This window comes from Vibrio profundi, from assembly GCF_005281835.1.
Classification (GTDB): domain Bacteria; phylum Pseudomonadota; class Gammaproteobacteria; order Enterobacterales; family Vibrionaceae; genus Vibrio; species Vibrio profundi.
The window spans coordinates 1-57,671 of sequence record NZ_RZIS01000013.1 but is presented as its reverse complement, the minus strand read 5'-3'; the positions used below and the strand labels follow the sequence as shown (position 1 = coordinate 57,671).

45 protein-coding genes and 1 riboswitch (1 of these 46 running past the window's edge) are annotated in these 57,671 nt (G+C 42.4%); of the genes, 26 read left to right on the top strand and 19 right to left on the bottom strand.

Features of this window, described 5'->3' with window-relative positions; all coding sequences use genetic code 11:
* The 5 genes from ELZ11_RS21880 to ELZ11_RS21860 form a co-directional block, all read left to right on the top strand.
* A protein-coding gene (locus ELZ11_RS21880) for a methyl-accepting chemotaxis protein (protein ID WP_137359510.1) crosses the window boundary here: on the top strand, window positions 1-1,379 show its 3' portion. Its footprint begins 490 nt before the window's first position; 1,379 of the gene's 1,869 nt are visible here — the last part of the coding sequence; the start codon falls outside the window, past its left edge; it ends in the stop codon at window positions 1,377-1,379.
* Window positions 1,380-1,530: 151 nt separating this feature from the next.
* The gene (locus ELZ11_RS21875; protein ID WP_137359509.1) at window positions 1,531-2,010 is read left to right on the top strand and encodes an NUDIX domain-containing protein; all 480 of its coding nucleotides are present in this window, start codon (window positions 1,531-1,533) and stop codon (window positions 2,008-2,010) included.
* Between the two features lie 194 nt (window positions 2,011-2,204).
* Window positions 2,205-3,452: a TadE/TadG family type IV pilus assembly protein gene (locus ELZ11_RS21870; protein WP_137359508.1), complete on the top strand. Its 1,248-nt coding sequence runs from the start codon at window positions 2,205-2,207 to the stop codon at window positions 3,450-3,452.
* Window positions 3,449-3,880 carry a TadE/TadG family type IV pilus assembly protein gene (locus ELZ11_RS21865; protein WP_137359507.1) on the top strand — a complete coding sequence of 144 codons (432 nt, stop codon included), beginning with the start codon at window positions 3,449-3,451 and terminating at the stop codon, window positions 3,878-3,880. Before ELZ11_RS21870 ends, ELZ11_RS21865 begins: the two co-directional genes overlap by 4 nt.
* On the top strand, window positions 3,877-4,329 hold the full coding sequence (locus ELZ11_RS21860; protein ID WP_137359506.1) for a TadE/TadG family type IV pilus assembly protein: 453 nt from the start codon (window positions 3,877-3,879) through the stop codon (window positions 4,327-4,329). The genes ELZ11_RS21865 and ELZ11_RS21860 overlap by 4 nt, the downstream gene beginning before the upstream one ends.
* A gap of 55 nt (window positions 4,330-4,384) precedes the next feature.
* Here ELZ11_RS21860 and ELZ11_RS21855 read toward each other — a convergent pair whose 3' ends face one another.
* Window positions 4,385-4,990: a porin family protein gene (locus ELZ11_RS21855; protein ID WP_137359505.1), complete on the bottom strand. Its 606-nt coding sequence runs from the start codon at window positions 4,988-4,990 to the stop codon at window positions 4,385-4,387.
* 238 nt (window positions 4,991-5,228) lie between these two features.
* On the opposite strand from ELZ11_RS21855, the gene ELZ11_RS21850 reads away from it, so the two are divergent.
* From ELZ11_RS21850 to ELZ11_RS21840, 3 genes are all read left to right on the top strand, one after another.
* Window positions 5,229-6,023, top strand: coding sequence for an EAL domain-containing protein (locus ELZ11_RS21850; protein ID WP_137359504.1), 795 nt, complete (start codon window positions 5,229-5,231; stop codon window positions 6,021-6,023).
* Between the two features lie 7 nt (window positions 6,024-6,030).
* A complete protein-coding gene (locus ELZ11_RS21845) occupies window positions 6,031-6,507 on the top strand; it encodes a chemotaxis protein CheW (RefSeq protein WP_137359503.1) in 477 nt (158 codons plus the stop codon).
* A gap of 126 nt (window positions 6,508-6,633) precedes the next feature.
* Complete coding sequence (locus ELZ11_RS21840) at window positions 6,634-8,268, top strand: methyl-accepting chemotaxis protein (RefSeq protein ID WP_137359502.1); 1,635 nt, start codon at window positions 6,634-6,636, stop codon at window positions 8,266-8,268.
* A 116-nt stretch (window positions 8,269-8,384) separates the two neighbouring features.
* Here the strand turns inward: ELZ11_RS21840 and ELZ11_RS21835 are convergent, their stop codons facing one another.
* Window positions 8,385-10,127, bottom strand: a complete 1,743-nt coding sequence (locus ELZ11_RS21835) for a sensor domain-containing diguanylate cyclase (protein ID WP_137359501.1) — start codon at window positions 10,125-10,127, stop codon at window positions 8,385-8,387.
* A 466-nt stretch (window positions 10,128-10,593) separates the two neighbouring features.
* On the opposite strand from ELZ11_RS21835, the gene ELZ11_RS21830 reads away from it, so the two are divergent.
* The 3 genes from ELZ11_RS21830 to ELZ11_RS21820 all read left to right on the top strand — a co-directional run bounded on the left by ELZ11_RS21830 (window position 10,594) and on the right by ELZ11_RS21820 (window position 15,040).
* Window positions 10,594-11,526 (top strand): AraC family transcriptional regulator, encoded by a 933-nt coding sequence (locus ELZ11_RS21830; RefSeq protein WP_137359500.1) that lies wholly within the window; start codon window positions 10,594-10,596, stop codon window positions 11,524-11,526.
* 163 nt (window positions 11,527-11,689) lie between these two features.
* Window positions 11,690-13,870 carry a TonB-dependent siderophore receptor gene (locus tag ELZ11_RS21825; RefSeq protein ID WP_137359499.1) on the top strand — a complete coding sequence of 727 codons (2,181 nt, stop codon included), beginning with the start codon at window positions 11,690-11,692 and terminating at the stop codon, window positions 13,868-13,870.
* Between the two features lie 216 nt (window positions 13,871-14,086).
* The gene (locus ELZ11_RS21820) at window positions 14,087-15,040 is read left to right on the top strand and encodes a DUF2860 family protein (protein ID WP_137359498.1); all 954 of its coding nucleotides are present in this window, start codon (window positions 14,087-14,089) and stop codon (window positions 15,038-15,040) included.
* A 185-nt stretch (window positions 15,041-15,225) separates the two neighbouring features.
* On the opposite strand, the gene ELZ11_RS21815 is transcribed toward ELZ11_RS21820, so the two are convergent.
* Window positions 15,226-17,526 (bottom strand): chitinase, encoded by a 2,301-nt coding sequence (locus ELZ11_RS21815; RefSeq protein ID WP_137359497.1) that lies wholly within the window; start codon window positions 17,524-17,526, stop codon window positions 15,226-15,228.
* A gap of 76 nt (window positions 17,527-17,602) precedes the next feature.
* A riboswitch (cyclic di-GMP riboswitch) is annotated at window positions 17,603-17,685 on the bottom strand.
* Between the two features lie 378 nt (window positions 17,686-18,063).
* Here ELZ11_RS21815 and modF point away from each other — a divergent pair.
* Together modF and ELZ11_RS21805 are read left to right on the top strand one after the other, a co-directional pair.
* Window positions 18,064-19,527 carry a molybdate ABC transporter ATP-binding protein ModF gene (gene modF, locus ELZ11_RS21810; protein WP_137359496.1) on the top strand — a complete coding sequence of 488 codons (1,464 nt, stop codon included), beginning with the start codon at window positions 18,064-18,066 and terminating at the stop codon, window positions 19,525-19,527.
* Between the two features lie 456 nt (window positions 19,528-19,983).
* Entirely contained in the window at window positions 19,984-20,805 is an 822-nt protein-coding gene (locus ELZ11_RS21805) for a RecX family transcriptional regulator (RefSeq protein ID WP_244291706.1), read from the top strand.
* 79 nt (window positions 20,806-20,884) lie between these two features.
* Here the strand turns inward: ELZ11_RS21805 and ELZ11_RS21800 are convergent, their stop codons facing one another.
* Window positions 20,885-21,205 carry a YceK/YidQ family lipoprotein gene (locus ELZ11_RS21800; protein ID WP_137359495.1) on the bottom strand — a complete coding sequence of 107 codons (321 nt, stop codon included), beginning with the start codon at window positions 21,203-21,205 and terminating at the stop codon, window positions 20,885-20,887.
* Between the two features lie 180 nt (window positions 21,206-21,385).
* Window positions 21,386-21,685, bottom strand: a complete 300-nt coding sequence (locus tag ELZ11_RS21795; RefSeq protein ID WP_137359494.1) for a YkgJ family cysteine cluster protein — start codon at window positions 21,683-21,685, stop codon at window positions 21,386-21,388.
* Between the two features lie 238 nt (window positions 21,686-21,923).
* Here ELZ11_RS21795 and ELZ11_RS21790 point away from each other — a divergent pair, with 238 nt between their 5' ends.
* The 5 genes from ELZ11_RS21790 (at window position 21,924) to ELZ11_RS21770 (ending at window position 26,384) form a co-directional block, all read left to right on the top strand.
* Entirely contained in the window at window positions 21,924-23,048 is a 1,125-nt protein-coding gene (locus ELZ11_RS21790; RefSeq protein ID WP_137359493.1) for a M14 family metallopeptidase, read from the top strand.
* Between the two features lie 330 nt (window positions 23,049-23,378).
* Window positions 23,379-24,149: a ferredoxin--NADP reductase gene (locus tag ELZ11_RS21785; protein ID WP_137359492.1), complete on the top strand. Its 771-nt coding sequence runs from the start codon at window positions 23,379-23,381 to the stop codon at window positions 24,147-24,149.
* A gap of 63 nt (window positions 24,150-24,212) precedes the next feature.
* Window positions 24,213-24,548: a TehB family protein gene (locus tag ELZ11_RS21780; RefSeq protein ID WP_137359491.1), complete on the top strand. Its 336-nt coding sequence runs from the start codon at window positions 24,213-24,215 to the stop codon at window positions 24,546-24,548.
* Window positions 24,549-24,716: 168 nt separating this feature from the next.
* Window positions 24,717-25,715: a 2-hydroxyacid dehydrogenase gene (locus tag ELZ11_RS21775; protein ID WP_137359490.1), complete on the top strand. Its 999-nt coding sequence runs from the start codon at window positions 24,717-24,719 to the stop codon at window positions 25,713-25,715.
* A gap of 153 nt (window positions 25,716-25,868) precedes the next feature.
* Entirely contained in the window at window positions 25,869-26,384 is a 516-nt protein-coding gene (locus ELZ11_RS21770) for a GNAT family N-acetyltransferase (protein WP_137359489.1), read from the top strand.
* A 26-nt stretch (window positions 26,385-26,410) separates the two neighbouring features.
* Here ELZ11_RS21770 and ELZ11_RS21765 read toward each other — a convergent pair whose 3' ends face one another.
* Window positions 26,411-27,241 (bottom strand): hypothetical protein, encoded by an 831-nt coding sequence (locus ELZ11_RS21765; protein WP_137359488.1) that lies wholly within the window; start codon window positions 27,239-27,241, stop codon window positions 26,411-26,413.
* A 352-nt stretch (window positions 27,242-27,593) separates the two neighbouring features.
* On the opposite strand from ELZ11_RS21765, the gene ELZ11_RS21760 reads away from it, so the two are divergent.
* Window positions 27,594-28,385 (top strand): MBL fold metallo-hydrolase, encoded by a 792-nt coding sequence (locus ELZ11_RS21760; protein WP_137359487.1) that lies wholly within the window; start codon window positions 27,594-27,596, stop codon window positions 28,383-28,385.
* A 126-nt stretch (window positions 28,386-28,511) separates the two neighbouring features.
* Here ELZ11_RS21760 and ELZ11_RS21755 read toward each other — a convergent pair whose 3' ends face one another.
* Window positions 28,512-30,359 carry a M3 family metallopeptidase gene (locus ELZ11_RS21755; protein WP_137359486.1) on the bottom strand — a complete coding sequence of 616 codons (1,848 nt, stop codon included), beginning with the start codon at window positions 30,357-30,359 and terminating at the stop codon, window positions 28,512-28,514.
* 348 nt (window positions 30,360-30,707) lie between these two features.
* Between ELZ11_RS21755 and ELZ11_RS21750 the strand changes: the two genes are divergently transcribed.
* Entirely contained in the window at window positions 30,708-31,262 is a 555-nt protein-coding gene (locus ELZ11_RS21750) for a hypothetical protein (protein ID WP_137359485.1), read from the top strand.
* A gap of 34 nt (window positions 31,263-31,296) precedes the next feature.
* On the opposite strand, the gene ELZ11_RS24055 is transcribed toward ELZ11_RS21750, so the two are convergent.
* Complete coding sequence (locus ELZ11_RS24055; RefSeq protein ID WP_137359484.1) at window positions 31,297-31,980, bottom strand: type II secretion system protein; 684 nt, start codon at window positions 31,978-31,980, stop codon at window positions 31,297-31,299.
* 218 nt (window positions 31,981-32,198) lie between these two features.
* On the opposite strand from ELZ11_RS24055, the gene dbpA reads away from it, so the two are divergent.
* A complete protein-coding gene (gene dbpA, locus ELZ11_RS21740; protein WP_137359483.1) occupies window positions 32,199-33,578 on the top strand; it encodes an ATP-dependent RNA helicase DbpA in 1,380 nt (459 codons plus the stop codon).
* Window positions 33,579-33,653: 75 nt separating this feature from the next.
* On the opposite strand, the gene ELZ11_RS21735 is transcribed toward dbpA, so the two are convergent.
* Entirely contained in the window at window positions 33,654-33,827 is a 174-nt protein-coding gene (locus ELZ11_RS21735) for an RNA helicase (RefSeq protein ID WP_137359482.1), read from the bottom strand.
* Window positions 33,828-34,132: 305 nt separating this feature from the next.
* On the opposite strand from ELZ11_RS21735, the gene ELZ11_RS21730 reads away from it, so the two are divergent.
* A complete protein-coding gene (locus tag ELZ11_RS21730) occupies window positions 34,133-34,969 on the top strand; it encodes a DUF6279 family lipoprotein (protein WP_137359481.1) in 837 nt (278 codons plus the stop codon).
* Window positions 34,970-34,992: 23 nt separating this feature from the next.
* Here the strand turns inward: ELZ11_RS21730 and ELZ11_RS21725 are convergent, their stop codons facing one another.
* The 4 genes from ELZ11_RS21725 to ELZ11_RS21710 form a co-directional block, all read right to left on the bottom strand.
* Entirely contained in the window at window positions 34,993-35,457 is a 465-nt protein-coding gene (locus ELZ11_RS21725) for a hypothetical protein (protein ID WP_137359480.1), read from the bottom strand.
* A gap of 264 nt (window positions 35,458-35,721) precedes the next feature.
* Window positions 35,722-36,345, bottom strand: coding sequence for a 3'-5' exonuclease (locus tag ELZ11_RS21720; protein ID WP_137359479.1), 624 nt, complete (start codon window positions 36,343-36,345; stop codon window positions 35,722-35,724).
* A gap of 28 nt (window positions 36,346-36,373) precedes the next feature.
* Complete coding sequence (locus ELZ11_RS21715) at window positions 36,374-36,769, bottom strand: PPC domain-containing DNA-binding protein (protein ID WP_137359478.1); 396 nt, start codon at window positions 36,767-36,769, stop codon at window positions 36,374-36,376.
* Between the two features lie 207 nt (window positions 36,770-36,976).
* Window positions 36,977-38,167, bottom strand: coding sequence for a DEAD/DEAH box helicase (locus ELZ11_RS21710; protein ID WP_137359477.1), 1,191 nt, complete (start codon window positions 38,165-38,167; stop codon window positions 36,977-36,979).
* A gap of 212 nt (window positions 38,168-38,379) precedes the next feature.
* On the opposite strand from ELZ11_RS21710, the gene bluB reads away from it, so the two are divergent.
* Entirely contained in the window at window positions 38,380-39,048 is a 669-nt protein-coding gene (bluB, locus tag ELZ11_RS21705) for a 5,6-dimethylbenzimidazole synthase (RefSeq protein WP_137359476.1), read from the top strand.
* Window positions 39,049-39,231: 183 nt separating this feature from the next.
* Here bluB and dcuC read toward each other — a convergent pair whose 3' ends face one another.
* The 3 genes from dcuC to ELZ11_RS21690 form a co-directional block, all read right to left on the bottom strand.
* The gene (dcuC, locus tag ELZ11_RS21700; protein ID WP_137359475.1) at window positions 39,232-40,599 is read right to left on the bottom strand and encodes an anaerobic C4-dicarboxylate transporter DcuC; all 1,368 of its coding nucleotides are present in this window, start codon (window positions 40,597-40,599) and stop codon (window positions 39,232-39,234) included.
* A 298-nt stretch (window positions 40,600-40,897) separates the two neighbouring features.
* A complete protein-coding gene (locus tag ELZ11_RS21695) occupies window positions 40,898-41,953 on the bottom strand; it encodes a GGDEF domain-containing protein (RefSeq protein ID WP_137359474.1) in 1,056 nt (351 codons plus the stop codon).
* Window positions 41,954-42,237: 284 nt separating this feature from the next.
* Entirely contained in the window at window positions 42,238-43,380 is a 1,143-nt protein-coding gene (locus ELZ11_RS21690) for an acyl-CoA desaturase (RefSeq protein ID WP_137359473.1), read from the bottom strand.
* Window positions 43,381-43,546: 166 nt separating this feature from the next.
* On the opposite strand from ELZ11_RS21690, the gene ELZ11_RS21685 reads away from it, so the two are divergent.
* Window positions 43,547-44,092: a GNAT family N-acetyltransferase gene (locus ELZ11_RS21685; RefSeq protein WP_137359472.1), complete on the top strand. Its 546-nt coding sequence runs from the start codon at window positions 43,547-43,549 to the stop codon at window positions 44,090-44,092.
* Window positions 44,093-44,579: 487 nt separating this feature from the next.
* Window positions 44,580-45,689: a carbohydrate porin gene (locus ELZ11_RS21680; protein ID WP_137359471.1), complete on the top strand. Its 1,110-nt coding sequence runs from the start codon at window positions 44,580-44,582 to the stop codon at window positions 45,687-45,689.
* Between the two features lie 48 nt (window positions 45,690-45,737).
* On the opposite strand, the gene ELZ11_RS21675 is transcribed toward ELZ11_RS21680, so the two are convergent.
* The 3 genes from ELZ11_RS21675 to ELZ11_RS21665 all read right to left on the bottom strand — a co-directional run bounded on the left by ELZ11_RS21675 (window position 45,738) and on the right by ELZ11_RS21665 (window position 48,818).
* Window positions 45,738-46,739 carry a GGDEF domain-containing protein gene (locus ELZ11_RS21675; protein ID WP_244291705.1) on the bottom strand — a complete coding sequence of 334 codons (1,002 nt, stop codon included), beginning with the start codon at window positions 46,737-46,739 and terminating at the stop codon, window positions 45,738-45,740.
* 270 nt (window positions 46,740-47,009) lie between these two features.
* Window positions 47,010-47,945, bottom strand: coding sequence for a ribosome biogenesis GTPase YlqF (ylqF, locus tag ELZ11_RS21670; RefSeq protein WP_137359469.1), 936 nt, complete (start codon window positions 47,943-47,945; stop codon window positions 47,010-47,012).
* Window positions 47,946-48,071: 126 nt separating this feature from the next.
* A complete protein-coding gene (locus ELZ11_RS21665) occupies window positions 48,072-48,818 on the bottom strand; it encodes a peptidoglycan DD-metalloendopeptidase family protein (RefSeq protein ID WP_244291704.1) in 747 nt (248 codons plus the stop codon).
* Window positions 48,819-49,245: 427 nt separating this feature from the next.
* Here ELZ11_RS21665 and ELZ11_RS21660 point away from each other — a divergent pair.
* Window positions 49,246-57,671 (top strand): Ig-like domain-containing protein (locus ELZ11_RS21660; RefSeq protein ID WP_137359467.1); only part of this gene is annotated, 8,426 nt, incomplete at its 3' end.

The window sequence follows — 57,671 nt, the reverse complement described above, 5'->3', positions numbered from 1 at the left end:
TTAATGCAATCGTGGAGCAAGTGTCCGCTATGTCTCTCCCAGCTAACGGTTATGCGTTATTAACTCATAACGATGGCACTATCATCGCGTATAAAGATACTCACGTTCTAACGAAGCACTCTTCTTTGATCGATAACGATCTGACTCCTTCATTTTTTGCTTCAATTGAGCGTTTAGATTCTTTAGAGACTATCTATTTTGAATCGGAAAATAATGAAAAGTACGCTTGGTCACGTCCAGTCGCTAATTCAGATTGGCGTTTAACGCTGCTGATTGACAAGTCGACATTAGAAGCGGAAACCAACGAGTTGCTTCAAAGTCAGCTGATTATTGCAGCGAGCATACTGCTAGTGAGCTTAGGTTTATTGTCTTGGTTAATTGGTATGATGTTAGCGCCACTTAGCAAGGTATCTCAGGCTCTGGCTCAAATCGCTAGCGGTAATGGTGACCTTACCCAGCGCATTCAAGTAGAGCAACAAGACGAAGTTGGCGCGCTTGCAAACAACTTCAATGATTTTGTTGATAGTCAGCACCAGTTGATTACTCATATTAAGCAGTTATCGGTTGAGCTGGATTCTGATGCAGAAAAGAGCCTGTCTATTAACGAACATGCAGTAAGTGAACTTCAAAGCCAGCAGCAAGAAGTTGCGATGGTAGCGACAGCGGTAACGGAAATGGCATGCGCGACTCAAGAAATCGCAACTAATGCTGAAAGCACCGCGACCGCAGCGCAGCAATCAGCGGAAAGCAGCCAAACGGGTAAAGCCATGGTGAGCAAAACGCGCGATTCGATTAATGACTTAGCGAATGAAGTTGGTCAGGCGACCGTCGTGATTGAAGACCTTAATCAGCACGTACAGTCCATCTCTGGTATTTTAACGGCGATTCAAGGTATTGCGGAACAAACTAACTTACTGGCACTTAACGCAGCGATTGAAGCGGCGCGAGCTGGTGCCCAAGGCCGTGGTTTTGCAGTCGTTGCTGATGAAGTTCGTGTACTTTCGCACCGTACTCAAGAGTCAACGCTCGAAATTCAATCAACCATTGAGACCCTGCAGAAAACGACAGTTGGCGCAGTGAGTTTAATGGAGAGCAGTCAGCAGCTGGCTAAAAACAGTGTGGTTGACGCGGATTCAGCAGTAGCTTCTATCGAAGAAATCACAACAGCGGTAACGGTTATTTCTGATATGGCTAGCCAGATCGCGACAGCAGCGGAAGAACAAGCGCATGTAACGGATGAAATCACCAAAAACACAAATGAAATCAAGAGTGTATCTGATGAAATCACGTTTGCCGCTGAACAAGGTTTAGCGAATGCGCAAGATTTAAAAGTAAAAGCTAATGACCTAAGTAAACAGGTTGGGCAGTTTACTCTTTAGAGACTTAAGGTAATAAACGAAGGCCGGCAGATATGCTGGCCTTTTTTGTGCCTCCACGATAAGGAAATTGTGTATCAAAGCAAAGCGTTCTACTCTAATGGCCTTATACGCTATAGAGTTAGCACACTCACGATCAGCAAAGGAGCTTGCTTTGGAACATAGAATTCGCGCCGCTGGCATATTAGTAAGAAATAACTCAGTCCTATTGGTTAAAGTAAAAGACTCAACAGGAGAGTACTGGATTCCACCAGGTGGTGGGTTTGAGAATGATGATGTCAGTACGAAAGCGTGCCTTCGCAGAGAGTTCCTAGAAGAAGCCGGGTTAGATGTTACGGTTGGAGCGCTTATTTGCGTACGAGAGTTCTTAGAAACAACGGCAGGGCGCTACAACGCAGAGTTTTTCTATCAAATCACCGATTACACTGGCGAACCGCATATTGAAAATCTACATGGTTTAAACGATGAGGAGTTTATTCAAGGTGTCGAGTGGGTAGACATTGAAGCTCTTAAAGGTTGCCGCACTTACCCAGCCGATATTCCAGCCATCATTGAGATGATCAAGCAGAACCATTTCAGCACTCACTTAGGCAGTTATGTGCAGGGGAACGATGAAACAACAAATCACTTATAAGCGTGACTGAAGCTCCTATCCTTATTTTTAATGCTAAAGGACTAGAATTGTGGCTGATTTTTAGTCAAAAATGATAATTTTGTCTATAGTTAATGAAGTGGTGAAAAGGCGTCACTACACGACTAGACCTTTAGTTTACAAGGCTTGCTTCTAATCAAACGGTTAGAGTTGGTGATAGGGAAAGGGTACTGAGCATGGAGCGATATAGTCCCAATATTTTGCCCAAGAAACAGGGCGGGCTTACCTTAGTTCTTATGACAATGAGCATGCTTTTGTTCGTTGGATTGACAGCACTTTCTGTTGATGTTTCACATGTTGTTGTGAATAAAACGCGGCTACAAAATGCTGTAGATACTATCGCGCTCGCGGGCGCGACGGTGGCAAATCGAACCTACGTAGCAGCAGATACGCAAACGGCAATTGTCGCCGCATACAACGAAATCTTAGCCGCCCCAGGAAATGAAGAAATAGAACTCGCTGCCACCGAAGACGGCAGCAGTTTTACCCTCCTAGATATAGAATATTCAGACTCCCCCAATAGTGGTTTTTCCGATACTTTTCCGGTTGACCCTGACCGAGTTTATGTACGTATTGAAGTCAGCGATGTGAGTTTGAGTGAATTCTTTGTACAAGTATTTGGTTTATCCAAGTCTGTGTCTGCTAGCGCTGTTGCCGGCTCTGTGTTTGTTGATGGTACGTCTAACATTTTACCCATAGGCATGTGTGAGGGTAACGATGTAGGGCCATCTGGTTATGAGGTTGGTAAGGTGTATGAAATTAAAACTGGTAGCCAATCTGATGACCCCGACGGCTTAGGGGCGGGTAACTTTCATTTGTTGGATGTCGGTAGCGGTAAGTCAGCGGTAAGCGATGCATTAGTAGGAAAAAATACGGTTGTGGTTTCGATCGGTGACGATATCGATTCAGAACCTGGTAATGGAGTAGGTCCAACATCCAGTATCGATAGTCGATTCGATGGCGAAACCTTAGATGGTGTTTATTACCCTGCTGACCTTTCTACGACAGAACCAGACCCTGCGATCACAACTGACAATATTGATGATCACAACGACTCTACCGCGTTAGATAAGTGGACGTATGATGCCTATGCTGATTATACCAACGACTGCTTGAGCGATGGCGATTGCATTTCAAGTACAGCTGTTGCTTGGCGTAGAGTATTGCCTGTACCAATACTAGACTGTGATTCTGCGCTTAAATCTGGAGGTAAAATAGAATTTACGGTTACCAGTATCGGCTGCTTTTTTATGATTCAGCGTTATGACTCATCAACATCTAAGGGTAAAAAAGGCCAGCAAAGTATTTTTGGTGAGTTTATTGAAGTTTGTTCGGTTACTGATGGTGGAGCATCGAATACGGATACCGGAATTAGTCGAATAGTGCTCTTTAAAGACCCTAATTCAGTTGGTGGTGGTTCATGAGTTTACTTAAACAGAAAGGACTTGCTGCCGTCGAGTTGGTTATTGGCATACCTGTATTATTGCTTTTGCTAGTCGGTGTTTTAGAAGTTGCTCGTGTTTTCATTGAGCTAAATACGTTAAACAAAGCTGTGAGAGTTGGCGCTAGGTACGCTTCCACTCAAACGGACGCCTCGGGTTGCGGCCCTGTTATGGCGGATCAGAGTGATATTAAACAACTAGTAGTTTATGGGACGCTTAATGCAGGAACATCGGCGTTATTGAATAATTGGCAAACAAGTGACATCACTGTGAGCTGCGAGAACAATCTTTATGTAACTGTGTCTGCTGTTTATACCTTTGAACCCAAATTTGTCTCCACCATTCCCGCGACAGAAATCTCTCTGGCTGTTCCTATGAATGCTTCAACTGTAATGAGAATCGTCCAATGAAAAGGTTAAGTGGTATTACGATCATTGAATTTACTTTGATGTCTTCGTTCATGATGTTGATCCTGTTGGCGATCGTCTCTTTTGGGCACTTTATGTACTCGATGCAGGGGGTCAATGAAGCGGTGAGGGCGGCTGCGCGTATGGCTTCTGTTTGCCAAATTGGAGATGTTGGGATCAAAAACTACATATCTTCAAACAGTTACATCTCAGCGATAGAAAACGAAAATATCGAAATTGACTACTTAGACGGAAGCGGGAGTGTGTTGGTTGGCCCCAGCTCTGAAGATGTGAGGTTTGTACGAGCAAGGGCGGTCGATCTTGATTACCAGTTTATTACTATCTTAAATTTTTTGGGTGATAGTGGGTTAATTACTTTACCAAGCTTTGAAACGACAATACCCAGTGAAAGCCTTGGGCTTGTTCCCAATGATGTGGATACTGATTGCTGATGCTCAGCCGTTTCTATATTTGAATAAGTAAAGCCGACCATCGTCGGCTTTATTTCTAAAAGTGATAGCGAACTCCAGCATATCCACTGCCCACCGTTACATCAAGGCTATCTACTGATGCGTAGGCGGCGCGATAGCCTGCATGAAGGTCAATGTTGTGAGTGAGGATAACGCCGATCTCAGCACCTATTTGAACCCCAGCTTCTGTTTGTGAAGCCGAAGTGCCATTGGCGCTTGCCTCTAAATCTAGGCTACCAACCCCAGCAAGTAATGAAACGTATACATCCGCGTAATCGTAATTGACGATAAATTTTGGCTTAACGTTTACAAACAGAGCGTCTCCTTTTAGCTTGAGCGTATCCTGATACTCCACAGAGCCTAGTTTTCGGTATTCTGCTTCCACCCCAAGTTTAATGACTTTGTGAGTGTTAAATTCGTAACCGCCCACGATGTTGAAACCAAAGTCGCCCAAATCACCGGTTTTTTGTGAAGTGGTGCTGCCTACTTGTAGGTCGACAGTATTGTAGCCAGATAAATCAGCACCAATATAGAAGCCGCCTTGACGCTCCCCAGGAGTTTCTGGCGTGTCTTGTTGGGCGAATGCGGCTGCATTGAGCCCAAACGTTGCAATAAGAGTAGCTAGCCAAGAAGAGTGATTCATATAAGTCCTTGTTGTTATTTGTAGTTTTATTCATAGCCTTAGCACAATTTTACCTATTATGGCCCGCTAAAGATATCTTCGATGTAAAAGTGGTGTAAATAACCATGTTAAATATAAGTTTATTATATGGCGATCCTGTAATGGATTTTGTTGAAAGCTATATCAAATGATTAATCTGTTAATTGCGTAAAATTACTGTATTACCTTCGAGTGAGATTCGTACAATGTGTTACATCTTGTGTCTGGTCGTGGTTTTTATATTCGACTGATTAACGTTATTTCTGTCGAAGGTGAAATGAAAATAGTAAAGATGAAAAGTTCATATTCGTTGAAGTATGAACAGTACACATTGCACAGTGCAATTCAGCCCATAATAAATGACGCTAACGAAATCTACGCTTATGAATTTTTGCTACGAGTTTACTCAGATGGAGTATTTATCTCTCCTGAAGAGTTTATGAGTGAATACTATTCAAGTGAACTAGATTTAAGAATAGTGACATTACATTTGTTAAATTCAATCTATCTGGATACCGATAAAGTATTTATCAATGTATATCCTGAAACAATAATGGATTGTATAACTCAACTTCCTATACATGTACTCAGTTTTGCTAAGTTATTAATAGACAGCATGTACAGTAGTGGTAAGCGTGTATATTTTGAGATTGTAGAGAATGAATGTGATGTAGTGGGTCTTAATGAAAGTATTCAGAAGTTGATGCGCTTATATGATACCGAGAATATTAACTTTGTTGTTGATGACTTCTGTTTTATAGATGAAGATTTTGAACGTTTAAATATAGACAATTTAGAGTGTATTAAAATTGATAGCTCTCAATTAATGAACGCTAACTTGGCGCTAGAGCATAAGGTACTACAACAAATGGTAGGAGCGGATATTCCTATCGTATTCGAGGGAGTGGAGACACTAGAGGAACTGAATAGGCTACTCGGTATGGGGTTTCGCTTGTTCCAAGGTTACTTATTTAAAAAGCCTCAATTGATAGGCGAACATAACTTAACAATATAGCTGTATTATGAATGAAGAACTCGAAATTGTTGAATTTCAACTGGTTAAAACAGATTCAAACGGTAAGAAGATCACTTCTCATTATGGAATTAATGTCGATAAAGTAAGGGAAGTGATTCGTTTCCCTGAACTGACGGAGTACCCCAAAGGCGGTGAAGACGTGATTGGCGTTTTTACCTCAAGGGAGAAAATCACACCTTTGATACACTTGTCCCGTTTACTAGGCCTATCGGATTACTTAGAGCCAGAAGAGCAGTTTGTTATTGTGACTGACTTTTCTGGTTCAACTTATGGGTTTCTAATTGATTCTATTAGCCGGATTTATCGAATTGCTAAAGATAATATCGAAGTTATGGATGAACTTTCTGATCCACTAGAATCATCATCGATTATTGGTGCTGCGCGATTAGAAGATAAGCTGGTATTTATTCTCAATATAGAAGAAATCGTTTCAAGTATGACAAATGAAATGGTTTCTAATTAGAACGGTTTATACTTTAAAGTCAGTAATTAAAACCTGACCACTAACAATAAGTAAACCATAAACACTTAATTATTACTGACCTTGCTATTGTAGTGAGGTAGTTAATTACATCTAAACAAAAGTATTATGAAAATTTTAAATAACTTAAAAACATCTCATCAATTGGGGGTGCTACTATTTTTGGTGGCAGTTTCTTACACGACAATCTTCTTCCTAAATATTTCATCTATCGATGATACGATTGAGTCTAACGCTGCGGTAGAGCATACCTATGAGGTTATTCAGAAGATTGACCACGCTGTTATTGAGTTGGTAAATATTGAAACGGGCTATCGAGGCTTCATGCTAACCAGTAACAGTGATTTTTTGGAACCGTATGAGTCTGGTAAAACAAATATTCAAAAGGATTTAGATCGACTCTTAAGTTTAACTAGCGACAACCCAGCACAAACAGAAAGGTTTAAACGAGTTAAATCTCTGCTTGGTCAGTGGCAGCAAAATGTTATTGAGAAAGGGTTTGGCGTGCTTCAAAGCTCTGGTGATGTTTCTGAGTACATCAATAAGAAAGAAGGCAAGAAGTACGTAGATGGCATCCGCGATTTGTTGTCTTCAGCGAGAAGTGAAGAATCTCGCCTAATAAAAATCCGTTCAGAATCATTGGATAATGAGTTCAAACGTTTTGAAATGAGTACCTTGGTGACCATAGGAGCCTCCGTATTTGTGTTCTTGCTGGTGGCTTACGGCATCTACAAGCTGATTATTGAGAATGTGCGTAAGTTTACAGAGGCGATGGCTTCACTGGAGTCGGGAGACTTGAACCGTAAGATTGAATATAAAGAAAGCTCTAATGAGTTCTCCAGTCTCAGTGCGATTTACAACACGAGTATTGAAAGGCTTTCCAATACAACCTCACAATTACGTACCGTGTCGGATACAGTTGCGTCGTCTTCTGAAGAGCTTACCGCAGTGATGGGAGAGACTCTCAAGAACACGGAAGTTGAATTACGACAAGTAGAAGAAGTATCGGCTGCAGTGAGCCAGTTGGCTTCTACTTCTCAAGAAGTCAGCATAAACGCATCCAATGCGGAAGAAGCGGCAAAAGTTGCGATTGAGAATGTGAATGCAGGTAACCAGCAATTAGGTGAGTCGATCAGTTTAACTAATCAGATCAACGACTCTGTACAAATGACGTCGTCGATTATTACCGAACTTAAGGATTACTCCAACGAGATAGGTACGGTTACTGAAGTGATTGAAACGATTTCTAACCAGATTAACTTGCTTGCTTTGAATGCGGCAATTGAAGCTGCGCGAGCAGGGGAGCACGGACGAGGCTTCGCGGTAGTGGCAGACGAAGTTCGCCAGTTGGCAGGAAAGACTCAAGCATCGACCATTAATATTCAAGAGATAATCTCAAAGCTCCAGGCTCAGTCTGAAAATGCACATGAGAATATGAGTGAGAACATGCGTTTGATTCGTAACTCTGTAGACATCGCAGAAAATGTTCAGCAGTCGTTTTACGCAATCACTGAATCGGTGGAGACTATTTCTGAGATTAACGCCATTGTTGCGACCGCATCACAAGAGCAGTCGACCGTTACAGAAAGTATCGCCAAGAACATAAATACCACTTCAGACTTGGTGAATCAGAATGTAACCGCGATTAACCAAACACAGCAGACCGCTAACGAACTTTCGACGCAAGCCGCGTTACAAAAAGACAGCTTGGCGTTTTTCAAAGAGAGGGCGGTTCCTGCGTAACAACGTCACTTCTTTGGATATAGCGTTGTAATGTCAGCAACACTTAACGCATAAAAAAGTGGCTACGATCATTCGTAGCCATTTTTCATATCATCAACGACGTTGTTAGATGTCGGTTATTTGTTGGCGTTAATTGGCTCAACGTTTTTAGCGGTAAGCACTTCAGGTGTTGCCTTCGCTACACTCGCTTCTTTTTTTACTGGGCGAGCATTAATATTGGTATGGATGGCTTGGCTACGGCCGTTGTCTTTAGCTTGGTATAAGGCTGTGTCTGCCGATTTGATCAGTTCTTCAGTAGGGGCGTTCAAATCCGGGTAAGTAGTTACACCAATCGAAACACCTAGCTGCCCAAGCGATAGCCCTTTCATGTCGAGATGAAGCTCTCGGACGGATTCAACAATCTTATTGGCTAGCACCATGGATTGCTCGATATCGCAATTTGGACTGAGCACTGCCAGTTCCTCTCCGCCTAATCGGCAAGCTACATGTTCTTCACCTATTACCCTTTTAAGTAAGTTCGATACTTCTTTCAGTACGTAGTCACCTGCATCGTGGCCAAAGTTGTCGTTGAAGCGTTTGAAGTGATCCAAATCGAGCATCAACAAAGATAAAGGCACTTGAGTTTGTCCGGCTTTGGTCCATTCATTCTCGATCGCTTCTTCAAAGAATCGGCGGTTGAATAGCCCAGTGAGTGGATCACTAAGCGCTTGAGAGCGTAGTTTTTCTTGTAAGCTTAAATTAGCCAGCGCTAAGCCTAAATGTTCAGCGATAGTAAACGCCAATTGTTTAGTTTCTTCTGAAAACTGGCTGGCATGCTGCGCTAAATACAAGTGGAACATACCAACGGTATTGCCGTGTGCCGTAAGAGGAACACATAGGGTAAGCCCTGTTTCTTCACATTGATCCATGTGGCTGCAAGGTAGATTGTGGTGTTCATCTTGTGAAAGGTGGTGTTTACCTTTACGAAGTGCCCAACAATCGTGAGGTGCGTATACACGATTCGCTGGCCATTCACCGCCCCAGTCGAGTTTCACTTCGAGTTGGTTACGCGATTCACGCATAATAGAAACACAGCCGTTAATGTCGCCGAGGATTCGTGGAACGATATCAGCAACGACTTTTTGCGCTTCGTTAATGTTGTTACACGCAGCGAGCATGTTGGCTAGCCTATGTAAAAGCTCAATCTCTTGGGTGCTTTTTCGAATGCGTTCTTCTTGTTTGTCTCGTTCATTATTCACTAAGTGGAAAATCTTACGGTTACTCAGCCAAGACGTACAGATCAACACGAGAAGCGAGCTGCCCATTAAGGTGAAGACAATGAATTCTAGATCCCTTGCCATGGCATGTAAGGTGGTCATTGGCATCGCAAGACGCAATACATAGGTGGCATCGTGGCCATGTTCATCAAGAGGAAGTTCGAGCTTTTTAGCTACGTAGAGAAGATCTTGGTTGAGAGTAGGGCTATGTCGTTTGGAAACCCCGGCTTTTCCCGCAAGTGCGGCAATAATTTCTGGGCGTTTACTGTGGTCGTCGAGCAGGATTAATTCGCGTTCGTTGAGCTGCGAGTCACCCAATACTCTCCCTGAGCTATGGACAATAGTAAATCTGCGGCCAAAATTGGCTTGCGGCATGGTGCTAAGGTATTCATCGATTTCGTAAGAGCCCATGTCGTAGAGATCGAGATTCTGTTCTTGAATTTGATAGGCAACATCATCGATTAACCCAATCATATAACCACTGACGATTTTGGTCAGCCAGTCATCTAAAGTTCGATTATAGAAGTAACCTCCTACAACCATTGAGATCGCTAGAGCGGCGATAGGGAAATATTGAAACTGACCAAACGACTTCTTCTTCATTGTTTCTCCATAAACAATTTGAACGCTGAACTGCCTTTATAAATCATCCTGATCTTTATAATAAAAGCCTATATTTTAAAGGGTTAGATGTTATTACTCAATTTGTCAGTTTAGGCTGAAAACAGAACTTTGCTGAATGGTTACGCAATTGGATGTGTATTTATGTGCACTTGGTTCAATAAGTAATGCAAACTTGTCGATGTAAGGATTGGGTACGGCGTTTCATAATTAAGTGGCGCACAAATTGGAAAATGAGGCATTGCAATTGTTGGTGAAAATTATTTAGTGGCACGCTCGGCATGTGCAATAGGATTGATAATATTGGGTGTTTCGTTTCGTCGGTGCACTCAAACTAAAAGTTAGAACGATGTTTTATGGCACACAGTAAGGGTATTAGGCTCATTTTGATCCAATGCTTTCGAGAAGGTATGATTCGATCCTGTAAGAATTGAGAGTGTAGTGGGCGATGAGTACAGTCAGTAATAACAGCTTTGGCCGAGTCGATACGATATTGGAATATATCCACAACAATTTGGATGCGACCCTGTCGGTAGAAACGTTAGCAGATATGAGCTGTTGGTCTCGTTGGCAATTTCAGCGTGTTTTCCAGAATCATACTGGCGTTAGCGTTGCTCAATACGTGCGAGAACAGCGTTTGGGAATGGCTGCTCTTGATGTGTTAACAAAAGAAAAGCGCATGTTAGATATCGCCTATGCTTACGGGTTTACTTCTGAGATAGCGTTTAGTCGTGCTTTTAAACAGTACTTTAAAGTGTCGCCACGTGAATACCAAAAACAAGGCAAGAAAGTCGGTATTAAACAGCCATTCCGTAAGCGTGAAGATTTTGAAGAGGAGTTTAGCTCTCGATTCTTTAGCGTCCGTTTAGAATATAAGGATGCTTTTTCGGTTGTGGGTATGAGTACAACGATTCACGGCCTGTTATCTGATACTCCGGACTTTTCACAAAAAATACCTCAAGTTTGGGCTGAACTCGACGCTCGATTTTCTGATCTTCAATCTATACCTAAGACCAAATACGCGGTGATCGATACTAGAACAGATAGCGATGTAGGATCTGCTAGTGATTTAAGAGCGGAAGGGGATTCTCTGACGTATCTAGCGGGTTTGCTAGTCGACGATATTCTAGCTTCAGATCTTAAGCGTTATGCAGACGATGTTGAAATCGCCGATGTACCGGCTCAAGAATACGCTGTGCTTCCTTTTGAAGGCCGACCACAGGACTTTTTCAAGTCAGTTGAATGGTTGCTTTCTGAGTGGCTGCCTGCGTCTGGGCATCAAGGTGTAGAGGGGTTTGATTTAGAAATCTATCAAACTTTAGAGTCTACCGAGTTAGATCATATCCAAGTCGAGTATTGGCTACCGATTAATAGCGCTTAATCATGGAGGCGAGTACTTAGTACCTCTTACTGTTTAATTTATTAGTAAATTAATTCTGACATGCCCCAAATTGTTAACTTTATCTAAAAAGTAATGATTATAATCCTGCAAAAGATAACCATTCTCATTTGTAAAAAGAAAAAATAAATTAAGCAGGGTAAAAATGACTACGTTCGAACCATCCAACTTTAGAGTTTCCATGCTCGCGACAGCAATTGCTGCCACATTTGTCTTCCCAATGAGTGTTTCTGCTAGTGAAAGCGCAGGAGAAGAAATCGAAACGATTTCTATTCTTGGACAGGCTTACCGTAATACAGCAACCAAAACTTCTTTAGAACCTGAAGAGACGCCTCAAGGTATTACGATTTTGGATGGCGAACAGTTAGAACAACGCAGCGTCAAATCGTTGAACGAGGCTTTACGTTATGTTCCTGGCGTGACCACGGAGCAAAAGGGTGGCGCTGTCACCATGTATGATACCTTCAACATTCGTGGCTTTGATGTAAACCAAAGTTACTACGATGGTTTGGTTCTTCAGTTTCTTTCTGGCTGGAACTTACAGCCGCAAATCGACCCAATAGCGATTCAGCAAATAGAAGTGTTCAAAGGGCCAACGTCTGTTCTTTATGGCGCGATGCCACCAGGGGGCATGGTCAATATGATTGCGAAAACGCCTCAGAAGGAAAAAAGCACAGATGTTAAGTTAGCGACAGGAACGAACAATCTTGTTGAAGCGTCAATTGATACGACAGGTCAAATTGGAGATAGCGATTTCTCATACCGCTTTATTGCGCTTGCTCGTCAAAAAGATGGGCAGGTGGATCACACAGAAGAAGAAAGATATGTCATCGCACCGTCCATTGATTGGCAGGTAAGTGATCGTACGTTAATCAACTTTAACTTGTACTATCAGAATGACCCAGCGATGGGTATGAACTCTGCAATGCCCGCTTCTGGAATGATCTACGACAACGCTAACGGTAGCACCAGCCCATCTACATTTGTGGGTGATAAGAACTGGAGCACGTTTGAGCGCGAATTCTTCATGGCTGGATATAAGATCAACCATGATATCAACGACAATTGGTCTTTCTTACAGAACTTCCGCTACATGGATGCTTCGCTTTACCAAGAAAATACCTACCACGTAACGGGGGATTTCGATGAAGCGACAGGTACGCTAGATCGTTCTATCTATAGTACTGATGAGTCTTCGAAAGGGTTCACTATCGATAACCAACTATCTGGGCGAGTTGTCGTTGGAGATGTAGAACATAATTTACTATTTGGTATCGATTACCAAAAGCTGGATGGCGACTCTCTGTATAAAGAATTTGGTAAGACAAGTCAGTTTGGCGATTTCAATATCTTCGATCCAAATAATGACCTTATAGACCGAAGCCAGCTATCTGAAACGGCGAACTATAAGGATAACATTAGTATTGAGCAGCTAGGTTTGTATTTCCAAGATCAGGTTCGCTTAGACCGTTTAGTCCTGATTGCTGGTGGCCGTTATGATCAATTCAAGTCTGAAAGTGATTACAACGGTAAGTATGAACATGGTGGTACTTGGCATGATTATACCAAGAATGATAAAGCCGATCAGAGCGAGTTTTCATATCGCGTTGGCGCCCTGTACGAATTAGACAATGGTATTTCACCTTTCATTAGTTACGCGACAAGCTTCGAACCTGTAGCTGGACTTGATGCAAGTGGCAATGCATACAAACCTGAGTTGGGTGAACAAATTGAGCTTGGAGTTAAGTATGAATCTAATGACTACTCCAAAACTGCTTCAGTATCGCTGTTTAATATAGTGAAAAGTGATGCGATGATGGCCGATCCTACTGACCCCTATAACCCACAAGTTCAGGTTGGCGAAGTTCGCTCTCGTGGTTTAGAAGCACAAGGGCAATGGTTAGTGACTGAAGACTGGGACGTGACGGCGAATTATACCTACATTGACATGGAAATTACTGAAGACGATACATATAACTCTGAAGGTAAAACTCCTATCTATGTACCGACTCATGCCGCTAGTCTTTGGTCGAACTACTACATCTACGATGGTGTGTTAAGTGGTGCTCGAATTGGAGGTGGCGTTCGTTACGTAGGCGAAATGGAAATGGATTCAAATAACTCAGATAAAGTGCCAGATTACACGTTAGTAGATCTATCGATTGGCTATGAGCTAGGTGGTATTACAGAATCATTAAGTGGTGCAACAGCTCAGCTAAGCGCAACAAACTTATTCAATACCGAATACTACAGCTGTTACGACTCCGCAAACTGCTGGTATGGAGCAGAGCAAACGGTAGAGTTGAGTGTGAACTACAACTTCTAATTGAATCGTTCTTGCTCGATGAATTAGTGTCACTTTCAAAAGGCTAAGCCGTTGCGCTTAGCCTTTTTTATTGCCAGAAGCCAATAGTAACGCCTCCATAACAGCAGGATATGGACCTTTTTATTTGCCTTACCGGCCACTGCATGTTGGTCCATCGACATTTTTTCTACCGCTCATCAGTACGATTGCCTGTAAATAAACCTGACAGGTATCAAGATGAACAATAAACTCACTTTTTTAACTGCCGCTATTCTAACTTCTTCTGCTGCATATGCTGAACTAGGCGAAGCAGGTTTTACAGGAAGTGTTGGCTTAGGGACTGGGATTTTCTCTGAATCTAGCAACTTGAGCACAGACGGGGAAAAGAATATTACTTTGGGTCAATCAGCCTCCTCTGAAAGTGAATTGACTTTCGAACCTATAGCTAAGCTGGAATACACGTTTGGCAGTGCGTTAAATCAACAAGTCTATGTTGGCACTCATAATGAAGAGCTGATCAACAGCGATCTTGCGGTTGAGCTTGGCTACGTTTACCAGTTGGAGAACGGAACTAACCTAGATGTGTCATACATTATGAGCCTGATGAGCGAAGAAGTGTGGCAAGACCCTTACGCTTTTAACCAAGATCGTGACGTGACGGATGTAAGTGAGTCTGCCTTCCGCTTTAAGGCTGATGACATCGCAGGCTCTCAATTTTCGTTTGACGGATTATATTCATCTAAAGATGTCGATAAAGAGGCCTCTCAGTATGCCAGTATGCAGCGAAGCGGCTCTGGGTTTTCTGGAACACTTTCTTATACACATTACCTAGATGAGACTTCGGCGCTGGTGCCTTCGGTTACTTATGCGGCTTTTTCTGCTGGTGGTGATGCGATGTCTAACTCTAGCTATGGAGTGGGATTAGAGTATTTGAAGCAAATGGGACAGCATGCTTTCTCCTTATCTGGTGAGTATTCTTTAACGTCTTACGATGCAACAAATGAAGTGTTTAATAAGACTCAAGACGACACGGCTTATGGAGTCAGTGCGATGTATCAATATGAATCGCCGATGGGAATGGAAGACGTTACCTTACTTGGCCTTGTGAGCTATGAGGCGAGCTCTTCGAACATTGATTTTTATGACTCGAGCGAATACCAACTTATGGTCGGTGCCACATACAGCTTCTAACTTTAATTTGTTGGGATAATCGTTCATTTCAGTGTTCGATTTAGGTTAGTACCAGCAAAGACTCTTTTTTATAAGCTGTTATTGCACTTATAAAAATACCCTCAAACCCAACTGGTTGAGGGTATTTTTTATCGCTTCATATTATCAACTGACCGAGGTGCAGCGAATTGATAGCGGTGAAATTATTAGTCTAAGAATTTAAGAAACTCTTTAGAAAATTCCCACGACTCTGATTGGAACGGCACGCCATTTTTAGCGCTTGAACAAATTGGAGATGCCCATTCATCAGTGCACGAGTGATCTCGGTTTATGGACCAGAAAGACAGGTACTTGAGGTTCTTCTCTTTGGACCAAGTCGCTAAACGCTCTGCTTGTTTTAATGAAATTGAATCGACGGTTTGATCATTTAAGCCTTGCATTGGGATCATGCCAAGCTTTTGATACAACTCCTCGTCACTTAGCTCTGGGTAAAGAGGAGCCATGAGTCCTTTTAGGTATTCAACGGTCAGGATTGATAGCTCTGCAGTATCGTCGATGTAGTTGTCGTGATACCAAGGGCCAAAGCTCATTGTCATTGGATTTACACTATCAATTTCAAGCCCAGCTTCTACTGCCGGTACAATAACCTCGTTAAAGCCACGTATAATATCTGGTGCTGCCGCTAGCGTGAAACTAACTTTCAGCTGAGGGTACTCCGACTGTAAACGTACCAATGCTCCTATCATTCTCGCCATAGCTTCGGCATCGTTTTCACGGCCCATTTCGACGTCAAAATCGAGGTGGTACGCTTGATACGTATCGATCACTTTTTTGTATTCTGAATACAAAAGGTCTTCAGTCGCACACGCTTGGGAAAGGTATTGGCCATTAGCTCCACCAAACGAAATAATGATATCGCCACCTGCAGCGCGCAGTTCATCAATTTGCTTTTTACCCCATTGCTCAGACACTGGCATTTCTGACTCGCCACCCCATAGGGCTTTACAGACATCAGGTTCGCCGACGTTTCCAAGAATGAAGGCGAGAGTAAACATCTTGTTGCCTGATTGGTCTGCGAGGTCTACCAAACTTTCCATGCCGCCGTTAGCCCAATCTGCATTGATGCTTGTATCTTTGTATGGCGCAAGGATGTTGGCATGGTCGTTAGCACGTTCAGTATAAGTTAATACGGCTGTACCAGCTGCGGTGATTGTCAATGAAGTGGTCGTCAGAATGTATTCTTTACCGTCTACTTCAATCAACGGAGATGAAACTGTGTAGTTACCTGGGCGAAGAAGGTCATATCTTTGCGCATTGCTGCTGTCAACGGTGTGTTGGTACATGTCTTGTTCGCTATGAACAAGCGTGACGGTGGCGTTTTGTCCGCTTGGAAGCCCTTGTAATTCAACATAAGTCTCAAAGAAGTTACTGGTATCAACCGCCGTTGTGGACTCAGTGACGTTGGGAGCCGTCAGCTGATCTTTGTTAGCAACAAATTGGTAGTTGATTTGACCATCCATGATTAACGAATGTTGAAGGTTATTTAAGCGGTATCCATCTAGGTTTGCCTGATATTCCGAACCATGAACTAGGCTATCGACCAAAGTTTGTGTGCCGTAAGGCGCTTGGTAAAAGCTCTGTTCGCCAGAATCAGTTGCGGTCATGGTGAGTGTGGTGCTTTCTATTACAGAGTTAGACGGTAGCGTGACACTAAAGCTTGCTGGGTAAATCGCTTCGCCATAACCCCATGTGAATTCAGCATCTTTGTCATTTTCAGATAAGTTACCTTCTTGGCGCGCAGGTTCAGCTGGGTATGAACCTACTGGGTTTACATCTAACGTGTATTCGCCATAGGACAATGCATCAATAGTGGTTGATGATTGCCAGTCTAAAGACAAGGACTGTTGGTAGCCGTTAGGGCCAGATAAGGTTGCGGTGGCTTGCTGCGAGGCCACATCATTTCCCGGTGCTGCTGGAGCGAGAAGGGTTATTTCACCTTCGGCGGCTTCAACACCATCTAGGAAAACTTTGACGTCTTGTATTGTTGATGGCGTAGCATTTACTCCTAATCCGAATTGGAGCTTAATTGCGCCACCGACTGATAGCATGCTGTTTATCCAACTTTCATCTGCGTAAGTGGTTGAAACTTGGACTAAGTATTGGCCATCATCTGCTTTGGTCGAAGTAACGGAAATATTACTTGGGTAACTGATGCCTGCGAAGTCTCCCCATACTGAAGTAACGTCGAGCGGTGATAGAAAGGTGACTACCATGCCATCAATATCGGCTTCTTGAGAAAGCGTATTGGTGATTTTAATGGATAAATTTGACCAGCTTGCAGAAGCGCTGTCGACAATGACTTCGGTTTGAACGGGAGCCGGTTGAGGAGCCTGCATTTTATTTTGTTGAACAACAATTCGTTCACTGGCAAGAGTGGTTACAGGAAAGAAAGCACTAGACAAGGCAAGCGCGGTTCCTGTTAGTAATAAGCATTTATTCTGTTTCATTGTATTTACCTTCGTTTAATGAAAAACGAGCAGTAAGTGCAACTACAATATTTGATCCACAGTGTGGTCAGATAGTTGTGGTAACCCCGCTACCATAGAAGCTTCATTAGGCCGGTGGTTTTGCGTCCCTGACTTTCGACAGGTTTGCCGTTGGCACAAACAACCCGAGCACATATTCAATTGGTGCGAACAAATTTAAAAAGCGAAATGTTTGATTGTGTGAATGTCATTCAAGAAAACAATCTATTGATAAAATAGGTAATATTTTTCAGATATCTGATGTCAATGTTATGTGGTTTTTTATTTTAATTATCAATGTGTTGTGAGTGATTGAATGGCGAGGGGAATTGGTTTCTACAGTTTCAGATAAAGCCCCATCAAAGACTATACTTTTATCGATTTTGTTAATCAGTACGTCTGATCAAAGCGGCTGTCTGCAAATATCACACTTTGATCAATATCTATCGCACTTGTTGAGCAATTCCAGTAATTTGGAGTCAACACCCGCAAAATTTTGAAAGGTAGGGAAACCGTTTCATGCAAATTGAAATTCAACAACTTCATTTAGACTTAGGTACACATGAACTCGATATTGATCAATGGGCAATCGAAGAGAAGCAATCTTGGGGCGTATTCAGTACCGAAGGCGATATTGGTTCTGCTTTAGGATGTCTTCTCTGTGGTGAGTTATCAGCAGATGAAGCGTCACTTCAGTTCACGCAAGGTCATATTGCTCAAGTCTCTTTGGTTGAACAACAACGATTGTTAGAAGAAGAAATAGCAAAAGATGAAACGGATTATCTCGATAAGGTGGATAGCGGTACAGCTGTTTACGACTTGATCTTCGAGCAATGTCAGTCACAGTCATTGACGGAGCAATTGATCGACCAGCTTGATTTACAGCACCTAAAGCTGAGTGGTTTTCGAGTTCTCTCTACTGGAGAGACTCGCCGCGTAATGCTTGCAAGAGCATTGGCAACAGAGCCAGCTCTGATTGTGCTCGATAACCCATTTACGGGTTTGGACATTGCCCACCGAGCAGCGTTAGCTGAGTTTTTAACTGATCTGTCTCAGCGCGTACAAATGATTGTGACCTTCAACCGGGAAGAAGATATCCCAGCATGGATCGATCATATTGCTCTGTTCAATCATGGCAAACTTGAAAGCAAAATGAACAAAGATGAGTGGGAGTCGCACCCCATCATCAGCCAAATCAAGGCGCAATCTCAGCAGCAGAGTGAGCAAATGATGGAGTTGATCCATCGCTATCAGCATTCCCACCATTTCGACAACCCAGTGTTCGAAATTAAAAATGGTCGAGTAGAGTACACAGAGAAAACCATTTTTACCGATTTAAACTGGCGTATTGAGAACGGACAACATTGGCAAATTAAAGGGCCGAATGGCTGTGGAAAAAGCACTTTGCTCGGGTTGATATTTGGTGACCATCCGCAGTGCTACTCTAACGATATTCAGATCTTTGGTAAGCAACGTGGTAGCGGAGAGACAATATGGGAAATCAAGCAGCACATCGGCATGGTTTCCTCGGCGTTGCATTTGCAATACCGAGTAAGCTGCCAAGCCATTGATGTGATTCTTTCAGGGTTTTATGACTCGATTGGCCTCTATCAACAACCAAGTAAGAAAGAGATCACCGTGGCAAGGGAGTGGCTTGAGATCTTGCACATGTCAGAACATGCCAATACCTCGTTTAGGCAGCTAGAGTATGGTCAGCAGCGACTGCTGTTAATCGCACGAGCAATCGTTAAGCAACCGGCAATACTGATCTTAGATGAGCCGTATCAAGGGCTAGATTACCTTGGTCGCCGATTGGTTAAGAACACCTTAGAGTTGATTGCCAAAGAGAATTTATGTCAGCTACTTTATGTCTCTCATTACCAGAAAGATAAATTAGACAGCATCAAAAATGAGGTCGAGTTTGTCTATGATGACAAAGCTCAGAGCTACAAACCACAAGTGAGAATAGGCACCTGTGAATAGGGGGAAATGTGATGGTTAGTTGCAGTGGCTAAACGATATTGGATAGCGTGTATGCACCGTTATCATCTTCGCATGACGTTCAAGATAAACGTTTGAAGGCATGCAATTGGTACTGTTTGTAATAAATACAAACAAGATTAACCTTAAATCCTCAGAGACGCTTGTTGTACTTAACGTGTGTTCAAACTTGAAGTGCTGATGGAGAAAGACATTTCTCAGGTAAAGACAGTTGATTAGCCTTCTTATATGTATCCGCGGCGGCCTGACACTCGTTAGGCCATTGCTACACACCGAGCGCTATGACGCTTTGCTGCTTTGAGCATGACTTTGTTTAATCCTCAATAGCCACTCTTGCTCCAGCTACATTAGTCAACGAAGGGCGCCTAAGATTATTTGTCGAGATATTAGAAAGTTGCTGATATAAGATGGAGAAAAGGTGAATTGGCTAATGAAATGATGGAACAAGAAAAGAATAAAATCCGTAAAGCCACTCGAATTGAAAGCGTCATGAACTCAGCGATGTGGCATCTGGCACAGCGTGATATGACAGAAAGCGAGCTACTCGCGAAGTTACGGGTGAAAACAGATAACCAAGAGTGGATCGACGAGACTTTATCAAATCTACGTGGCTACGGTTATATAAAGTCCGATCAAGATTTCGCTGAGCATTTTGCTGAGCGTGCTTTCTTTGGTGAGTTTGGCTCTGGGTACATTCTGGAGAAACTTACGCGTAAAGGGATTTCAGAATCTACGATTCGAGATGCTATTCAAAAAGTCAAATCCGAGAAAAAAATAGACGAGCAGGCGATCCTCATCGATCGCGTCAATAATTACTATCAAAGCTTTTCCATGAGCAAAGAGAAGCTAACGGCGACGCTTCAAAAGCGTGGGTTTAGTTATCAACAAGTGAGAGAAGCGATTGCTCAGCACCCGAAAGCTTCTGAACTCCAAACGAATTTGGAACTAAAAGCTGCGAAAGCCGATCTTGAGAAAGAAGTGTTAAAATACGCAAGAAAAGGCAAAGGGTTGACTGTCATTCGACAAGAGCTGCGTCAAAGAAAAATCGATACTGACGAGCTTGATACCTTGATAGATAGGTTGTCACGTGAAGATCAGATCGATTTCTACACAAGCTGTTTAGAACAGTTACAGAAGAAATCTTATGATTTGGGCGATTATAAAGAGCGCAGCAAGGCGTATGCAATGCTCAGCCGTAAAGGGTTTTCATCTGAAGAAATTAAGTTTGCCATGAGTGAAATGGAAGGCAGTGACGATTAACCCTTGGACGAATACATAGTTTTATAACGAAAGAGAGCTCATTTTGGAGCTCTCTTTTTAGTTGGAAAGCCTGTATGTGTTAGGCACCAAACACACAGGTAGACATTGGGTAATAATGAATGTTGCTATAGGGCGGTCCCGCATAAGGTTTCATGATTAAATCAACAGGTAGAAGGATAATGTCGGCCGCCAAAGACAGAGGGATATCGGCTAAAAAAATAGGGTAAGTAGCGCCCCAAAATATCATTGAGTTCCCAAACCCACACGGTTGAAATAGTACCGCTTGTGCTGTCCCTGAAAATGGGTGTCCAAATTCTCCTTGCGTTCTAGCGACAATAGAAGAACAGCCCGACGTCGAAAGTAATGTGAGTGATAATAGAATAACTTTTAGTATTTTCATCGTTTCAGATTCCATTTGAAATTCGAATGAATCCTATCTATTTAAAAATCCCAATCAATAAAACAGTGTTCAATTGTCGATCGTAATCACGAAATTGAACGGTGTTTTTTATTTTTGTGTCAGAAAATGAAAGGTTTACACAGTTCTAACTTGTTGGGTAAGAAGCGGAGGGGCTGAAGTTTAGTCTATGCCGTGTTCGGTTCTTTCCTCTTCACAAGAGTAAGACCCCATTTCAAACTCTCGGCAGATCCAAGGACGGTTTTCATAGATAGAGCACATCAACGTATCTCTGTCTAACGCAGCGCACCATCCATCGTCGAGTCGCTCCATAACTTCACCGCCATCTTGATCACGCTGGATAAACCGTTCAGGTACACCTGTGTCAGTGATTAACATGACTTCAAGCCGACAGCAGCATGCCTGGCAGTTTGCACAGGTAATTTCTGGTTTATTGGGCAGGGTGACGATTTCAATAGTCATAGAGGTCAACATATGGGTAAGTAGCGGGGCATACTACTTGATCACAGCGAGCTTAACCAACAAGAATTAGTGTCTGTATAGATTTATTTTGCTTATGAATTCGGCGTCTTCAGTTAAGCACTGTCAATGTTATAAAGAAATTTAACATTAAATAACGCAATGTCATTTTAGATTTGCGGATTTTTTCGGTAACCATGCTAGTCTTTCGATCTAACTCAACACAAAGAAAATAATAACAATGAAAATTTTCAGCAATTTCGAAAGCGGTAACATTCACGTAGTCACAGCGAATGACCCAAAAGATATCAAACTGACTATTCCTGCAGACAACCAGACTGAAACCTCACAGTGGTTTCACTTCCGTCTTGAGTCTGAACCTCATCTTCAACACAAATTTCAGATCACGGGCTTAAAAAAGTCTGCGTATCCTGAAGGTTGGACGGATTATGATGTTGTTGTGTCGTACGACCGTGAAGAATGGTTCCGAATCCCTGCAGAATTTGATGGCGATGTGCTGTCATTTAACGCAGTTCCTGAATATCGCTCAATGTACTTTGCGTACTTTGCTCCATACTCTTACGATCGTCATCAAGACTTACTACACACTGCGCAAACCCATTATGCTTGTGAGCTTGAAACCTTGGGTGCGACCTTAGACGGCAATGATATGAGCTTACTGACGATTGGTGAACCAGCTGAAGGTAAAAAGAAAATCTGGGTTATTGGACGTCAGCACCCAGGTGAAACGATGGCCGAGTGGTTTATCGAAGGGTTCTTACAGCGCCTATTGGATGACACCGACACTGTGGGCCGCTCTATTTTAGATAAAGCGGTATTCTACGTGGTGCCAAACATGAACCCAGACGGCAGTATTCGCGGTCACCTTCGTCACAATGCGGTTGGTGTGAATTTAAACCGTGAATGGCAAACGCCATCTATGGAGAAGAGCCCTGAAGTCTTCTTAGTACGTGAGAAAATGCTAGAAACTGGTGTTGATATGTTCTTAGATATCCACGGGGACGAAGCGATTCCATATAACTTCGTTGCGGGTAGTGAAGGCATTCCGTCTTATGACGAACGCCTAGCGGACTTAGAAAACACCTTCAAGCAAGCGCTTCTTACCATCACTCCTGAGTTCCAAGATGAAATTGGCTACGACAAAGATGAGCCAGGTAAAGCGAACCTAACTGTTGGCTCAAATTGGGTCGGTGAGCAATTCAAGTGCTTGTCTTACACAGTTGAAATGCCATTCAAAGATCATATCGCATGTGCAGATGAGCTATATGGTTGGTCTCCAGAGCGCAGTGTGACGTTCGGCCACGATACACTAGCTGCGGTTTGGGCGACGGTAGACAAGCTTTAATTACTTGCACAAACTTTAATTATTTATACAAGTAAAACTACGCTACGGCTCGAATGATAATTCGGGCCGTTTTTGTTTTCTTCATTAGATTTTGTTCTTCTTCCCACTGAGCCGCACTGTCCCTTCCTCCTATACAGTTTTTACTATCGTTAAGCATTCTCTATCAAAATGAATCATTAGAGTCTTTGTGACTTGATCCGTCTATGTCCATTTGACACTAATGGAGCTATCCATACTTAATATTTTCTTGATTGGTAATCATTCTCATCAATGGCATGGTAAATGCTATGCTTAGGTTAGTGATTCAATCAACGTGATAAGGATGACAACATGCCCGATGTCCCACATGGTTTGGTTCTAGGTAAAGTAACGAAAAAAGTGGATTGGAACGCGCAGCTTTTCACCCTATATGTTCAAGCTCCGGTTGCCGATTATATTGCAGGGCAGTTCACTAAGCTTGCCTTGCCTGAAGGTGATGAATTTGTCCGGCGTGCTTACTCTATGGTGAACGCCCCAGTTAAAGACGCGACAGAGCCAACATTAGAGTTTTTGATTATTAAAGATCAGCTAGGGCAGTTGTCACCAAAATTACATACGTTAGCGGTTGGCGATGATGTGTATGTAGGTAAAGCGCCAAGCGGATTTATGACACTTCAAGAAATTCCCGAACATGTAGAAGAGCTTTGGATGTTATCTACGGGAACAGCTGTCGGCCCGTTCCTCGCTATGTTGGAAGAGTTAGTTGAAAGCCAGCGCTTTAGCCGTGTTGTATTAGTCCACGCGGTGAGACAACAAACAGACTTAACTTATAGCGAGCGAATCGAAAAACTTAGTCATCTATTGGAAGGAAAACTTCATTATGTGCCAGTTATTTCTAGAGAATCTACCCCCGGAAGTTTACGGGGACGAATCCCAGACCTGTTACTTAGAGGCGAATTGCAAAGAGCAACGAAGCTCCATATCAGTCAGGAGCGCTCTTTCTTCTACTTGTGCGGAAATCCAGCAATGGTTCGAGACACGAGCGAAGCGCTCAACCAGCTCGGATTGACCAAGCATTTACGAAAAAAGCAAGGGCACTTTAGCAGTGAAAACTATTGGTAACAGTGCTGTGCAAATAGGATTGTAGTGCAAGGAGCATGTTATTCATTGAAGAGAGATAAGACTATGAGTCATTTAAGAATCCCGGCTGATTGGCGAATTCAGCGTTCTACCCCGTTCTTTACCAAAAAGAACATTCCAGCCGCATTGTTAAAGCATCACAACACCGCTGAAGGTGTATTTGGGCAGATTTGTGTGATGGAAGGAGAGGTGACTTTCTACGGCTTCGAAAATTCAGAATCGACGGACCCAGAAACAGTAGTGGTTATTAAGGCTGGGCAGTTTGCTACCAGTCCACCTCAATATTGGCACCGTGTAGAGCTTAGCGACGATGCACAGTTCAATATTAATTTTTGGTCTCATAAAGATACACAGAGCAAAAAGATGTTTAGTACCCGCTAATAGGGTAAGGGCATTAGCAATCAGTGAAGCAATTCAGTCTTAACTGATGGAAACTTAACCGATAATAGAGTCATTTACATAGACTTTGTGATCGTTGTCTTGCACACTGAAACCCTAATAATTGGACAAGTCATGTCCTAATAAACCTCCAATTTCAGAGAGGAAGTCATGCTCAATATTGCATTTTTTAGCTCAAAATCTTACGACGAAAAATCGTTTAATAGTGCTCAGGGAGACTTAGCGGCTGAATTTCATTTTCATGATTTCAGATTGACAAGGAAAACAGCCAAGATGGCTTATCAGTGCGAAGTAGTCTGTGCTTTCGTAAACGATGATTTGTCACAACCCGTTTTAGAAAAGCTTCACCGTGGTGGGACTCGACTTATTGCGATGCGCTGCGCAGGTTTCGATAAGGTAGATCTAGAGGCCGCTAAGGAACTTGGTATCCAAGTGGTGCGTGTTCCCGCATATTCCCCTGAGTCGGTCGCTGAACACACTGTCGGGATGATGATGTGTTTAAACCGTAAATTACATAAAGCGTACCAAAGAACGCGTGATGCCAATTTTTCTTTAGAAGGCCTTGTCGGTTTTAACTTCCACGGTAAAACGGTGGGCGTTATCGGTTCAGGCAAGATCGGTATCGCGACAATGCGTATTCTGAAAGGGTTGGGGATGAACATTCTTTGTTTTGACCCTTACCCAAGCGATATTGCTAAAGAGCTTGGCGCCGAGTATTGCGAACTCGATGAGCTATACAGCCGCTCTGACGTCATTTCTTTGCATTGCCCAATGAGCAAAGAAAATTACCACTTGTTGGATGAAACAGCATTCAACAAGATGAAAGATGGTGTGATGATCGTGAATACCAGTCGTGGTGAATTACTGGATTCGACAGCCGCGATTGAATTTTTGAAAAAAGGTAAAATTGGCGCGCTAGGCCTAGATGTTTACGACAACGAGAAAGAGCTCTTTTTCCAAGATAAATCGAACGATGTCATCGTCGATGATGTCTTCCGCCGTTTGTCAGCATGCCACAATGTATTGTTTACGGGTCACCAAGCTTTTCTTACTAAGGACGCTTTGAATAACATCGCTACCACAACACTCAACAATATTGCGGTGTTTGCTAAAGGTGAACGCGGTGGCAATGAGTTGATTGACCTCTAAGTTTTTGATTAAGCGTCATTTATAAATGCGCTTATAAACACCCCTTTAGTCTTGCTGAAGGGGTGTTTTTGTATTTAATGTCATCAATATTTCCTTTCTTGAATCGAATACGTGCTAGTGTGGTATTGAACCTCAATGCAAAGGAAGTTGTACATGGAATTAGTTTCGCCTTCAGAAATCTATCAAGATGATTTTCTCAAATTCGTTGAGGATTTTGAAAACAATGATCCAGAAAACGCCGAGTTTTATTCAGAAGCTTCCGTTTGTTTCAGCCACTATGTTAGTACACTTAACGATCAGGCGCTTGGCTTGAACCTTCCTAAGTTTTACGTACCATGCAGCCACTTTTGGTTGTTAACGGAATCAAAAGCAATCGCAGGGGTGATTAGGGTTCGCCATAGAATTGATAACGAGTTTCTGTCTCTTGAAGCGGGCCACATTGGCTACGACATTGCTCCAAGATTTCGAAGGAAAGGCATGGGAAAAGTGATGCTGTCACTTGCATTGAAAGAAGCGAAGTGTCTCGGTCTGACTAAGGTGCTGATCACAGCAGATGAAGATAATATTGCCTCAAGAAAGATCATTGAAGCCAATGGTGGGGTGTTTGACAAAATCGTGAATGGCAAAGTGTTTCCTGAGCCCATTGCCCGTTACTGGGTCGAGTGTTAAACCTAAGCATCATTTAATATCAAGCATTAGAAGCGATAGCCTAAAGTCAGCATTGGTCCATAAAATTTGTACGTGACATCCACATCGGTATCGCCATCATCATAATCGACACCTAGCTCATAATAGTTAAATGATCCTGCAATAATAAAGTCTTCGGTTACTAGATATTTAGCGCCAAAATCGAGCTCGTAAAGCCAACCTTCAAAGTCGTCGATTCCTAAGTAAAAAGCCTGGGTATGAGCTTTCAGTACCCAGTCTTCGTTAAATTTATATTCTAATCGCAACCCAAAATCAGGTAAGGGAGCGGTTACGTCGCTGACCACACTCTCACCTGCTGTCGCGGGTGGGATTTGGTTATCATCGACTCTTACTCCTATTTCGCCAGCAAAGCCTAGAGATAGCCACATGACGTGAAAACCTGCTAATGCGTCAATGGTAAGGTCGTCGTTTTTGTAGAATTGATAGCCGTAGCCCAAACGAGCGATATCAACATCGAGTGCCGTGGTGAGTTTGGATCCAGCCTGAAACACGTACGTTTCGCCCTCAAGCTCCAATTCAAAAGGTTTGGTTAAGCGAGAGCGAGTCGCTTCTCTATGCAGGCTACGCCAGTCGAAGAACACGTTATGTTTGTCGTTAAAGTAGTACTCGATTTCAAGGTAAGGCAGTACCGCATTATCTTTAAGCTCCAAATCGGACTCAAAATCAATGGTTCGAATGGTGTCGAAATAGGGATCGCGAGCGTTGACTTTAGTATCAGTCTTCGAGAAGAAAGCGCCAACCTCGACTTCCCAAGTACCAGAAGTCACACTGAAGCTAAAGAGAAATAATAGCAAAGGTGTCCATTTAGAGTATCTCATGTGTGTTTCTAATCTCATCCTTGAGTTGTCCACTACCATAGAGATTAATTAGCTTTAGCTGAACTATCAACGAGATGGTGAATAAATTTGGCAAGGAGAGCGATAGGTATAACAGCGGGCGTATAGATCAGCAAAAGATCTGATATTGCCTTATCCAAGCAGGGGTTCCCTTTTTTGCATGAAGATTAACAGTGCATCGCAGTAAGCCTACATCAAGAGTCTACCCGTAAACGAGCGTAAAAATATTCCTTAAAGAGCAGCAGATCGTAGCAAGCCAACTACACTATTTATAGTTATGTGAATAGCTCAATAGAGAGAATGGGAAGGCGCTCAGAGCTTTGGGGGGAGTATAATGGCTAAGCAAAAAGTGCAGCATTTTTTTCATCCGGTATCAGGAACAATCAGTTATGTGGTGTCGGACATTGCGACAAAAGAAACCATCATCATAGATCCCGTGGCCGACTATAACGAGGCTACAGGGGAGATTAGTTTTCAATCTGCGCAGATTATTTTGGATTATGTGGAGCAACATGGTTTTCACGTCGCGGCGATTTTAGAAACGCATATTCATGCCGATCATTTAACTGGTTCATTCTTTTTAAGTGAAGCGCTTGGCGCACCAATCCATGTGTCTGATGCAGTTAAAGATGTCTACTCAAGTTGCAAAGACGATTTAGCGCTTAGCGAGATGTACGAGTTTGAGAATTACTTGTTGGATCATGAGCATTTAGGCTTTGGCGAATCTGATTTGGAAGTGATCAATACTCCCGGACATACGCCTTCCGATCTCACCTACAAGATTGGTGATGCGATCTTTGTCGGGGACTCTTTGTTTTTTCATGGCACAGGGAGAGCAGATTTCCCAGGTGGAAGCGCTAAACAGATGTTTCACTCATTATCCAAGCTTTATGACATGGACGATGAAACCAAAGTTTATCTGTGCCACAACTACCCCAAAACGGTCGACGAATTAGTTCATATGACCACCATCGGTGAGGAAAAACATGACAATGCATTTCTCACTGACCATACAAGTGAAAGTGAATTTGTCGCCCTACGTGAAGGAAGGGACGCGCAATTAGGCCAGCCAAAACTGATAAACCCCGCGCTGACGTATAACTTAACCTCGGTATTACCTCATTAGGCGATAGGTAAAAGCAGACTAGGCTCTAAAGTTACTTTCAATCGCTGTTTTTTACGCAATAAAAAGCTCGCATATTTGTGCGAGCTTTTAGGTTTGTGTGGGCTAGATGGTAGTTATCAGCCAGACTTAGCAGTTGTAAGTATCGGCGATGTATTTCTCGAAACGGTTGAACATGTCTTCATCAGTGTTTTGGTTCGAAGCTAGCTCGTTAGCCCCATCAACAACCACGATTGATGCATTGAGCGGAGCTACATCAGCTTGATTACGTGTCGCCAATGCTTTGATCTTTTGTTCTTCTATGTCCCAGGCTTCTTGTACCGAAAGGTTACATTCGTCAGCTAAGTACTTAGCGTTGAACCCCTCGCCAGTCAAAGCTTGGATAGTACCGTTATGGTTGACGCTATTACCTGTATGCCAGTAGTGTTTCGCCAATAAAGGCCCAATTTCTGGGTTGTCAGTTAAGTAACCGAACTTATCAGTGAAATAAGCACGAGTTTGGTACACCGCCATATGAGCAAGCAAGTAGCCTTGATATGCGCAGGCTGCTTCGTCTGAAAGTAAGTGCGGAATAGCCATTAACGGGCGCGGGCTGCATGCTAAACCAAGAATGCGTTTTTCAGTTTCGCGTGCAAGCTGAGTAATACGCTCAGGAGTCAGCTCGTCATCACTGAGTTCATATAGCGCACGTTCGAAATATGGCACAACAAGAATGCTACGTTCTTCGTAAGCTTTGAATGGTTGTTTGCTTTCAATCATCGCTTTGATGATTTCATCAGGAACAGGTTGTCCTTCGGCGTTCAAAGCGTATTGTTTGAGCCAATCTGCGTCGGTCAGCAAACTGTCACAAAACATCGACTGGGTTTCTGCATACGCCATTGAGGTAGGTGCGAACTCTTGCGAGAAACAAGGCGCGTTCATTTTTACATTAGCAAAATGCGCAGCGTGGCCACCTTCGTGAAATAGCGTATTGATTCCATCGTAACCACTACCAACTTGGTCTGGTTTCGCATTACTGGTGAAGTTTACTTTAGCTGGAACCCATTGCTCTTGGTCGTAGAAAGAAGGAATAGGGCCGTGACAGAAACCATTTGGGTACTTGCCTTTACGATCAAGTAAATCAAGTGTGAGTTCAGCACCTGAATAATCGATGTTTAATCGGCCAAAAGACTCTACCCAGCGGCGTAATGACTTTGAGAATGGAACATATGGATCCAAATCTCGCATTACATCGCCCGCAAACGAGAAAATAAAGTTGTGTCCGTCGAGGGCGCTTGAACCTTTTACCGCTGCTAGGTTGTCTAAACTCGATTGGTGGCTCTGGCGCGTGCGAGACTCAAAATCGTCGAGAATGGAAAACAGTTGCTCAGTGGTCATTTGCTCTGTTTTAACGATGGAATAATCAAAAAACGTTTTATAGCCGAGTGATTGCGCAAATTGGTTACGACGTTTTATCAGTTCGATAAAACCATTACCGAGAAGCCATTGTTCTAAATCGAGAAACGCTTGGTGAGCTGAGCGGCGCACAGCTTCATTTTCGTTGGTACGTACTGCTGAACCAAGCACTGGAAGCGAGCCTTCCACTTGGTTTCCTTGAGCGTCGGTGTACGTCATCACATGATTTTGTTTTTTCTCAAAAAGCTCAGCTTCGAATTTGATTAAATCCGCTTTAAGAGATTGAGAGTGTTCAGACTCAATGGCGTGCGCTTGGAAAGTCGCTAACCAACCCTGTAAACCTGTTACTGTTTTCTGTTTCTCATCTTCATTCTGAATAGAAGCAGCACATTCTATTTGTTCCTTAATCTCAGCAATTTGACTAGCTGCACTTAGGAAATCATTCCAAGCCGTTTGCGCTTTGGTTGAGCCGTCATGGTCATCGCTGATGCCCATATAGGTCTCCCAAAAGAAGTCTTCTTTGGTGCGATGAATAGAAAGGTAGCGTTGATTCAGATCGTTGAGGTAAGCGGTAGCAGACATCTTATTCCTTGTAAATGGTTACCGATAATCCCTTGATTATGTCATATATCCCTTTGAAGAATATGAAGTTAGATCGTTTTTATTATTAATGCTTTGTAAAATAATATTTACTCAATGTATGACGCTTTCATTAATAAAACAACTTATGGAATGACATGTTGAAAGTGTGGATATGGAATGGTATTCTTTATTTTGTAATGGTTCTCAACGTGATGGATTACGTTTTTCAGGCTTTAAATTTTATCTAACGGGCATGTATGCCCGTTTTTTTTGTTTAATCGAAACCGTGTCAAGGTTTCGCCAAAAGGGTACAATCAAGCATCCTCTTGTATTCCGATTAGCCTCCAGATGAAGTTTTCCATTCCTCTCCTTGTGTTTTCAGTTTGCTTAATTTTTACTTCGTCATTATTGGCTAAAGAACCATGGTACCTTCGCGAAGTTTTTAATGGTTCAGATCATAAACCTAAGGCTCATCAATTTTCAGGCAGTGGAGAATTGTTTGATTGTGGACTAGAGGTACAAGAGCTTTGTAGTGATGAAGTTCGGTACTATAACTTACCGGTCTACTTAGTGCTGACGGTCCGTGAAGAAGTGGTGGACGAGGTGACATTCACGATGGATTTTTCGCCTTACAATCTTTCTCAGCTTCAACTTAATCTACGTAAAGACGGCTTTTGGCTTAGTAAGATATCGTATGGTGGCAATACGTTTGATGTAAGACGAGAGATTGAAGCTCGACCGACAGAGATAGCTGAAGTTGATAAATCATTGATAGAATTCATCAACGCTAGGCCGAGTGATACAGCCGTGCATAGCCGTTGGCGATACAAGAAAGCGCTCTCGCCCCGCTTAGAGTTAGTATCAGATGGTCAAGAAATCAGACTAACACTAGTGAGAGATTAACTCATCCAAATACCTGTGCTGTGCAATGACCATGTCACCGAAACGGCGGGGTAGAGTACTGCCCATATTTGGAGAGTTCATCTGTCCATGTAAAGTCTTGAGTCAGGTCTGCAACACCGGTAATGATCCTTCCATCCACAGCGTTATAAAGTACAAAAGGGGCTTCGGAAAGGTCTCCCTCAATGTTGTAATAGTGGCAATATGAAAAATAGCGTAACCGCTGGTGGATAAAAACTTGGTAGCCAGCATCTCGCGCCGTTTCAAAGTCACTAAGAGACAGTGTTTCTCGATTTTGCCCACCACGTGAAGAATTTGCACTTCCATAAGCGACGTCTTCAAAATGGTCAGAGTTAACCATGGTTTGGAAAGTTTGATAACAAACGTTTGGGCGAGGAATATCCCTACGGTTGGTCGTCGTTGGGTAGCAGCTACCAGAAAAGTTTGAGCGCATACCATCGATTTCAAAGTCACTCAAATTTTGCCCTTGCGGTTCACTGGTATCACCACCTCTTGCCATACAGGCTGCTTGGTAGAGCTCTACGCCCGAACGAAAATGTTCAAACAGAGTTAAATTGGAAGCGCGGCGAGCATCATTTACAAATGATAGAAACCTTGGGGCCGCGACCACTCCCAATACACCGAGCAACACGATGACTGAGACGAGTTCAATCAATGTAAATCCTGAATTTCTAGCTTTATAAATTTGTGAGTGTTTCATTAACTATTAAAAATGTAGATTGTCGTGGTATGGGTGACGGTTTACTGTGAAATGAAGAGAGATGCAAGTGGTTAGTGGAACTTTTTGAAATGGCATACCATATGAGTAGTCTGAGGAGCGATTGTTGAGCAGCAGATTGTTTGTAGCCATAATCTCGGTGGTAATTTTTTTTAAAACAACCATAATGCGCACTGTCTTTAACTTTTCGGATATTTCCTTTGAGCAATACTAAATTTTCTTCAATCAACCTAAAGCCAGAGTTGGTATCAACACTGGATACTTTAGGCTATACCCAAATGACACCCATTCAGGCTCTAAGCCTGCCGACGATCTTAGAAGGCAAGGATGTCATTGGTCAGGGTAAGACAGGTTCTGGTAAAACCGCTGCTTTCGGCCTAGGTGTATTACAGAATTTAAGAGTGAAGCGTTTTAGAGTTCAGTCATTAGTATTGTGTCCAACTCGCGAACTGGCGGATCAAGTCGCAAAGGAAATTCGTACGTTAGGTCGTGGCATCCACAACATCAAAGTTCTGACTTTATGTGGCGGTATGCCTATGGGGCCACAAATCGGCTCTTTAGAGCATGGTGCGCATATCCTAGTGGGTACGCCGGGTCGTATTCTTGATCATCTTGAAAAAGGTCGTATCGATTTATCTGAGTTGAATACTCTTGTATTAGATGAAGCTGATCGCATGCTAGATATGGGCTTCCAGGATGCGCTTGATGCTGTGATCAATGAAGCACCTAAAGACCGTCAAACATTGCTATTCAGTGCAACTTTCCCGAAAAGTATTAAATCTATTGCCGATCGCATCATGAAGAACCCTGAAATGGTGAAAGTAGAATCTACACATGATCATTCAAGCATTCAGCAGTACTTCTATAAGTTAGAAGGCACTGAAGCTCGTGATGATGCGTTGGAGTTATTGCTTTTGCATCACCAACCGGAATCTGCAGTTGTATTCTGTAACACGAAGAAAGAAGTTCAAAACGTAACGGATGAACTTCATCACCGTGGCTTTAGCGTTATCGAATTACACGGTGATATGGAACAACGCGAGCGTGATCAGGCCTTAGTTCAATTCTCGAATAAGAGTGTTTCGATTTTAGTGGCGACGGATGTTGCTGCTCGTGGTCTTGATGTTGACAACCTAGACGCCGTGTTCAACTTTGAGTTGTCACGCGATCCTGAAGTACATGTTCACCGTATCGGCCGTACAGGCCGTGCTGGAAGTAAGGGTGTAGCTTGTAGCTTCTTTAGTGAGAAAGAAATGTATCGTGTCGCTCAGATTGATGAATACATGGACATGCCAATCGAACCTTCTCAATTGCCAACGAAACCAAGTGCCCAGCCATACCAGTCTAAAATGGCGACGATTCAGATCGATGGCGGTAAAAAGTCAAAAGTACGCGCTGGTGATATTCTAGGTGCATTGACTGGCCAAGGCGGTATCGACGGTAAGTCGGTAGGTAAGATTAATTTGTTTGCCATGCGCTCGTATGTAGCAGTAGAGAAATCTGTGGCGAAGAAAGCATTGAAGAAAATTGAAGCCGGTAAGATGAAAGGGCGTCAATTTAGAGCTCGCATTTTAAAATAGCGTCTCGTCTAATTGGCATTGGTTCCGATAGCGAATCAATGCCGTTTTAGTAGAAAACATCAATAAGGTAGGGGCTTAGTTATCCGGTCTTATTGAATACAATTCATTGATGTGCCTTCCTTGTTCCAAATACTCTGCCATGGCATCTTCCCTAGAAGCGGCGACTATTTGAATTCGATTAAATTCCCCATCGTCAAAGTAGCAAAATTCATATTCAATATTTTCATCTAATTGAGGAATTACTGCCATGAATATTCTCCCTATACTCTGAGAGCTTTCAGTACTCTTATAATTCGATAAGTAATCATTCAAAAAATACAGGCTTAAGTGCGTCTTGTATAAACATTGGATATTGTGAATTACTGCTAATGTACGAACAAGATCCAAACAAATTTATCTAACTTTAGGCGTAGCTTGCTTTGTAATTACTTAGCTTCTATACACTTATTAGGTTAAATATAGCCCATATGTTTAAAAGTATAGTGATAAAATTATCATAAAAAGTATCGAACCCTCATTCTATACTTTAGGCAAAGGTGCAACAGGGAGTGAGAATGACGGAATTAAAGCGAATATTCATTGTGATGTTAACGCTTTTTTTGGCAGGTTGCGGAGCTAAATTTATGTATAACAACATGGATTGGTTGGTTCTGGAGTTTGTCGATGATTATGTGACCCTGACTAATGATCAGGAATCCATTGTCGAATCTCGACTTCAATCTTTAGTAAAATGGCATCGCGAGTCTGAATTGCCTATTTATATTGAGCGCATAGAAGCACTGCGTAATATGAAAAGAGAGGAGATTGATCAATCTTTTATATTGGCGCAACGAAAAGAGATTAAGCAGCATATAAAGAAAGTCGTCTCAGAGGTTGCCCCAGATATTTATGCTTTGGCTTCGCAGGCAACCAGAAAGCAAGAGCAAGAGTTTATTGAAAACTTCACAGAAAACCAAAGTGAGTATTTGGAAAAGTATCTTGGGCTATCCGATGCCGAAACACGCGAGCTTTATCGAGATAAAATAAAATCGGGTCTTAATAAGTGGCTAGGCTCTATTACGCCCAAACAGCAAGTCATTGTGAATGAGTGGTCCCAATCCATGGAGATTACAACGCTTGGCTGGCGAGCGTACCAATCACGGATATTATCGACATTAAATCAACTGTTTGAGAAGAAATCAGACACGCATTACTTTCAACAAACCTTAATGGCATTATTGCTGGAGCCAGAAAGCTTTTATTCAGATGAGCTTGCTAATCAAATTGAAACAAATATGAATCTGTCTAGTGAGTTTATGGTGCTAATTCTAAGCACAACAACTGACAAACAATGGGCACACTTTCAAAATGAACTACTAGAGCTCCAGCAGCTTGCTGAGGGGTTAATTTAACTTAGCTTCCCCCTTATTCGTTATTAAAAGTCGTACATCACTCGATTTAAGTCTGCGACTTTGATTACGGTGGCATTGTCATAATTTTTGTTCAGTGTTACCCACAAGAATTTTTGGTGAGAAGGGATCACCAATTGAGTTCGATATTCCTCTGCGTTCTCTAATGTAGAAGATGAAATAAGTTGCGAATAGATAATGTCATCAGTGGGCGGCGATAGAAAAATAGAGACATGATTGACACTGTTTCCTTGTGGGAACGAAAGGTTAACTTTGATTTCTCTTTGTACTTCTACATTGAACGCATCCGTTGCAGAAAGGCTGTCTCCGATTAACGCCATTTGCTGCTCAGAAGTCCCTCTATTCTCTACTACCTGTTCTGAATGAGTAGGGGTAGATTCCGAAACCTCTTCGCCGCCACAGGCTGTCATGCTAAGAGCGATAGACAAATAGGTCACTTTTTCAATTGTATGATTACCCGTTAATATCATGTTGCCCCCCTTATCACTTAACCGTTTAGCAAAATGCCTAAAAGAACTTTGCTTTTAAGTTAAGTAGAGCAAGCCTCATGCCACTAGATGGTTTTGAGTTAAGTGCTTGATATTAATGGTGTTATGTGGGCGTGTTATTTGATGTATAGAGCAGGTTTTTATTCTGACAATCAGAATGAAGGTAACCGGCGGAGATTGAAAATCGGCTTGAATACCGCGTGAATGTTGATATGGATAATGTGAGTCACGCGGTTGAAGTTAGCTTTATTGACTGTATTTAGTAAGCAGTGCAGGTATTGCTGATTTACTCGTTTTAGACAACTTCTTCATAAATTGAAAGCTAGGTTTTGAAATTCCGTAGTTCGTATTCAATTCACTTAACATCAGGTTCCATAATCGAGCGGTCATTTCAGAATCGGCTAACGCTCTGTGGAATGTACCGTCGTTCTCTATATTTTTATAACGAACGAGATCGCCCAATTTATGCGTGGGAGAGTCTTGGATTAGGCGACGTGCAATCAACATAGAGCATGCAAAATCTCCAGAATAGTTTCTATCAATCGCGTCAAGCTCAGCGTCTAGAAATCGTTTATCGAAAGACGCGTTATGAGCCACAAGGTGGCTGTCACCAATGAAATCTGCAAATGAATCCATTACTTCATCACAGCTTGCAGCATTGAGTAACATACGGTTAGTGATTCCAGTGTAGCTTTCGATAAATCCGCTCACTCTGAAACCTGGGTTCATAAGCTGTTGAAAAGTGTCGACGACAGCGCCGTTTTCAAGTTTTACAGCACCAATTTCGATCGCTCTATCGCCCATGTTTGGTGATAGGCCAGTGGTTTCAAAATCGAGAACGATGACTGAATCTGCATAAGTTGATGGCACGGAATATTCCTATTAAGTACTGCGGATATTAAGGATTGATTGAAAGCTCTGTAAAACCAGTAGAGTCATCGTGCTCGCGAGTAAACTCCATGTCGTCATAACGGTGGATGATTAATTCAGCGGTATGGGAAACGATGGTGCCTTCAAGCAAATGTCCACCTAAAACACTCCCTTGCTCATCAGCAACAGCGATGTGAACATGTTGGTGCGAAGCGGTTAATGTTCCCATTAAAGAGACTATTTCAAATGGTGCTTCGATAAACTTAGTAAAATCAGCGTTTGCTAGTCGAATATTGAGCTTTTGAACACAGCCTGCACATGATGCAATAGTCCCTGCTTTGACATCATATTGGTCGACTAAACGCTGTAGCTCGACCTTTAAGTCTTGGCCTTTAGTTAAACGTATTGCTATGGGAGTAATCATTGTTCTTTTCTACGGTTAAGTGAAATTACGATGCGCTGTTACTCAAGATTGCCACAAAACTTGCAAGACTGTTGGTTATTGGAGTGAATAGCGTAACTTCATGGAAATCTTGTATTGGGTCTACTTTGAAGCATGAGGCGAAGTGATTTTGGCACTTCGCCTCATTGTAGGCGTTTTCTACTATGAGCAGAAGAAGGCAGTGTTTAGTTAGTTCGCTTCTCGTTTATGCTTTGGCACATAGTTCAAGATAGAAATTGGTACTTCTTTGCGTGGTTTAAAACCTTCAATTTCTTTACGTGTGATCAGGTGACCTAAGCGGCTTTCAATCATGCATAAGTTTTTGAAGTTGTCTTTTGATACGAAAGAGATCGCTTCACCAGCCGCCCCGGCACGGCCAGTACGGCCAATACGGTGTACGTAGTCGTCAGCAGGGTATGGTAAGTCGTAGTTCACAACACGGCTTAAATTACTGATATCAATACCACGAGCTGCAACGCCAGTCGCAACTAGGTATTTTAATTTACCCGCTTTAAAGTCTTCTAAAATATTCTCACGAATCGCTTGGCTACGGCCGCTGTGGAATGATTCTGCATGAATACCGCGTTTTTCTAACTGAGAGACAAGCTTAGCGGCGCCATGTTTTGTTTCGATAAAGATAAGAGCTTGGTCCCAGTCGTTCTCGGTAATCAGGTGACTAAGAAGTGCTGATTTTTTGTCTTTATCAACGGTAACCAACCATTGATCAATATTTGACTTAGACGCGGCATGTTTGGCTATTGATATTTCTTCAGCGTCATTGATTGCACTTTTTGCTAGGTCTCGTACTGGGTTGGATAGAGTCGCCGAAAACAGCAGGTTCTGTATATCTTGTGGAAGGCGCGCAATAATCTTATTAATGTCTTCAATGAAGCCCATATCTAACATGCGATCGGCTTCGTCGAGCACCAGTACTTCTACCTCTTCAAAGTACACAGCCTTTTGGCCATACATATCGATAAGTCGGCCAGGGGTCGCCACAAGAATATCGACGCCTTCGATAAGCGCTTGCTTCTGCTGCTTGTAATCAACGCCACCGTACATTGCCAAAGAGGTGAGATTAAGGTGCTTTGCGTATTGCTTGATGTTCGCATCGACTTGAACTGCTAGCTCGCGTGTCGGCGCTAAAATAACAGCACGGACGCGCTTTTTGCGTAGCGTTTCGCCTTTACTTAGCATCTCTAAAATAGGTAATACAAAACTTGCTGTTTTACCTGTACCTGTTTGTGCTGCTGCAATAAGGTTTTTACCAGAAAGTACAATCGGAATTGCTTTTTCTTGAATAGCGGTAGGTGACTGGTAGCCCTGTTCAGCGACAGCGTTAACAATTGGAGTGCTTAATCCAAGCTTGGAAAATGGCATAGGTATCTCAAGTAGTGATGAATAGACAATGGTTTCTTATGCGAACGATAAGAAATACCCGCGCATTCTAACATGATGTATTGAGACCGCTACTAATTGTCGGCTAACTCTGTTTTCGAGTCGCCAAACTAAATTAGTAATTCTATTATTTTACTCGTATGTTGACGGTTTAACCTGGATAATGAGGCTTTTATTAGTAAGGGCTGCGAATTATGGAAATTACCCCGAATGAGCGTGATGCGGTTTATAAGACCATCTTTGCTCGTAGAGATGTACGTGGACAGTTCCTTGCCGACAAAATCCCTGAAGATGTATTAATGCGAGTGTTGACCGCAGCTCACCATGCTCCGAGCGTTGGCTTCATGCAGCCTTGGGATTTTGTTGTGGTAAAGGAAACGGAGACCAAGGAAAAAATTAAAGCCGGCTTTGATCAAGCTCATGCTGAGTCGGCTCAAATGTTTACCGATGAACGTCAAGAACAATATAAGCGTTTAAAGCTTGAAGGGATCGTTGAATCACCAGTTGGCATTTGTGTCACGTGCGACCGGAGTCGAACAGGCCCTGTTGTATTGGGGCGTACTATCAAACAAGAGATGGATTTATACAGTACTGTTTGCGCGGTTCAGAATTTGTGGCTAGCAGCGCGAGCGGAAAACTTAGGTGTTGGCTGGGTGAGTATACTTCACGATTCAACATTAAGAGACGCTCTGAATATTCCAGACAACATCGATATTGTGGCCTACTTATGTATAGGTTTCGTTGATCACTTTAAAGACAAGCCTGAATTGGAAACCTTAGGTTGGCTTCCTCGCAGAGATGTGGCTTCAGCCGTTCATTATGGCCAATGGAACCCTGAACAACTTAAAGAAGATGCCAAATAAAAACCTCGTAAACTAACCCTTTGTTTATAAGTAAATCTATCCTAATTAAGTTATGTTACTTAAGTTGGTCGTAATGATCAGACAAAGTGTGTTAAACCATTCCTTAGGACTAGGTAAAGCGAAGGCTCTCTTTATTGAGAGCCTACATAACAGCCATTTTTTAGATTAGCCTTGGTAAGATTTTTAACCGTGCATTGGTACTAGAACTAGCGTACCTAAGATTACGGTCGCTAAACCACATAGTACCGGAACAGAAGTACGTTTAACGACTTCGAATGGGCTGATTTTACCCATGCCAGAAGTCGCAACCACAACGCCTGATACTGGTGAAATAGTACGGCCAAGGTTAGACGCTTGAAGCATAGGGATGATCAAGAACGCAGGGTTTAATCCCATTTTCGCCGCTAGAGATGGTGCAAGCTCAACAAACGCATAGAACGGCGCGTTACCCGAACCAGTCGCTATTGCAGCTGCTACCGTTAGACCGGTCAGAATAAGCATTAGAGCGATACCACCAGCGCCAGCCGCTTCTGCTAAGCCGATTAGGTTATCAATCGCGCCTATAGACATCAGACCTTGAGCAAAGACACCAGCAGCTACTAACAACATAACCACGCCTTTGAAGGCGTCCGCCATACCTGCGTAACACGCTTCTAGATCTTCAAGAGTTTTTTCGCCATTGAATCGCTGAGTAACAAAGTCTACCAGTGCACCGATAAAGATAGAGCCTACAACAATCGTGTAGATGTCGAGTGATAAACCTGGGATCGTACGGCCATTGAATAGGAACACGCCAATAATCGGTAGGAAAGGTAAGGCTGCGTAGAAAGCTGGTGCGTCAGCTTTGATTTCAGACACATCGATTTTTTCCATCGGTGTGTTTTCTTTCTTATCTAGATATTTATTCCAAAAGAATGCCGCCCCAGCCATTACGATAATCGCACAAATCGACACTGGAAGTACGGTTTGTACTGCGAATACATCTAACGCTAGGCCTGATTTTTCCGCAGCGATAACCACATCACCAGAGGTTGGTGACAGGATGATTGCAGCCGGAGAGGCACACACCGCAACTGCCGCAGGGCGAGAGATGCCCATTGCAACCATCATAGGGAATAATGTTGCCATTAAGAGTACGCCGAGGCCTGTCGCTGAGCTCACTGCAAGAGACATTAAGCATGCCACAATATAAGCCGCTACAAGCAGTACGTAAGGGGATTTAATGAATGAAAGAGGCTTGGAAAACTGTTTTACTACAACATTGTTTGCCCCTAGGTGAGTCATGTAAGACGCAAAACCGCATAACAACATGATTTGCATACCTAAGCCACCACCGCGGTACTGAAGCATGTACTTGACGAATTCCAGTGCATCGGTGATGACATTACCAGTTGAAGCTACTTTTTCCGGTAAAACTGTATGACCAATGAGGCCAGTGAGCAGTAGTAATGCAACACCAGCGGTAAGTAATACCCCCGTTGCTTTATAACCTTTGACGATAAAGTAACCGACGGCGACGGTCACAACTAACCCTATTAAGAGCTCTAACATAGACATCTCCACTTCGTTAGATTTTAAAAAATATAAGAAACTGTTTCAGGATATGTCATTGAATGTACAGAAAAGCGTTCTGTAGCACGATACAAAAATGGGGTTCTGATGATCTAAGACAACGAATTAAATTGTTGTTAAAAATACGGAAAAAGCATGTTTAATTCGTGTCTTTCAGCTGTTAAATCTGGAGGTGAATTATACGTTGGAGTTTATTGCGGTGCTGTCAGCGTGCCACTAAGGTGATTTCCTTAGTAAGATTGGTGTGAATGATTTATTTATATGTGCTCAACGGAAATTAAACCTCAGAGGTGTCTTTTAAAGTGTATTTAGGAATGTTCTTGGACTGATCACTATCAAGGAAAATGGCATCTCGACCTGACCGTTTTGCTTCATATAAGGCTATATCAGCGCGCTTCACCCACTGGTCGACATCTTCGTTCGGTTTGGATTCCGCGATTCCGACACTCAGTGTAACTGTGGCGAGTTTAGGGTAATGACGTTCTCTAACTTGATTACAGATTTCAGTCAAAACAAGGTAGGCACTGTCTTGATTTGTATTGTTGAACAGAAGCAAAAACTCGTCTCCACCAAGCCTAAACAATAGATCTCGCTGTCTTGAGTGTGTATTAATTAATTCAACAACAATCTTGATAACCTGATCTCCAACGTCATGACCAAACACATCATTAACTTGTTTAAAGTGGTCTATATCGATGATAGCTACTGAAGCGACTTGTCCTTCTGGATTATCGTAAGATGCATCTTCAAGAAAAGCGTCGAGTTGGTGTCGATTTAACGCGCCAGTTAAAGAGTCTCTAGTGGATAAATATCGTAGGTCTTGCTGGAGCTTTCGAACCGCCTCGATGACAAAATGTGAGATCACAGCGCAGAATATTAAGGCGAGGGTAAGCCGTAAGGTTACCATTGGGTCTTGGTGCTGGTAGGCTGCTATTGTCGTACCAACGATGATTAAGCTGTTGATGGCTATCGCTGAAAATCTTGGAACAATAAATACTATGGTCGTGATGACAGGAAACGCCCAATAAGTCGCTAGCGTACCAAAGATATGAACGGCAAGAGTGATTGAAACTCCGAGTAACGCAAGAGGAATACTGTAGCCAAAGATTTGCTTCCTGAGGTAGAGCACACTGTGCACTTCAATGAGCAAACTGAACTCGAATAAGAGTAAAAGAATGGCTAATAGTGTTTCACCAATAATGAAGTTTTTGAGGCTTAAGGGGAGGAAAGTCAATAAGGTAATAACAACGATAAGCTTCATTACGCGTCGACGGTTATGGAGGTCGAATAAACCATCAAATCCTGCTTCAAATATAAAATTGGACCGTCCCATTTACACACTCCTACAAGATCTTCCTGAGACAAAACTTATGTGTCTCAAAAGTCGGTATAACATATATAAGCGTGTGTATTCATATTTACATGATTTCCATCGCAATATTTATAAAAACTATGTACAAATCGAATGAACCGCAACTTTTATGGGGAGAAGTTAAGAAATGAGTCACAGATGAGTATTACATCTTGGAAACTTGAAGATGGGATTAATGTGAGTCGTTGAATAAGAAAAGTGCCGCCATTGGCAGCACTGTGTAGTTATGAGTTAACGGGATGTAATTACGAATATTGCATCACGGTTTGTCGCCAAACCAACTGCTGTTGCTCTAGGTCTGATTTGATTTTTTGGTAGCGAAGCTTCAATACAGAATGCTCGTACTTCTTAACCACATTTTCCTTTTTACTTTCTAATAGCTGCTTTTTTACTTCATAGTATTCGTTCATGCTCTGAACTAACGTATCAAACTCTGCTTGCAAACGCTCTGCGACTTGCTGTCTATCTGGAAGATGGCTGATTTTAGTCTGAGTTCGTTTAAGCATCATAGTTGCACGCGCTTTATCAATGCGAACTTGTGGCGTCTGACGAAGTTTAGACGCTAATCCTACCATCGAGGACGCTTTGATGATCCATTTCGTCGGATCATATTGCCACCAGTAAATACCGTTTCGGTAGTCATTCTCAAAGATATGGTGGAAATTATGGTAACCCTCGCCGAAGGTCAGGAATGCGAGAATGCCATTATCTCGAGCCGTATTTTTATCCGTAAATGGCTGAGAACCCCAGATGTGAGCAAGAGAGTTAATAAAGAAGGTGGTGTGATGATTTAGCACTAAACGTACTGCACCAACCATTAGTAACATACCAATAATATCGCCATATACGACGCCAAGGGCGATTGGTACACCGAAGTTCATGATCAGTGCTAGCAAAATGTAGTGCTTGTGCTGCCACATTACGATTTTGTCTTTTTTCAAATCACGGCAGTTTGAGTAATCATCATAGCTTGCTTTGTTGTAGTGGCGCAGCATCCAACCAATATGCGAGAACCAGAACCCACGTTTTGCTGAGTAAGGGTCTTTATCATTGTTGTCTACGAATTTGTGATGAACGCGGTGATCTGAAGACCAGTGTAATGCACTGTTTTGAAGAGCAAATGCGCCACCTAAAGCAAAAAGGAACCTTAGGCTAGAATGAGCTTCGAATGCTTTGTGAGACCAAAGGCGGTGATAACCTGTAGTAATAGATAGGTTACAGAAGCAAAAGCAAATTAGTAACCAAACCCAGTGTTCAGCGCCATAGCCATTAAAGTATCCGTATAAAGGGGTAGCGACGACGGCAAGTAGCATGCTAGACGCAAAAATAAAGATGTTGAGCCAAATAAGAGGTGGCTTCTTGTTTTGTTGTTCTGTGTCAGTTTTCATGACCAAAATTCCTTTGAGCTTACAACTGTTCGCTAGAATATCAGCGCACAGGTGTAAGTCAATTAGGAATGTGTAAAATGTGATTAGAATGTTTTGCTTTAAATGTATAGACAGGTAGTATTAAATGTAGAAATGAGCGCTAAATGGAAGTACTAAGGGCTAATAAATGGAAATTAGAGTAGCGGAATATAAGGATTTTGAGCGGATCGCTCAGTTACACGCAGACAGTTGGAAAAAGTATTATAAAGGGATATTGGCAAACGATTACCTCGAAAACGAAGTTTATGATGATCGACTCGTTATTTGGCAAACTCGCTTAATCAACCCGCCTTTTAATCAACATGTACTACTTCTGGAAGAAGGCGGCCTTCTTATTGGGTTCGTGTGTGCATTTGGTAATCATAACTTCGAGCGTGGTACTTTTATTGATGCACTGCATGTAGACGATAGTTTTCGTGGTAGAGGAGCAGGTAGAGTACTGTTAAGAGAGCTTTCAAACTGGCTTGAACAGTATTACCCAGATTCAGGCCTTTACTTGGAAGTGATGACTGACAACACTCAAGCGGTAGGCTTTTATTCATCGATTGGTGGAAAAGAAGAGTTAGAGCAGGTTTGGGACGCGCCATGCGGCAGTAAAGTTAAAGAGAAAGTGTACTCTTGGTCATCTCCAAAACAATTAGCGAATAATACTAGAGAAGTGACCTACTCATAACTAAGGTTTGAGTCTATAGAGCCCAGAGCACGAAAGTGGTCTGGGTTTTTTTATGCCAGCTTCTTTTATTATTACTTAATCGATATGAGCGGTGGTGCGTATTTGTTTGGTTGTTTTTAATAACATCCTAAAAATATTTACCCATGAAATAAAAAAATAACTTTCATGCTGTTTATTATATGGGTGATTCACCTCAAAAATGCATTGTGGCAAAAATATAAGTTCATCTTTATTCGCTCAATTAATCTTAAATAATATAAATTTTTAGTTAAGTTATTGATTTTAAGTTTATTTATTGTTTTTCTAAAAGTGTGATTTGAATTGGCATATGTGAAAGTCGTGAATTGTCGATGTTGCCGTAATTGCGCAAACTTTGTCTCAAGAAGATTTAATAAGAAAAGAAACGTTATTGTCCATAAATGATTTCTTAATAAATGGCATCACTAAATGATGTCCGAAAACTTTAAATACACTTGGGGTTAACATAATGAACAAATTCAAACTTTCACTTGCCACTGTGCTTATTTCATCAGCAATGGGTGCACAAGCAGGCATCAGTATTGTAGATAATGAGGATGGCAACTTCTCAATCGCAGGTAACGTGGAATTGAACTTCAATTATCAAGATAGAGAGTCTAACTCGTCGAACAATAATGAATTTAACCAAGACGGCCGCGTATTGATTGAATTTGCAGGACAAAAACTGTCAGGGGATGGGCATTATGTCGGCGTAAAAGCGCAACCGCTATTTGAGAGTACGGGTAATATAGCCCTTGATGATGCGTACTTTGAGTTTGGCCAAGTTGATGGCTGGGGAATCAAAGCTGGTCGATTTGAAGCGTATGATATGTTCCCTGTGGGGTTAGATGTATTTCTTGAATACTCGGGTGACACGTCAAATGAGCTATATACCGATGGTTCTGCTTATGTTTATCAAATGAAAGAAGCCCGTGGCCGAGGTTCAGATGGCCAGATCATGTACAGCCAGGACTTTGGTGAATTGTACCTGGAAGTTGCGGCTATGATTGGCGATCGTTCTAATTTATTTGCTGGTGGTACGGACAGTGGTATGTATCACGGTCAAACTATCGACTCGACCAAAGATGCATTCTTGATTAGACCGACTTTAGCTTACTCGATGGGGAACTTTACGATTGCTGGCTCGCTAGAAACCAATCTAGTGAAGGATGCGATTGTTGCGGGAGGCGTTGATATCTCAGATAGAACAGGTTACGGTGTCACTACAAGCTGGTCGGAAGGTGATTGGTCGGTGAACGCGAATGTAGCCTACATGGACGCCGTTGATGAGAATAACTTGTCGACAGGGATTAACGCTCTGTATAAAGGATTCGGTGTTGGTTATGTTTATGCAATGAACGAATATGAGAACAAAGAATTCTCAGGCTATGCAGAAGGCGATGTGAATGTTTCGACAGCATACGCATCGTATGAGTTTACGGATGTGTTAGCTGTTCAGGATTTTTCAGTTCTTCTAGGTACTTATTACACCACAGTTGACAATAAAACCAATAACTTGAGTGCTTTTGAAGAGCATGATGACTTTGGTGCACGAGTTCGTTTGTATTACGAGTTCTAATTGTTATAGAAGTAAGAGGGAGCGATATAGCTCCCTTTTTTGAGGCCACTAGGTTCTGTGCCAAGTCATTTGATTACGTCCATTTTGCTTCGACTCATAGAGAGCTTGATCTGCTCTATCTATCAATTGGTCGATGCTTAATGTCGTGTATTCGACGTGTGAGATGCCAACTGAAACGGTGATGAAAGGATGGCCCTCAATCACGGTTACATTACGCGTGAGTGCTAGCAATGCCTCTCCCAGTGCTTGCGTTTTCTCGTAAGTTAAACCAATCACGATGATGAGGAACTCTTCCCCTCCATATCGAATACAATGGCCTTGCTCTGGGATTATTTTACGTAGTTCTCGTGCTAGATCTTTAAGAACTTTGTCACCGGTTTGATGACCATAGGTATCATTAATGTTTTTGAAATGGTCGATATCGAGCATATAGACGCTAATAGAGTCTTGATGATTTAAGCTGGGCTCTAGCTTTTGGTGAAGGTAGAGGCGGTTGTGGCATTGAGTCAGTGGGTCTAAATAGGAGAGCGCTTTAAATGTTTTAGCTTGGCGACGTAACATAAAAGATTGCTTACGGATTTGTAGCTCTTGGCTAAATCTTTTATGCGACTCTAAATCACGTCGTAGGCAAGCAGCGATGACTAAAATGAATGTGGACACATGAATAGATAAACTCTCTACTTCATGGTGTGGATCGACGCTATAAAGTAGCGGCGCTAATCCTGCAGCATAACAAGCAAAAACCATAACCAATACTGCCAAGCTATAGCGTGCGGACATTCGTGAAAATGTTCCCGTGTATATCATGACGAGCAGTAAGCCACCTTGATAATCGTAGTTCTCAAGATTTATAGCCAGCCTACCAACATACACAAGAAACGCAGAAGAAAAAATCAGTAGAGCCGCTTCGAAAATTTGAAAGGCTCTAGGCCTGTAGTGAAGGCAGAAATATGCAGTGCCTATCATCACTAAGCACATCAACAGACGAAGAACCAGTGGCAGAAAACTCACTTCACCAAAGTGAATGACATCCGTGATTGAAAACGCCATGAACATGGCAATTGGGATATAGACGAACTTGGCATAGGGTAAGTAGACTTTATTATTAAAATAAGCCTGATACCTGAGTTTTTTAAAACCAGTATAAGTTCGCATACGTTAAAAAGTGCCCTTAAACGATAGGGGAGCCAACTTACAGTATGTATGGGTGTATCTTGGTTGTAAATGAAAGGGAGTTTTAAAACAGAGGATTTTAAAGAGGTTGGAGGTGTTAAGGCTCATGCTTCAATTTTTGTCGAAGCACGAGCAGAAAATCAGCGATTAGCGTTTGTTTTTAAGATAACGCTTACGTCTTTCTTCTTTCTTTTTAATTTTCTCGGCAGCCTTACGCTCCGCTTCCGCTTCGACCTCGATCAATTCTTTTGTGATCATTTCAGGTAGTTCTAGCGTCACTTGGCCTAGTGTACCACCACGCAGCTCATGCAACAGGATTTCAGAGCACTTGTGAAGATCGATGTGTCCACCGGCTCGCAACGCACCGCGTTTACGACCAATGGCTTCCATTAATTCAATGTCTGATTCAGGCAATTCTTCTATTTGGTAACGTTCTTTCAACAGGTCTGGGTATTGCTGCGCGAGGTATTCAACGGTGTAGAACGCAACCTCATCGTATTCCATTGCAGTGTCTTTAACTGCCCCTGTTGCAGCTAAGCGGAAGCCACTGTGTGGGTTTTCTACTTTAGGCCACAACACACCAGGAGTATCAGATAGCACAATACCGTTTTGTAGATTGATTCGTTGCTGACGACGTGTCACGGCCGGTTGGTTACCTGTAACCGCAATTGTACGCCCCGCAAGCGTGTTGATGATTGTTGACTTACCAACGTTTGGAATACCCATGATCATCGTGCGAATGTTCTTACCCATTTGCTCACGATGTGGGGCTAGCTTGCGGCACAGCTCCATGATTTTGTGGACTTCTTGAGGCTGAGATGTAGTGATGGCCATAGCCTTAACACCTTTCTCTTTCTCAAAGTGCTCGATCCAAAGCTGAGTCAGTTCAGGATCTGCAAGGTCACGCTTGTTCAGGACTTTTACACAAGGCTTATCCCCACGAAGTGTTGAGATTGTCGGATTCTCGCTACTGAAGGGTATGCGAGCATCGAGTACTTCGATGATGACATCAACTTGTGGAATAACTTCTTCGATCTCTTTCAGGGCTTTGTGCATGTGCCCAGGGAACCATTGAATAGACATGGTAATAACCTTGGTTTTCTGAATTTGCGCTAATTGTAAGGGGAAATCGAAGTGTGTAAAGAGTTAAAGCAATAAACGCAATGGCTTCATTGATGAAACGACAATGCGGGCCTGATGAACTGAGTGTTAAGAATCATTTAGCGTTTGCTCTAGTGCCACCTTTTCTTTTTGGGCTAAGTAAGCGTACTGGTAATCAAAAGGACGATTTTTGTTTGAATACCTTTCGAAGTTTACGGGAACACCCGAAACAAACAGCTCTAAATGTAAGTGGGGCCCAGTAGTACGGCCAGAGTTCCCAGTTAGCCCAATGAGCTGACCTTTAGTTATTTTATCGCCAGGCAAAACGTACCGCTCGGAGAGGTGTAAATAACGAGCGAAGTTACCATCGTCATGTTGAATCGTAATATAGTTACCCGCGAAACGGTTATGTCTCGATTTAACAATGATTCCATCTGACAATGAACGTACTTCGGTTCCAATCGGTGTCGCATAGTCAGTACCGAAATGGGGTGAAATTTTGTTCGTAACTGGATGCATCCGCTTTAAATTAAAAGGTGATGAAACCTTGAAATGAGTAGGTAAAGGAAAAGAATATTCGTTGTTAATGAGTTCGCCATATTCGTTATATATTTTATTATCTTTCCCTCTCATTGCAAAAAATTCAATTTCACTACCCACATAGTAAAAAGCACTAACATATTCTTCATTATAACTATTGTATTTTGTCTTAATAGAAAACTTATCTCCAGGGTTAACAGAGTTAATAATGTCGAAGTCTTTACCCAACATTGCTAAAAGAGATTTAATTTGATTTTTATTAACCCCTGAAGAAAGTATGGAACTGATGAAAGAATACTCCACTTGTCCCGACACAAGCTTAGCCTTGGGTATTGTCGGAGAAGGCTCGGAAACCGGCTGAGTTACGTGCTGACTTACCGTCTCATTACTTGTTCTGATTTTATAAATATAAGTGATTGATATGATTGCGAGTAAAGCTATAATTGTCAGAGAACAGGCTTTTCGAGAAAGGTGAAAGTTCATAATTTCCGATGAGACTTCATAAAAATGATAAAAGTAGTAATAGGATCATAATATTATTGTTATTTTTTTTCACTGACTCAGCTCCAATTCCTTCCTTTTAACTACCTAAAAGAATAATGCTATTCAAAAAAATAGTCATATAACGAACTAATTAAACTTATCCCTTAGTTAAAATGAATTAATTAGGTGTTTTTATGACACGTTGAGAAAAAATGATACAAGAATATAATCTCGGCAAAATTTATACTATGTACCGGTTATGTTCACTAAATTTAATTTCCATTCAATTTTTTTAGCGGTTATTGCTTCACTTACACTTAATGCGTGTGGCGGTGGAGACAGTAGCGGTGACAATACTCCGCCTTCAAGAAGTACAGGGTCGATTTCCGGCAATGTGTTCGATGCGCCAGTCTATGGCTCGACGATATACGTTTGGGAATATGAAAATGGCAAGATTGGAAGGCAGCTTGGCACGACTAAAACGGATGCTTTTGGTAATTATTCAGTAGATATAACAACTTCTTCCGGGCCGCTTTTAGTGAAAGCGGATGGTGGTACATACACTGACCCTCTTACCGGAGAGCAAGTGTCTACGAGTAACGGTAAATTACTTGAGTTGAAAAGTGTAGTGAATTACTCAGAAGGTACTGATCAAAACTTGATGATTACCCCGCTGACAAACATTGCGACAGGTTTAACTGAATTTAAACAAACTCAAGGCACGTCTACGGCTACAGCTGTCACTCAGGCATTGGAAACAGTTAATGCTATGTATGGGTTTGATGTTAATGAAACAAAACCCATCGACATTACCAACGGTGGTCAAAGTAGTTCGGCGACACCTGGGCACAAGTATGGCGCGCTTTTAACCGCTTACTCTTCTTATTCGTATGACTTAATTAAAGCGCACGGAAACTCTGAAAACGTCTATACATCTATGCATTTGGCTGATATCCAGTATCGAGATGTACTCGCGGACGGCTATTTGGATGGACAAGAAATTGATGCTCTAGGTGGCGGTCTAGTTCCTATTTCTTTTGGACAACGAGAAGTGACGAGCGATCTTTATACTAACCATCTCGCTCAACACGTTCTCATTGTTGTTAATGATCCAACACTAAATATCTCCGGCACTAAGGCGGAAGATTACGAAGACTTTAGTAAACAAATTAATGATTTAGGTATTCCTGGGAGTGATGGGGGGGCGATCCCTCCTAGAGATGAAGTTGAAATCGACACAGAAGCGCCAGTGGTAACAAGAACAGATGACGACGTACTTTCTGGAACTGATGTAGTTGATATTAAATTAGTTGATGAGATAGGGGTTGCGGACTTAGTTACTTATGTTCAGTACGAGTTATATGGTGTGTGGTCTGAAGAATTTCGTTGTGACGATCTAACGGAATCAGGCAGTCAATTTTGTGAAGTAGACTTTACCAACTTTGAGAAAGGGATGCGTGAGACTTCGGTGAAAGTGTCCGTTAATACGTTAGAAATCGATAAAGTGGATATTGATTCGGATACGGAGCTTTCTAATGTAACTGCTGCTCGTTTGGTCTTTTATCCTAGTGATGTGTTAGGCAACCCACTCTCAGCAGGTGATGCTCAAGGTACGGAGATTGCGTTTGATTGGGATAATAATGCGCCGGTAATAGAAGTCACGTCAGAACATACAATAAACAATACAGCAACACAATATGTCTTGAAAGGAATCATAAAGGAAGATTCTCAGGATATAGAGTCGGCAACGGTAGCTGTCAACGGCGGTCTTTCCAAAGAGTTAACGTGTAAGCCTACTGTGTCGGAATCGGGTAGTGTTTGTACTTTCGAGGAACCGTATGGAACGGAAGATTTTTCATCGACAACCTTGTTTGAAATCACAGCAACAGATACTCAAGGCAATGTTGGAGTAGAACCGCATACTGTGAGTAAAGATGATCAACCGCCAACGCAGGTCATTACTTACCCTCAAGCAACAAATATGACTTTTATTGATGAAAGTGGCGATACCTATGAAGCTAACTATACTAGCGAAACGTATACAGCCAGCAATGTGCACTCATCAACAGACTATCTGAAAATTGATTACCTTTATGCGAGCAGTGGCATCTCCAACACTATTCCAGGAGTCAGTTTTGAGGATTTTAACGTTAATCTACTAAAAGAAAGAAATATCCCTTATGTGCAAGTCGTAGTTTCGGACCCTCAGAATGAGACAATAATCGGTTCTAGTGCCGAGAAACTTAAGTTGTCTGTGACATATTCGGTAAGCCAAAATGGTGATGATAATTACGTGTATCAGACAACCACAGATTCATTAGGGTCTTCTGGTGATTACACAGCAAAGATTCCACATGAAGCTATAGAAACAGTCGAAGGTAGAGTCAGCCAAGTAGTTTATTACGTCCCTTTCGTCGAAGAAATTTTAGGTAAAAGCTTCAAAAATGTCTCAGAAAGCAGCTCTCAAAAGCTTGTGATTCAAACCAAGGATGAATCCGAGAATGTCAGCTCAGAACAAGAAGTTTACTTTAGAAGCAGTTTTGATTTGCCGACGATTTCAGTGGTCACACCTTTCATTGGTGCCAGAGTTCAACTTGAGGGCCTGACGGCCCAAGGTGATTTTACGTCTCTTGCTAGCTGTATATCGACCCAAAACAACGAGCCCAATTCCGGTTCTAAAGCCTATGATGTGGCAAGTTGTTCAATGACAACCGACGTTGTGAACTACGATTTTATGCGGGTTCGCCTATTAGGGCCTTCAGAAACATCCCCACATTACTATCAATGGGAAGACAATAGCGGTGCTAAAGCTCAGGTTGACTTAAATCAGGCTAATATAGGTGCATATTTTAAACTAGATGGCTCTCAAACCTTCTACGTAACTGAACTTGCAACATATCATACAGGGTTGTTTGATTACCTCTGGAACGAGTCAAGCGATAAAACGCCTGAGAAAGCCATGGACATTCTAGAATCGGTTCAACTCGCGTTAGCTGGGAAGAATAACAACTCATTTTTTGGCTTTGATCCTACAGTGGTATCATATGCAACTAACGAAATGTTACGTACCGAATCTACGCCTGAAGTACCAACGAATGAATACATGCACCGTTTTTTAGTTGAAGCGATTAAAGAACTTGCGAGTCAAGAGACTGAAAGGAATAACTCGTTAGACTTCGCCTCTGCTATGTATGACGACTTTAGTTACGATGGTAAAGCTAATGGGGTCGGAGCTGGTGGAAATAAGATAACGTTAGATGGCTATGAATTTGGTCCTAACACGTACAGAGAAGAACTTGCGCAAACTCTGTATAACTTAATGACTAATGAGTATGGCATTGAAGCTCCCGTTGCTCAGCTTTTTGCCGATGATATATCTAAAGCCTATCCTCTCCTAGATGGAGAGCCTATTTTTAAAGAGCAGGGAGGAAGCATCGATACATCACCACCTGCGCCAAGCTTTGCTATCGAAGAAGGTCGTTCGGTTGTTGTTGAAGGTCGCGAATACATTACAGGGGAAGTCACTTCCAGAATCTTATTGGAAGACCCATCTGGTATTGATGAAACTCCAGAGCATAAGCCTGCATTTTCAACAATGTGGTTGAATAGTGCGCAAGATGAAACACCAATTGAAACCGATATTAAAGAGGACGAAGAAAATAGTACTAAATACGCCAAGATCTATCGGTTCTCATTAGACACTGAAGCTGCAAACTTACCTGATATGGTTGAGTTTGTGTTAGAGATTACCGCAAGAGACTCTAATGGTACCGCATGGGAAGCTGATGATCCGTTTGTAAAAACTTACTACATAGATAATGACTACCCAACAACCACTTATGAACCGCCGGTTGATAGCTCAATTTATTTGAATGCAAGCACTGAACATGAATTGACGTTCGGAGTGGATGACATTGTGGGGGATATTCTGGATGATCGTCGTTTGGTATTCACTTTACCTTCGGGGATACAGAAGATTTACGGCCCAGAACATTTTTATCAGAATAAAGACAAATCTATTGCTGTCAAAATCTGTGATTCATGTGAAGCGCAAGGAAACACGATCTCTCCAGGAAACGGAAATTGGTCTGTAGGTATCCGTGCTGAAGATAATCTTGGCAACAAGGTATCTGAGCTTACGTTGGGTGCACCAAAGTTCGATGTTTTGATTGATTCAATTGCCCCGACTGTTGAAAGCGAAGTGATCGAGAAACGATTAGGTGGTAACTCAATTTGGACTCCGGTTGTGGGTTGGGGAGATTTAAGTCAGGGCAGCAATGTCGATATCGGTTTACGACGCGGGTCTGGTCAAATGGTTACGCTGCAAGCCTGTGAAGAAGGTGACGAACAATGTAAAACGCAGCCCTACCTTATAGGCGAACAGCCTGATGTAAAAGTTCAGTTAGTTGCGGATGCATTTGATTATGCTGAATCAAATGAATTCCACGTTACTGCAACAGATAGCGCTTACCCGCCAAACGTAAGTACCAAAGGAATATTCACATTTCGTGTAGATAACCAAGGCCCAACGATAAAGTTGAATACTCCATGGGCGAGTAACTGTGTATCAGATGAATGTTTTGTATTAGGGCGAACATTTGACATGCGTTTCTTATCTGTAACTGATGAATCTGGTGTTCAAAATATTCAAATTTTTCAGGAAGGCCAAGAAGAGCCAATTAAGACCTCTTTACCTGAGGATACGAGTGAACCATTCAATATCACTCTGACAAGGTCCGATACCGATCGAATAAATATAACGGAAGATGGAGAAGTGACAGGGCTGTATGCACAAGCAGTCGATACCCACGGCTTTGTTTCGAAATCGAACACGAAAAGTTTCATTTTAGATCGTAAAGGACCAACTTTAGGACTTAATGGTTACGATGAAGCAGCGTTTTACTTAGCAAACTATACATTCACTATTACTGCGCAAGACTTGAACGCTAATGGTGCAAACTCTCCAGATGGTGTAGATAAATCAAGTATTGAATATTGGACATACACCAACACTGAACCACCTGAAGGAATTCCGGGAACAGCACCTGACGAAGATTTAAAATTCACCCTAACGGGCTTGTCTGACGGTGAGCATAAAGTCCGAATTGCAGGTAATGATGTAAGAGGAAATGGTTCACAGGTTGATCTTCCAGTTCAAATTAGGAATGCAAAGCCACAGATTTCTTCGTACCAGGTGACTTATTTAAGTGGAGATCCATTAGAGGAAGAAAACGTCGTAACTCGCGATGAAAGCGTAGTGATTTCTATGAACGTTACTGATCCTAGTGGCATTGAAGATCTAGTGGCTACCTATCAGCACTCTGAACAAAGCGCGTCGAACCCTTTAGATTTCAGCAACGTTGAAGGGACGGATCAATGGACAGCAACGCTTTCAAAGTCTGACTTGAGTGATGATGGTACATACGCATTAGCAATTAAAGCTTACAACAAGGTTCGCTATACGAATGTAGAAGATCGAAATCCGCGTGAGTACAACTCAAATTTAAGTGTTCAAAGACAAGGCGTAGCACTAGAAATCACGAGCCCTGAAAACTTCCAAACACATATCTCGACTTCAAAATTACAAGTAGAGTTTGATGCTCTCGGGGAAGTTAAAGGTAAGTCACTGGAATGTTGGGTTCGTGAGAATTATACGTCCAATGAAGTACCTGAAGATGAAGCAGAACCTCCATACACGGGTGTACTGAATATATCTCAGGACAAATACACTTGTACGCTAAATACTGACACGAGCATGGCGGCTTCTCCGGTAGCTTTGATCACGAGAGTTGTCGGTACGAATGGAAAAACATCAGTTCAAACATACAATTTTTCGATGATGGATGCTGAAGCACCAATAGTTGTTGATGGAGACATCTACAACTTTAAAGGAAGTGATGTTTGGTTCGATGCAGACGGAAACAAAATGCTCGCGTTTGACTTGTCATTCGATGATGGTCCATCGGGTTCTGGTGTCGATATCTCTACTGAAGAAGACTACCCTAAACTAGCGAAAAAGGCCGGATTAGAAGCGTTTACGCCGAAAAGCTGTAAGACAGAGAATGGTAAGGCGATCTGTACATATTCAGAGCTTTACAGTTCGATTATTGACGGGTTAAGTTCAAAACAAGAATATCGAATTAAGGGCCTAAAAGACGTCGCCGGCAACATCACTCCAGATCATGACATAGAGTTATTGCGACCTGGTGGGACAGTGCTGGTTAACATCAGTAACCCTGAAGATGGTAGCACCATTAACGGAAAGAAACTCGTAATAGACTTTAGCGTAACACTGGGTAGTAACTCTAGCCTCTATAATTTAATTGCCGAGGTAGGAGATGAATCGTTTGATTACAAAGATAAAGATTCAGATTCAAGGTTTAGTTTTACTGATTTGGAAGAGTGTAATGATGGAAGTCAATGCTCAACATTTACAACTGATTTGCCGGAAGGCTCAGACGGTCAATCTCTTAAGGCAAAAATTGTCGCGATTGATGTTTGGGACAAGTCCTCTAATGATAACGGTGTAACAGTTTGGGTTGATAATACTCCACCAGTAATCGGGGATTCGGTTGAAGTTACTGTGCCAAACCCAGCGGAAGACAAAGTCAGGTTCAGATTTGATATTGCAGATGCCGTCAGTGGATTGAAAGAGGTAACGTATTCGTCGTTTAACCCAAGCTTTGCGATAACCAAAGATGTTGAGCATGAAGACGACCCACAAGACCTTACATACTTTGAGCTGACAAGAAGCCAATTAGGTAACCTTGATGAAATTAAAGTTGATATATCAGCTACAGACAGCGTTGGGCTTAACATCAAGAAAAGCGTTGTAGTAGATATCAAAAACCCAGAGATAACACTGAGCCTAGAAGATGGCGCAGAGGTTGTCGGCGGAAAGCTAATATTCAAGGAACAAAACCAACCTTTTGAGGTTAACTCAGCCGAGGGCGAAAATATAAATGCTCATGAGTACATCATGAACTTTGCTTCAGACGAGCAAAATAACATCGAGAAAAAAGGAGAGTTTTCATTATCTTCGGTTCGTGACAATTTGGATTTTTCAGTTGAAGAACAAGGAGTTTATCAATTTACGTTAGGTGTGACTGACTCCATTGGACGCGAAGTATCTAGTTTTACATTGGATGGCAAAAAGTATGATGCAAAAGGTCTACAGACAGTTGTTGACTACGTTCCGCCTTCCGTCTCACAAGTGAGCGGATCGCAAGTGTCGATGAAACCCGAAAGTGGACGTTATCGATACCAAGTTTCAGCAACCATACTCGATGCAAACTTGAATTTGGTAAGCTCAACTGCCGAGGACGCACAATCGTCCCCGTTTACACCAGAAACGATTACAAAACCAGATAACGAAAATGATCCATATATTATCGAATATTTGCTAGCCCCTGGTGATTATACCGTTAAGGTTATTGCCGACGACTTAGCTGGGCATGTGACAGAGTCACCGTTAAGTATAACGGTTGAAGAAGCCCCGGAGCCAACGTTAACCATTTCCGCTATTGGTGACCTACCAATGGCGGGTGGAAAAGAGTTAGATTTGAAATTTGTGTTTAGCGAAGAAGTAATGAACTTTGAGGCTAGTGACATAAAAATCACATCTGGTAATTCCGAAGACAACGGTAGCTTGGTCGATGGGTCGTTGACATCCAGTGACAATATTACTTGGAGTGCCAAATATTTAAGTCCAGAAAATCAAGATAAAGATATAACAATAAAAGTCGAAGACGGTAGCTACCAGAGTGTAAATACTATCCCCGGCAAAGGGGATAGTTTGGTTATAGGGGTAGAGGGTGTATTGCCAACTCTAACAACAGTTACCTTTGACCCAATTCACCAGGCCATAAACAAGCTTGTTACCGTAGAGTTAGAGTTCGATAAAGACCTTGAGAGAGTGACCGCTGAGCTAGAGGGAAATAATATTGAACTTGAGCAAAAAGGCGAAAGCAAAAAAATCTGGATAGGCGACGTTAATGTGGCTGATACACCAGATTTAACTGCTGAATTGATCGTAAGCGATTTTGAAGACTTAGTGGGTAATGTAGGCGCTACCGATTCGTCCCACGAATTGCCAATCACGCCAACGCTTGCTATTACACCGGTAGGAACGGTGAATGAGAGTGAAGCTGCGAATTTGGTGTTTGAAGGCACATCGACGCGTTTCAATGACCAATCGTTGGCGGTTGTGGTGAAGACGACAGGTGGCAGTGAGGTGACGAGGACGACGGCTACGGTATCGAATGATGCTTGGAGTGCGGCTGTTGTGGACTTGAGCGAAGTTGTCAACGGTGATTACACGGTCACAGTGACGGGCACCAATGAGGCCGGCGTGACAGTGGAAGAGTCCAGCGGTTTTCAGCTGGTTCAATCTGCTCCGGTATTAGACAGCGTGAGTTTTGCTCCTGTGCACCAAGCGGTGGGTGGCAGTGTGGATGTCACGTTGCAGTTCAGCAAACCGTTGCAATCGGCGGAAGCGACACTGGGTGGGACCTCGTTTGTTTTGACGGCGTCAGGTGATGACGCCAGCCAATGGACAGGGACGGTGACTGTGCCAAGCACGGAGGCGTTGCGTGTTGCGTTGGAAGTGAGCAACTACCTGGATTTAGCGGGTAATGTAGGCGCCACCGATTCGTCCCACGAATTGCCAATCACGCCAACGCTTGC

What these genes read in the sequence shown, in the direction of transcription:
- ELZ11_RS21870 (WP_137359508.1), top strand. Translation starts at nt 2,205, where the DNA reads ATGGAGCGATATAGTCCCAATATTTTGCCCAAGAAACAGGGCGGGCTT.
- ELZ11_RS21865 (WP_137359507.1), top strand. Translation starts at nt 3,449, where the DNA reads ATGAGTTTACTTAAACAGAAAGGACTTGCTGCCGTCGAGTTGGTTATT.
- ELZ11_RS21860 (WP_137359506.1), top strand. Translation starts at nt 3,877, where the DNA reads ATGAAAAGGTTAAGTGGTATTACGATCATTGAATTTACTTTGATGTCT.
- ELZ11_RS21855 (WP_137359505.1), bottom strand. Translation starts at nt 4,990, where the DNA reads ATGAATCACTCTTCTTGGCTAGCTACTCTTATTGCAACGTTTGGGCTC.
- ELZ11_RS21845 (WP_137359503.1), top strand. Translation starts at nt 6,031, where the DNA reads ATGAATGAAGAACTCGAAATTGTTGAATTTCAACTGGTTAAAACAGAT.
- ELZ11_RS21840 (WP_137359502.1), top strand. Translation starts at nt 6,634, where the DNA reads ATGAAAATTTTAAATAACTTAAAAACATCTCATCAATTGGGGGTGCTA.
- ELZ11_RS21835 (WP_137359501.1), bottom strand. Translation starts at nt 10,127, where the DNA reads ATGAAGAAGAAGTCGTTTGGTCAGTTTCAATATTTCCCTATCGCCGCT.
- ELZ11_RS21830 (WP_137359500.1), top strand. Translation starts at nt 10,594, where the DNA reads ATGAGTACAGTCAGTAATAACAGCTTTGGCCGAGTCGATACGATATTG.
- ELZ11_RS21825 (WP_137359499.1), top strand. Translation starts at nt 11,690, where the DNA reads ATGACTACGTTCGAACCATCCAACTTTAGAGTTTCCATGCTCGCGACA.
- ELZ11_RS21820 (WP_137359498.1), top strand. Translation starts at nt 14,087, where the DNA reads ATGAACAATAAACTCACTTTTTTAACTGCCGCTATTCTAACTTCTTCT.
- ELZ11_RS21815 (WP_137359497.1), bottom strand. Translation starts at nt 17,526, where the DNA reads ATGAAACAGAATAAATGCTTATTACTAACAGGAACCGCGCTTGCCTTG.
- modF (WP_137359496.1), top strand. Translation starts at nt 18,064, where the DNA reads ATGCAAATTGAAATTCAACAACTTCATTTAGACTTAGGTACACATGAA.
- ELZ11_RS21805 (WP_244291706.1), top strand. Translation starts at nt 19,984, where the DNA reads ATGGAACAAGAAAAGAATAAAATCCGTAAAGCCACTCGAATTGAAAGC.
- ELZ11_RS21800 (WP_137359495.1), bottom strand. Translation starts at nt 21,205, where the DNA reads ATGAAAATACTAAAAGTTATTCTATTATCACTCACATTACTTTCGACG.
- ELZ11_RS21795 (WP_137359494.1), bottom strand. Translation starts at nt 21,685, where the DNA reads ATGACTATTGAAATCGTCACCCTGCCCAATAAACCAGAAATTACCTGT.
- ELZ11_RS21790 (WP_137359493.1), top strand. Translation starts at nt 21,924, where the DNA reads ATGAAAATTTTCAGCAATTTCGAAAGCGGTAACATTCACGTAGTCACA.
- ELZ11_RS21785 (WP_137359492.1), top strand. Translation starts at nt 23,379, where the DNA reads ATGCCCGATGTCCCACATGGTTTGGTTCTAGGTAAAGTAACGAAAAAA.
- ELZ11_RS21780 (WP_137359491.1), top strand. Translation starts at nt 24,213, where the DNA reads ATGAGTCATTTAAGAATCCCGGCTGATTGGCGAATTCAGCGTTCTACC.
- ELZ11_RS21775 (WP_137359490.1), top strand. Translation starts at nt 24,717, where the DNA reads ATGCTCAATATTGCATTTTTTAGCTCAAAATCTTACGACGAAAAATCG.
- ELZ11_RS21770 (WP_137359489.1), top strand. Translation starts at nt 25,869, where the DNA reads ATGGAATTAGTTTCGCCTTCAGAAATCTATCAAGATGATTTTCTCAAA.
- ELZ11_RS21765 (WP_137359488.1), bottom strand. Translation starts at nt 27,241, where the DNA reads ATGAGATACTCTAAATGGACACCTTTGCTATTATTTCTCTTTAGCTTC.
- ELZ11_RS21760 (WP_137359487.1), top strand. Translation starts at nt 27,594, where the DNA reads ATGGCTAAGCAAAAAGTGCAGCATTTTTTTCATCCGGTATCAGGAACA.
- ELZ11_RS21755 (WP_137359486.1), bottom strand. Translation starts at nt 30,359, where the DNA reads ATGTCTGCTACCGCTTACCTCAACGATCTGAATCAACGCTACCTTTCT.
- ELZ11_RS21750 (WP_137359485.1), top strand. Translation starts at nt 30,708, where the DNA reads ATGAAGTTTTCCATTCCTCTCCTTGTGTTTTCAGTTTGCTTAATTTTT.
- ELZ11_RS24055 (WP_137359484.1), bottom strand. Translation starts at nt 31,980, where the DNA reads ATGAAACACTCACAAATTTATAAAGCTAGAAATTCAGGATTTACATTG.
- ELZ11_RS21735 (WP_137359482.1), bottom strand. Translation starts at nt 33,827, where the DNA reads ATGGCAGTAATTCCTCAATTAGATGAAAATATTGAATATGAATTTTGC.
- ELZ11_RS21730 (WP_137359481.1), top strand. Translation starts at nt 34,133, where the DNA reads ATGACGGAATTAAAGCGAATATTCATTGTGATGTTAACGCTTTTTTTG.
- ELZ11_RS21725 (WP_137359480.1), bottom strand. Translation starts at nt 35,457, where the DNA reads ATGATATTAACGGGTAATCATACAATTGAAAAAGTGACCTATTTGTCT.
- ELZ11_RS21715 (WP_137359478.1), bottom strand. Translation starts at nt 36,769, where the DNA reads ATGATTACTCCCATAGCAATACGTTTAACTAAAGGCCAAGACTTAAAG.
- ELZ11_RS21710 (WP_137359477.1), bottom strand. Translation starts at nt 38,167, where the DNA reads ATGCCATTTTCCAAGCTTGGATTAAGCACTCCAATTGTTAACGCTGTC.
- bluB (WP_137359476.1), top strand. Translation starts at nt 38,380, where the DNA reads ATGGAAATTACCCCGAATGAGCGTGATGCGGTTTATAAGACCATCTTT.
- dcuC (WP_137359475.1), bottom strand. Translation starts at nt 40,599, where the DNA reads ATGTTAGAGCTCTTAATAGGGTTAGTTGTGACCGTCGCCGTCGGTTAC.
- ELZ11_RS21695 (WP_137359474.1), bottom strand. Translation starts at nt 41,953, where the DNA reads ATGGGACGGTCCAATTTTATATTTGAAGCAGGATTTGATGGTTTATTC.
- ELZ11_RS21690 (WP_137359473.1), bottom strand. Translation starts at nt 43,380, where the DNA reads ATGAAAACTGACACAGAACAACAAAACAAGAAGCCACCTCTTATTTGG.
- ELZ11_RS21685 (WP_137359472.1), top strand. Translation starts at nt 43,547, where the DNA reads ATGGAAATTAGAGTAGCGGAATATAAGGATTTTGAGCGGATCGCTCAG.
- ELZ11_RS21680 (WP_137359471.1), top strand. Translation starts at nt 44,580, where the DNA reads ATGAACAAATTCAAACTTTCACTTGCCACTGTGCTTATTTCATCAGCA.
- ELZ11_RS21675 (WP_244291705.1), bottom strand. Translation starts at nt 46,739, where the DNA reads ATGGCGTTTTCAATCACGGATGTCATTCACTTTGGTGAAGTGAGTTTT.
- ylqF (WP_137359469.1), bottom strand. Translation starts at nt 47,945, where the DNA reads ATGTCTATTCAATGGTTCCCTGGGCACATGCACAAAGCCCTGAAAGAG.